Genomic DNA, 55,261 nt, shown 5'->3' with positions numbered 1-55,261 from the left:
GCTGCTCACCGCCGACCGCGCCTGGGTGCCCGCGGCGGGCGGCGAGATGTCGGTGTACCTGCGCCCGTTCATGATCGCCACCGAGGTGGGGCTGGGCGTGCGGCCGTCGGCGGAGTACCTCTACGCGCTCATCGCCTCGCCCGCCGGGTCGTACTTCCCCGGCGGGGTCAAGCCCGTCGACGTGTGGCTGTGCACCGACTACACGCGCGCCGCGCTCGGTGGCACCGGTGCGGCGAAGTGCGGCGGCAACTACGCCGCGTCGCTGCTCCCGCAGGCCCAGGCCGCCGCCCACGGCTGCGCGCAGGTGGCCTACCTCGACGCCGCCGAGCGCCGGTGGGTCGAGGAGATGGGCGGGATGAACCTGTTCTTCGTGTTCGGTTCGGGCGACTCGGTCGAGGTCGTCACGCCGGAGCTCTCGGGCAGCATCCTGCCCGGCATCACCCGCGACTCGCTGCTCGTGCTGGCCAAGGAGCTGGGCTGCGAGGTCACCGAGCGCCGCGTCTCCGCCGAGGAGTGGCTGACGGGCTGCGCCACCGGCGCGATCACCGAGGTCTTCGCCTGCGGCACGGCGGCGGTGATCACGCCGATCGGCACGGTCAAGCACAACCAGGGCGAGGTCACGGTCGGGGGCGGCGAGCCCGGCGCGGTCACGCTGAAGCTGCGCGAGCTGCTCACGTCGATCCAGCGTGGCACGGCCGCGGACACCCACAGCTGGATGCACACGATCGTCCCCTGAGCTACGCCTGCTGCTCCGCGCCCGCAACGAACGGCACGTCCGTCCACACCTGGTGGACGGACGTGCCGTTCGTTGCATGGGTGCGGGGTTGCGACGTCAGAGTGTGGTGGCGAGCGCCACCAGCGCGGCCGTGGTGGCCAGCTCGCTCGCGGCGCCGAGCACGTCGCCGGTCATGCCGTCGAAGCGGCGGGCGGTGTGCCAGGACAGGCCCGCCACCAGCAGCGCGCCGAGCGCCACCGCCACCGCGCCCCGCGGGCCGGCCAGCGCGAACCCGGCCCCGGCCAGTGCCGCCCACCAGGCCCCCGGCACCCACCACGGCTGCGACCCGGCCACCGTGGCGCCCAGACCGCCGGGTCGTGCGGCCCGAATCCCGCGCCGGCACACCCAGCCGAACCCGGCCCGCCCGGTCGCGGCCGCCAGTGCCACTGCGAGCACGGCGGACGGTGCCGCGGCGAGCGGCGAGCCGGCGAGCGGGGAGGCGGCGAGCGCGGCCAGCGCCGCCGCCTGGGTCCCCAGCGCCACGACCAGCGCCACCACCGCGAACGGCCCCGCCCCGCCGTCGCGCATCACGGCCAGCGCCCGCTCCGGCGGGCCGTAGCAGCCCAGGCCGTCGGCGGTGTCGGCGAGCCCGTCCACGTGCATCCCGCGCGTGGCCGCGGCCAGGACGCCGACGGTGAGCAGGCCCGCGACCAGCGGCGGGGCCCCGAGCGCTGCGAGCCCGACGAGCACCCCGCCCGCGGCCGCGCCGAGCAGGCCCCCGACCAGCGGCGCCCAGCGGATCGCGGCGGCCGCGGTGGCGGCATCCGGCGCGCCCGCCCGCACCGGCAGCACGGTCAGCCAGCTCAGTGCGAGGGCCAGCCCCCTCACGTCGTGGCGGAGCCGTCGGGTCGGGTCCCGCCGGCCACGGTGGACCGGGTGGGTTCGGGAGCCGCGGCGGCCGGGTCGGCCGGAACCGGTTCGGTGGGCGCCGCCGCGTTCGTCCCTGCCGCGTTCGTCCCTGCCGCGTTCGATGCCGACCCGTCCGCAGCCGGCCCGTCGGCCCCCGGCCCGGCCGTCGCCGGGTCGTGGTCGGCGGGGGCCGGACCCTCGGGTGCGGCCTCGGTCTGGGCGGCCTCGGTCTGGACGGCCTCGGTCTGGGCCCCCTCGGTCGGGGCCGTGCCGGTGGGGACCATGCCGGTGGGGATCTCGCTGGCGGGGGTCTCCTCGGCGGGGATCTGGTCGGCCGGCATCGGGTTGGCCGGGATGATGCCGCTGTCGGCCGCGGTGGCGGTCTCGGCGAGCAGCCGGGCCGCCATCTGCAGCAGCGGGAGCACGGCGACGGCGCCGGTCCCGTCCCCGGCCCGGACCTCCAGGTCGAGCTGCGGGGTCAGGTCCAGCTGCTCGGTGGCCAGCGTCATCGCCGGCTCGGGGGAGCGCTGGGCGACCAGCCACCAGGCACGGGCACCGGGGGCCAGCTGGTGGGCCAGCATCGCCGCGGCGCCGACGACCAGGCCGTCGATCAGGACCGGGGTGCGCCGCACCGCGGCCTGGGCGAGGAAGCCGGTGAGCGCCGCGAGATCGGTGCCGCCGGCCACGCGGAGCAGGGCCAGCGGGTCGCGGGCGTGCGGGCGGGCGCGGCGCAACGCGTCGCGGACGGCGGCGGCCTTGCGCATCCAGCCGTGGTCGTCCACCCCGCTGCCGCGCCCGATCACGGCAACCGGCTCGGCCCCGGTCAGCGCCGACACCAGCGTCGAGGCCGCCGTGGTGGCCCCGACCCCGAGCGAGGCGGGGATCAGCAGGTCGGCGCCGCCGTCGACCTCCTCGTCGGCCACGGCGCGCCCCGCCGCCACGGCGCGCTCGACCTCGTCGTCGGTGAGCGCGTCCTCGCGGTCGATGCGGCCGCACGCGCGGCGGACGTGGTGCTTGTCGTCGGACTCGTGGTCCAGCCCGACGTCGACGATCCGGATGGAGGCACCGGCGATCGGGGCCAGCACCGCCACCGGCGCGGTGTGCGTGCGCACCGCCTCCACCTGCGCGAGCGTGACGGAAGCGGGGTAGCGGGAGACGCCCGCCGCGGCGATCCCGTGGTCGGCCGCGACGATCACCAGCCGGGGCCGGCCCGGCGGGCGGGGCGGGCAGCTGCCCTGTGCCGCGGCCAGCCAGCACCCCAGCTCGGCGAGGTGGCCGAGGCCACCCAGCGGGACGGCGAGCTCGGCGTGCCGGGCGACGGCCGCGCGCCGCGCGTCGCCGTCGGGCGGGGAGATCGGGGGAAGGTCCACGGGGCCTTCCTATCGCGACCGGCCCGGCGGCCCCGGACCGGGTCCCTCCCACGGCGCAGCGGATACCCCCGTTCGCGGCGGGGGCGCACCGGGCGGGTGCCGACCACAGCAGGGTGGCTTTGCTCCGGTCCGGTCCGGTCGGAGCAGAGCCACCCCGCTGTGACCGGCGGGCTGCGGCGACGGCCATCTCGGGCCGACGGCTACCGCAGGCGCAGGGGGAGGCCCGCGACCAGCAGGACGACCTCGTCGCAGACGGCGGCCAGCGCGGCGTTCAGGGCGCCCAGCTCGTCGCGGAACAGCCGGCCCGCGCGCGTCTCGGGGACCACACCGAGGCCGACCTCCGCCGACACCAGCACCACCCGCCCCGGCGCGGTGGCCACGGCGTCCACCAGCTCGGCGACCTGCGCGTCGATCCCGGGACCGCGGCCGTCCCACGCCCCCGCGTCGTCGAGGACGCCGGTGAGCCAGGTGGCGAGGTCGTCGACCAGCAGCGGGGTGCCCCCGCCCCGGACCAGCGCGGCGACGTCGGGGGACTCGACGGTGGTCCAGGCCGGGGGACGGCGGGCGCGGTGGGCGTCGAGGCGCGCGTCCCACTCGACGTCACCGGGGATCCGCCGCGCCGTGGCGAGGTAGCGGACCGGGGCGTCGGCGGGCAGCAGGTCCTCGGCGTAGCGCGACTTGCCCGACCGCGTGCCGCCGAGCACGAGCGTGATCACCGGTGCACGATAGGCCCGTGGCATTCCGATGGCGGTACCTGGACGCGTCGGCCGCGACGATCGACGGCCCCGACGAACGGTTCGACGACCAGCAGGAGGCCGAGTCGTGGTTCTCCGACGTCTGGCCCGAGCTGCGGGAGGCGGGGGTCGACGCGGTCGTGCTGCTCGACGGCGACGAGGAGGTCTACGGCCCGATGAGCCTGCAGGACGGCACCTGAGTCAGGGGTTGGCACCGCGGGCGACGCGCGGCTTCGGGATGCGCAGCCGCCGCAGCTGGCTGGCGCGGGTGAACGCGTACCACCCGGTGCCCAGCCCGCCGATCTTCGCGTCCGGGAACTTCGCCCGTGCCCTCCTCGTGATCGACGCGCCGAGGAAGATCCCCTCGATGATCATGGTGGTGAGCGCGATGAAGCTGAACAGGCTCAGGTAGGACTGGATCGCGGGTACCGGCACCAGCAGCGACGCCACCACCAGGATCGCCAGCGGCATGAACAGGCCCATGAGGTGCGGGCGGGAGTCGACCAGGTCGCGGATGTAGGCCTTGACGGGCCCGCGGTCGCGCGGCATCAGGAACTTGTCCTCGCCCCGGTTCATCCCCTCCCGCCGCTCGGCCGCCGCAGCGCGCCGGTCCTCCTTGGCGGGACGGTTGGCGCGCGCGTACTTCGCCGCCTCGCGCTGCGTGCGCGGCGGGGGCGGGGCCGGTCCGCGGCGCTTCGTCTCCGCCTCGCGGCGCTTCGGGGTGGGGCGACCCTTGCCGCCGACGCGGACCGTCTCCGGGCCGGCGGCGGGAGCGTCGGTCTGGTCGGCCTTGGTGCGCAGGAACCTCACGCGCCCAGACTACGGGCCGATAGCGTGGCGCACATGCAGGTGGTCGTGGCTCCGGATTCCTTCGGCGGGACGCTGACGGCCACGGCCGCGGCCGAGGCGGTCGCCACGGGGTGGCGGCGGGCCGCTCCCGGCGACGAGCTGGTGCTCCTCCCGCTCGCCGACGGTGGCACGGGATTCGTCGATGTCCTGCACGCCGCCCGCGGCGGCACCTGGCACCACCGCGACGTCACCGGCCCGCTGGGCGGGCGGGTCGGCGCCCGCTGGCTGGAGCTGGGCGGCACCGCGTACCTGGAGTCGGCCGCCGCCTGCGGGCTGCACCTGGTCGGGTCACGCACGCCGGAGACCGCGCGCCGGGCCACCACCCGCGGCGTCGGCGAGCTGGTCGCCGACGCCCGCGACGCCGGGGTGGCCGAGATCGTCGTCGGGCTCGGCGGCTCGGCCAGCACCGACGGCGGTGCCGGGATGCTCGCCGCGCTCGGTGCCGGGCCCGTCGACGCCGGCGGGGTGGCCGTGCCCGACGGCGCCCCCTTCGGCGTGCACCGGTTGGCCGGGACGCCGCGGCTCGGGGGCGTCGCGCTGGTCGCCGCGGCCGACGTCGACAACCCCCTGGTGGGTCCGCACGGGGCCGCCGCGGTGTTCGGGCCGCAGAAGGGGGCCGACGCGGCCACGGTCGCGGACCTCGACGCGGCACTCGTCGCGCTCGCCGGTGTGCTGCCCGGTCCGGACGTCCGCGACGAACCCGGTGCGGGCGCGGCCGGCGGGATGGGGGCGGCCCTGCTCGCCTGCGGGGCCCGTCGCGTCTCCGGGGCGGGCCTGGTCCGCGAGCTCGTCGGGCTCGACGCCGCGCTGGACCGCGCGGCGCTGGCGGTGACGGGTGAGGGCAGCTTCGACTTCCAGTCGCTGCGCGGCAAGCTGATCACCTCCGTGGCGCGGGCCGCGGCCGACCGGGGGATCCCGTGCCTGGTGCTCGCCGGTCAGGTGAGCGTCGGCCGCCGCGAGGCCGCGGCGGCGGGCGTGGAGAGCGCGTACTCGGTGGCCGACGACGCCGGTGGCGTCGCGGCGTCGATGGACGACCCCGCCGGTACCCTCGCCGCGCTGGCCGAGCGGGTGGCCCGGCAGTGGAGCCGGGGAACGTGAGCCGGATCACGACCGGCCGGGTTCGCCACTGCCCGGCCGCCGGGGATAGGGCCTACTATCGGGGGCAGAACCGGGAACACGTACTGCCCCGCTCGTTGTTGGGAGAGCCATGACCGTCGAGAACTCCGTCACCACCGATGTGGCCGCCGCCGACACCGAGACCCACGGTGTCGAGCTCAGCGACGCCGCCGCGCTCAAGGCCCGCGCCCTGCTCGAGCAGGAGGGCCGGGACGACATGCACCTGCGCATCGCCGTGCAGCCCGGCGGCTGCGCCGGCCTGCGCTACCAGCTCTTCTTCGACGACCGTTCACTCGACGGCGACCTGTTCCGCGACTACCACGGCCTCAAGGTCGGGGTGGACCGGATGAGCGCGCCGTACCTGCAGGGCGCGGTGATCGACTTCGTCGACACGATCGAGAAGCAGGGGTTCACCATCGACAACCCCAACGCGGGCGGCTCCTGCGCCTGCGGCGACTCGTTCAACTGAGTCCTTCCCACCGGACCCCGTGCCCTGCTCCAGGGCCGGGGTCCGGTGCTGTCCGGGTAGGGTGACGTCCCGTGCCTATCGCTGTGACCGGTTCCATCGCCACCGACCACCTCATGCACTTCCCGGGACGCTTCGCCGACCAGATGGTCGTCGATCAGCTGGACCGGATGTCGCTGAGCTTCCTCGTCGACGAACTCGTGATCAAGAAAGGCGGCTCGGCGGGCAACATCGCCTTCGGGCTGGGCGTGCTGGGCCAGGCCCCGCTGCTCGTGGGCGCGGTCGGCGGTGACTTCGCCGACTACCGCCAGTGGCTGGAGCGACACGGCGTCGACTGCTCGGCGATCCTCGTCTGTGACGATGTGCACACCGCGCGCTTCGTCTGCACCACCGACGACGACATGCGCCAGATCGGGTCGTTCTACACCGGCGCGATGGCCCGGTCCTCGCAGATCCACCTCGCCGACTTCGCCGACCGCACCGACCTGGTGCTGATCGGGGCCAGCGATCCGGACGCGATGGTGCAGCTGACCGCCGAGTGCCGGGCCGCGGGCACGCCGTTCGCCGCCGACGTCTCCCAGCAGGTGGCCCGCATGGACGGCGAGGGCATCCGGAGCCTCGTCGAGGGTGCGCGCTACCTCATGACCAACGACTACGAGTGGGAGCTGCTCCAGCAGAAGACCGGCTGGACCGAGGCGCAGGTCGCGGAGCGGGTCGAGATCCGAATCACCACGCTCGGTGAGCACGGCGTGCAGATCTCCGGCCGCGACGTCGGGGAGCTGAAGGTGGGTGTCGTGCCGGAGACGGGGAAGGTCGACCCCACCGGGGTCGGGGACGCCTTCCGTGCCGGCTTCCTCGCGGCCACCGCGGGCGGGCTGTCGCTGGAGCGCGCCGCCCAGCTCGGGTCGCTGGTGGCGGTGCACGTGCTGGAGACCGACGGCGGCCAGGAGTGGCACTGGGACCGCGCCGGCGCGCTCGCGCGGCTGGGCGAGGCCTACGGCCCGGACGCGGTGAAGGAGATCGACGCGGCCCTGCCGGCCTGAGGGCCCTGCCGGCCCGAGCGGCGGCCGTCGCGCCCGAACACCCGGCAGGCGCGTGGCGTGCCCGCTCGGCTAGTCTCTACGCGCGGTCGAAGGCGGGTTCCCCGGCGTCGCCGCGGGTCGTCGGTACGAGAGAAATCCAGGGAGGCGGCGAGCAGTGGGCCGAGCACAGCTCAGGGCGCTCAGTCACGGTTCGGGCAGCAGGTCACGGGCGGTCAAGCTCGGTGTCCTGGCTGCGCTGATCGTGCCGCTGACCACCGGATGTTCGGCGTCGGAGGTACTGCGCTGGGGGTGGCCCGCGGGCGTCACGCCGCAGGCCGACGCCATGCGCGATCTCTGGATCTACTCGGCCATCGCCGCGCTGGTCGTCGGCGCCGTCACGTGGGGCGCGATGTTCTGGACGGTGGCCTTCCACCGCAAGCGCAAGGACGACGACGGGTCCGCTCCGCGCCAGACGCAGTACAATCTGCCCGTCGAGGTCGTGTTCACCGTGATCCCGACCATCATCGTGGCGGTGCTGTTCGGCTTCACCGTCGTCGTGCAGAACTACGTCGACACCGAGGAGGGCGAGCCCGACCTCGCCGTCGACATCCGCGGATTCCAGTGGAACTGGGAGTTCACCTACCCCGACGCGCAGGGCCCCGACGGCGAGCCGGTCAGCACGCTGGGCGACAGCGCCACGATCCCGCTGCTGGTGCTGCCGATCGACCAGCGGATCGAGTTCACGCAGGAGTCCAGCGACGTCATCCACAGCTTCTTCGTGCCCGAGTTCCTGTTCAAGCGCGACGTGTTCCCGGACCCCGAGCTCAACAACCAGGACAACGTCTGGCAGATCGACCGCATCGACCAGACGGGGACGTTCGTCGGCCGCTGCGCGGAGCTGTGCGGCACCTACCACTCGCAGATGAACTTCGAGGTGCGCGCGCTGCCGCAGCAACAGTTCGATCAGTGGCTGGCGCTGCGCGGGCAGGTCAACCCGGTCACCGGTGCCGCCTACACCGCGGGTGAGGCGCTCGGTGAGCTGAACTGCGATGCCGACCTGTGCGCCCCCGCCGCCACCACGACATTTCCGTTCAACACCGACCGAGCCGCGCGCGAGGCGTCCGGCGCGGTCGCCGCCGGGAACTGAGGGCCGGACATGAAGGTCGAATCCCGTCTCTTCGAGATCGTCACCGTCACGATCTTCGTCATGGGCATCGTCTACACGGTGCTGGCCCAGGAGCCGGTCGGCATCGCCGCCCTGTTCCTCACCGGCGGTCTCACGCTGATCATCGGCACCTACTTCCGGTTCGTCTCGCGGCGCCTGGAGGAGCGGCCCGAGGACAACCCGACGGCCGAGGTCTCCGACGGCGCGGGCGAGGTCGGCTTCTTCTCGCCGGGCAGCTACTGGCCGATCACGGTGGCCGCCTGCGCCGCGCTGGTGGGGATCTCGCTGGCGTTCTACTACATCTGGCTGCTCGTGATCGCCGGTGTCATGCTGCTGCTCGCGGTCGGCGGGCTGGTGTTCGAGTACCACATCCGCCCCGCCGACCACTGACCGGGCGCACCTACGCGCGGGCGGCCGCGCCCAGCGACTGCCGCGCGATGATCACCTGCTGGATCTGGCTGGTGCCCTCGTAGATCCGGAACAGGCGCGCGTCGCGGTAGAAGCGCTCCACCGCCACGCCGCGGATGTAGCCCGCGCCGCCGTGCACCTGCACGGCGCGATCGGCGACACGGCCCACCATCTCGCTCGCGAAGTACTTCGCCGCCGAGGGCCCCTGGACGGTGTCGGTGCCGGCGTCGTAGGCCCGCGCGACGTCGAGCACGAGGGCGCGGCCGGCGTAGTGGTCGGTGACCGAGTCCGCGATCAGGCCCTGGACCAGCTGGAACGACGCGATGGGGCGCCCGCCCTGCTCGCGGGTCTTCGCGAACTCCACGGACTCGTGCACCAGCCGCCCGGCCATGCCCACGCACAGCGCCGCGATGTGCGCGCGGCCGTGCGCCAGGCACCTGGCGGCGGTCTGGAACCCGCGGTCGACGCCCTCCTCGCCGCCGACGAGCGCCTCGGCGGGCACGCGCACGTCGTCGAGGTGCACGTCGGCGGTCCAGGCCCCGAACTGGCCCATCTTGTGGTCGCGCGGCCCGATCGACAGGCCGGGCGTGCCGGCCGGGACCAGGAACGTCGAGATGCCCCGGTTGCCGCCGGCGTCGGGGTTGCTGCGGGCGAACACCATGATCACGTCGGCGACCGGCGCGTTGGTGATGTAGCGCTTGGTCCCGCTCAGCACCCAGTCGGTGCCGTCGCGCCGCGCGGTGGTGGCCAGCCCGGCGGGGTCGGAGCCCGCGTCGGCCTCGGTGAGCGCGAACGACGCGGTCACCTCGCCCGACGCCAGCCGCGGCAGCCACGCCTTCCGCTGCTCCTCCGTGCCGCCCTTGATCAGGACCTGCCCGGCGATGCCGTTGTTGGTGCCGAACAGCGAGCGCAGCGCGGGGGTCGTCCAGCCCAGCTCGAACGCGAGCCGCGCCTCCTCCTCCAGCGTCATGCCCAGGCCGCCGTAGGCCTCGGGGATCGCGAACCCGTACAGGCCCATGGCCTTGCAGGCCTCGACGACGTCCTCGGGGATCGCGTCCTCGGCGTCGATCCGCTCCTCGATCGGCACCACCTCGGCGCGCACGAACGTGCGCACGGCGGACAGGATGTCGGTCAGGTCGGCGGCGTCCACGCGAGCTCTCTTCCGTGAGGTGTCGCGGACACGCTACCCGCGGGTAGCGACGGTCGGCACCGCACGCAGGCCGCGACTCGCGCGCACGCAGGCTGCGACTCGCGCGCACGCAGGCCGCGACTCGCGCGCAGCCGGGTGGGACTAGCGCACGACCGCCAGGGCGAAGCCGTCGTGCCCCTTGCTCCCCACGGTCTGGATGACCGTCGCGTCCACGCGGTCCTCGGCGGCCAGCGCCTCGGCGAACCGACGCGTGCCGGTGACCGCGGCGTCGTCGGTGTCGGCGTCCATGACCCGCCCGCCCCGCACCACGTTGTCGACGACGATCACCCCGCCGGGTCGCGACAGCCGCAGCGCGTGCGCGAAGTACTCGGCGCCTCTGGCCTTGTCGGCGTCGACGAAGGCGAGGTCGAACGGGCCCTGCAGCCCGTCGAGGGTGTCCAGCGCGGGCCCGACGCGCACGTCGACGGTGTCGGCGAGCCCGGCCCGCGCGATGTTCTCGGTCGCCACCGCGGCGTGGTGGCGGTCGAGCTCGCACGTCACGACCCGGCCCTCGGGCGCCACGGCGCGGGCCAGCCAGATCGTCGAGTACCCGCCGAGCGTGCCCACCTCCAGCACCCGGCGCGCGCCGATCGCGCGGGCGAGCAGGTACAGCATCTTGCCCTGGGCGGGGGAGACGTCGATCGCGGGCAGCCCGGCCGCGGCGTTGGCGGTGAGCGCCGCCTCCAGGGCCGGGTCCTCGGGCAGCAGCAGGGAGCCGTAGAAGTCGTCGACGGCGCTCCAGGCAGGCTCGGTCACGGGGCCACGGCCTTGTCGCCGGCCGGCGTGATGGCGAACCAGTTGCCGTCGGCCCCGTTCTGGCCGGCGTCGGGCAGGCCACCGGGGTCGTCGCGGTGCCGGTAGAGCGGCCAGCCCGCGAGCGTCAGCTGGATGCCGCCGTCGGCGCGTTCCAGCCGCCCGACCTGGCTCTCGTCGACGCCGAGCAGCTCCAGCTCGGCGCCGTCGTCGACCAGGATCGGGAACCAGGTGTCCATGCAGGTGTCCGTGCAGGTGGACGTCGGCGGATCGGCGGTGTCGGCGTCGGAGCGGTAGAGCAGGTGACCCTCGGCGTCGATCGTGATCACACCGAGCGCCCCGCTCTGCACGGCGTAGAGCCCGGCGCCGCCCTCGGGTGGGCCGTGCCCGGCGTGGGGGTCCGATCCGGCCGCCGCGGCCGGGGCCGCGGTGTCGGCGGGTGCGGGGGCGGGGGCGGAGCTGCAGGCGGTCAGCGCGAGCAGCAGCGCGACGGGGAGGAGCAGGCGTGTGGGGAGCACAGCCCCCGATAGTGCCCCCTGCCCGGCGAGCCACGCGCGTCGGGGGAACGCGATCGGCCAACCGGCGCAGGCCCCGCCGAGCGCGGAGGTTCACTACCCTGGGTCGCGTGGACCCCGCACACTCGCCGAACCCGGACGACCTGCGCGCCTCGGACCAGGACCGCGAGCGCGTCGCCGCACAGCTGCACGCCGCGGCCGCCGACGGCCGGATCGACCTCGACGAGCTGGGCGAGCGCCTGCAGACCCTCTACGCCGCCCGCACCCACGGCGAGCTGGTGCCGCTCACGAAGGACCTTCCCGTGCCGGACACCGGCGCGCCGCCGGCGCCGGTGGCGCGCGCCGGGATCGTCCCGGACACCGGGCCCGCCATCTCGGTCGCGGTCATGAGCGGGTGCGATCGGGCGGGGGAGTGGGTGGTGCCCGCCCGGCACACGGCGTTCGCACTGATGGGCGGGGTGGACCTGGACCTGCGGCACGCGAGGTTCGCCGCCGCGGAGGTCACCATCACCGCGGTGGCGATCATGGGCGGGATCGAGATCACCGTGCCGCACGACCTGCACGTCGCCAGCGACGGGTTCGGCCTGATGGGCGGGTTCGACGGTCGCGGGGCCGGGGTGCGGCACGGTGGTCCGAAGGTGCGCATCAACGGGTTCGCGCTGATGGGCGGCGTCGAGATCAAGCGGGCGAAGCCGCCCGGCCCGACCAAGGAGCTGGAGACCTAGTCTCACCTGCGTGACCGACTACGCCGCCTTCACCGCCCTGCGCATCGAACGCCCCGAGGAGGCGATCCTGCGGATCGTCCTGGACGGGCCGAACATCAACGCCGTCGGCGCCGACGGGCACCAGCAGCTCGCCGACATCTGGCCGGTGATCGACCGCGACGACTCGGTGCGCGCCGTCGTGATCCAGGGGGAGGGCCGCGGGTTCTCCGCGGGCGGGTCGTTCGACCTGATCGAGTCGATGGTGGCCGACCCCACCACCCGCACCCGCGTCATGCGCGAGGCCCGGGACCTCGTCTACAACGTGATCAACTGCTCGAAGCCGGTGGTGTCGGCGATCCACGGACCGTGTGTGGGAGCCGGGCTCGCGGTGGCGATGCTCGCGGACATCTCGGTCGCCGCGCGCACCGCGAAGATCGTCGACGGGCACACCCGCCTCGGCGTCGCGGCCGGCGACCACGCCGTCATCAACTGGCCGCTGCTGTGCGGCATGGCCAAGGCCAAGTACTACCTGCTGACCTGCGACGTCCTCACCGGGGAGGAGGCCGAGCGGATCGGGCTGGTCTCCCTGGCCGTCGACGACGACCAGGTGCACGACAAGGCGATGGAGGTCGCGCGCAAGCTGGCCGCGGGCTCGCCCAGCGCCGTGCAGTTCACCAAGCAGGCCCTGAACAACTGGTACCGCGCGATGGGCCCCTCCTTCGACGCGTCGCTGGCCCTGGAGTTCTACGGCTTCGGCCTGCCCGACGTGAGCGAGGGTGTCGCCGCCCACCGGGAGAAGCGCCCGCCGCGGTTCAGCTGAACCGCGGCTCAGCAGCTCTCGCCCACCTTGACCGCCGCGAAATCGATCATCGAGGCGGTGGTGATGGTCTCGCCGGGCGCGACGCTCTGCGCGCAGACCGTCCAGTTGCTGTCGAGCAGCTGCATGCGACCGGCGCCGCCGGCGTCGGTCGACGTCGTGATCGCGATCTCGAAGTCGGTGAGTGCCTGGATGGCGTTCTGCGCGTCCTGCAGGTTCGCGCCGACGAGGTCGGGCATCACCCAGCTCGTCGCCGTCGGTGCTACTGCGACCGGGGGAGCGTGGGCCGTGGAGCTCCCGGCGGACGGCGCGGTGGCCGGCGGGTCGGCGGGTGGATCGGCCGGAGCCGACGGTGCGGCGCAGGCTGTGGCCAGAGCGAGAAGGGCGGCGAGGGGGATGGATCGGCGGGTCACGGGGGTCTACCGCCGGGCGGGCCCGCCGTGTTACACCGCGACGGCACCACAGCTTGCGTACCCTGGATCGACGAGGTCCGCCCGAATCTGCCCTCGGGCGACGACCACCGGCGTGTCCTGGCCGTCCTCACCTGGTCGGGGGTCTGAGCCGAGCCGTCCGTGTGGTGATCGGCCCGGGTGCGGCGGGCAGGGTGGGCGCCATGCTGTCGCGCCGGTCCGTACTGGTGTCCTGGGTGGTGCTGCTCGTGCCGGCGCCGCCCGATCCGGCCGCGGTGGCGGTGGACGCCGCGCTGGACCAGCTCGGGCTGCCCTACGAGTGGGGAGGCGACGGACCGGCGGCGGGCGAGACGGGGTTCGACTGCTCCGGGCTCACCCGCCACGCCTACGCGGTGGCCGGGATCGCGTTGCCCCGCACGGCGCACGCCCAGTTCTACGCGGGACCCGGAGTGCCGGGCGGCGCGCCGCTGCAGCCCGGTGACCTGGTGTTCTACGGCGTGGCGGAGCGGGTCTTCCACGTCGGGCTGTTTGTCGGGGAGGGCCGGATGGTGAACGCGTCGACCTACGGGCGGCCGGTGCGGGTGTCGCAGTACCGGTACCCGGGCGACGAGTACCTCGGCGCCACCCGCCCGGCGGGCCTGGACGAGCCGGGTCTGCGGCCACCGCGGCCCGTGCCGGCGCCGTTGCCGATCCCGGTGCCCGAGATCTTCGACGCCCCGCCCGCCTCCCTGCCCGAGAGCCTGCGACCCGGACGGCGTTGAGCCGCCGCACACCGGCCCGGTCGCGGCGGGTCAGATGCGGCGCAGGGCCAGCTCCAGTTCCGCGGGAGCACCGGGGACCGGGCGGACCGGGATGCCCCAGTCCTGCTGGTAGCGGTGGCAGGCGGCGAACACGCCGTCGCCGTCGTCGCAGGCCGCGGCGGCGACGCTGACCTGCAGCACCCCCTGCCGGTCGCCGTCGAGCACCAGGTCGCGGGTCAGGCCGGGCGCGGTGCCCGCGCCCGCCGCCAGCAGCTCGGGCGGGGACGCGGCGACGGTCAGCGAGGTGGGGTCGCCGAAGCGGGTGTCCAGGTGCTGCCCGGTGGGTGGGGTGAAGGCGATGCGCAGTGTGACGGGTCCGGGCGCGAGATCGGTGGGCGCGCGCCGCACCCGGTGCGCGCCGGTGTCCAGATGCGTGCCGCCGGTGCGGGTGCTGCCCGGTACCGGGATCCGGACCAGGCGGTGCGCCGCGGACTCCACGATCACCAGCGTGTCGCCGTCCACCAGCACGTCCGACGGCTCCCGCAGGTCGCGGGCCAGCGTGGTGACGGCGCGGGTGACCGGGTCGTAGCGGCGGATCGCGCCGTTGTAGGTGTCGGCGACCGCGACCGAGCCGTCGGGCAGCACCGCCACCCCGAGCGGGTGCTGCAGCAGCGCCTGCCCGGCGTCGCCGTCGCGGTGGCCGAAGTCGAACAGCCCGAGCCCGACGGCCGTGGTGACGGCCGCGCCGACCTCGGGCCGCGCCACCACCGACCGCAGGGCCGAGGTCTCGGAGTCGGCCACCCACAGCGTGCCGTCCCCGGACCCGGCGAGGCTCGACGGCTGGGCGAAGAACGCGTCGGACGGCGGGCCGTCGCGCAGGCCCTCGTTCGTCGTCCCGGCGAGCACGGTGGCGGTGCCGGTGTCCGGGTCGACCGACCACAGCTGGTGGGTGCCCGCCATCGCGACGACCACCCGCCCGTCCCACCGGGCGAGGTCCCACGGCGTGGACAGCTCGGCGGATGCGGACCCCACCTCCACCCGGGTACGCAGCTGCCCGCCGGTCCCGGCGAGCGTGGCGACGGTGCCGTCGGCGGGCCGGACGCGGCGCACCGCGTGGTTCACCGAGTCGGCCACCAGCACGTCACCGTCGGGCAGCAGCAGGAGCCCCTGCGGTTCGGAGAAGCGCGGCTCCGGGCCGTCGACGAACCCCCGGTCGCCGGTGCCGATCCGCCGCCGCTCGGTCACCAGGTCGGCCTCGAGCTCCACGAGCTGGTGGTGCGAGGTGTCGGAGACGAGGAACGTGCCGGTCGGCAGTGCGATCACCTTGCCGGGGAAGCGCAGCGCCGTCACCGGCTCCGGCGGCGCGACGTAGGGCCCGTCCCCGCGCCGCAGCACAGCGGCGTGCTCGGCGACCAGCTCCTCGATCAGCACCCCGAGCCCGTGCGCGTGTCCCTCCCCGGCCATCTGCGCGACGACGTAGCCGGCGGGGTCGATCACCACCAGCGTCGGCCAGGCCCGGGCGGCGTAGGCGTCCCACATGTGCAGGTCGGGATCGTCGAGCACCGGATGGGTCACGCCGTGGCGTTCCACCGCGGCCTCGACGGCCGCCGGGTCCGCCTCGTGGACGAACTTCGGGCTGTGCACCCCGATCGTCACCAGCACGTCGGCGAAGCGTTCCTCCAGCTCGCGCAGCTCGTCGAGCACGTGCAGGCAGTTGACGCAGCAGAACGTCCAGAAGTCCAGCAGGACGATCCGGCCGCGGAGATCGGCGAGCCGCGGCTGGGCCCCGCCGGTGTTGAGCCAGCGCCGCCCGCGCAGCTCCGGTGCGCGTACCCGGGTCCTGTCCACCTGCGCAGTCCTGTCCACCTGCCCACCAACAGGTCCGGGCGCGCGGCTGTTCCGGCCCGGCGCGAGACTGGCGGCATGCCCGAACTGCCCGAGGTGGAGCTCGCGCGTGCCGTCCTGGAGGGCGCGCTCGACCGGACCATCGCCGCGATCGACGACACCGACCACTGGGTGTGCCGCCCGCACGCGCCGGGGGAGATCGCCGCGGCCCTGGTCGGCGGGCGGCTGACGGCGGCCCGCCGCCGGGGCAAGGCGATGTGGTGCGAGACCCGGGTCGGCGGGGGGCCCGGCCCGGATCTGGGCGTCCACCTGGGGATGGGCGGGCAGATCGTCGTCGACGGCCGGGTCGGGCCGACGGGGCCCGAGCACCGCGACCCCGGCCCCCGCAAGCCCGAGTGGGACCGCTTCACCGTCACCTTCGCCGACGGCGGGAGCTTGCGGCTGTTCGACAAGCGGCGCCTGGGCCGGGTGCGGCTCGATCCCGACGTCGACGCCCTCGGCCCGGACGCCGAGACGATCACGCGCGAGGAGTTCCGCACGCGTGTCGGGCGCGGGCGCTCGGCGGTGAAGGCGCGCCTGCTGGACCAGTCGGTGCTCGCGGGCGTGGGCAACCTGCTCGCCGACGAGACGCTGTGGCAGGCCCGCGTCTCGCCGTCCGCCCCCGCCGACGAGCTCGGCGCCGCGCGCCTCGACGCCCTCCACGACGCGCTGGAGGCCGCGCTCGAGGCGGCCATCGCGCACGGCGGGGTGCACACCGGCGAGGTGATCCGGCATCGGCGCCCGGAGGGGCACTGCCCGCGCTGCGGCGCGCCGATGGTGCACGGCACCGTCGGCGGCCGCTCGACGTGGTGGTGCAGCGCCGAGCAGGCCTGAGCGAGCGGCACCCTCGCCCAGCGAGGTCGGGTGCGAGTGCCGTCCGCTCAACCGCGCAGCCGCGCGTTCTCCTCCTCCAGCTCCGCCAGGCGCGCCCGCAGGGGGCGCAGGGCCGGCTCCAGCTCCGGCTCGCTCCACCTCGGCGTGATGTGCTGCGGGCAGTTGGGCTGCACGCCCTCGACGTGGATCAGCACCAGCCGCTCGGGGCGCCCGTCGGTGACGACGTCGGTCAGGCGCGCGGTCAGCGCCGGGTCCGCGTCGAGCGCGACATCGCGGTGGCGCTGCCCTGCTCGGCCTGCACCTGCCGGACGGGGTCGGTGAACGCCAGCTGTGCGTATCGGCTCATGGCCAGGACGGTACCGACGGTTCCGTTCTGCGCTAGGGTCGGCTCCGTGCCCACCGCCGCTCGCGACCGCCTGCTCGCCGCCGCCGACCGGCTGTTCTACGCCGAGGGCGTCCGGGCGGTGGGGGTGGAGCGGCTGCTCGCGGAGTCCGGGGTCGGGCGGGCCTCGTTCTACCGGCACTTCCCCGGCAAGGACGACCTCGTGGTCACGGTGCTGGGCGAGCGGCTGCAACGGTGGCGGGCGGACCTGGCGGCCGAGGTCGAGGAGCGCGGCGGCGGAGTGCTCGCCGTGTTCGACGTGCTCGCCGACCAGGCCGCCGACCCGGCCTTCCGCGGCTGCGCGGCGATCAACGCGATGGTCGAGGTGGCCGACCAGGACAGCGCCGCCCATCGCGTCGCCGCCGAGCACAAGGAGCACCTCGCGGCCTACCTGCAGACCCTCACCGGTGACGCGGAGCGCGCGCGGGACCTGCTGCTCGTCGTCGACGGGGCGCTGGTGACCTCGCTGCGCGATCCGGGTGCGATCGGCCGGGCCAGGAGGGTGGCCGGGCGCCTGTTCGACTGATCATGGGCGGGCCGGGCTCGGCTGCACCGCTGCCCGACGCCACCAGATCCAGGTCGCCGCACACGCCGCCAGCCAGGCGGCACCGAGCAGCCATCCGACGACCACGTCGCTGAACCAGTGCACGCCCAGGTAGACCCGGGTGCTGCCGACGGCCCCGACCCACAGCGCCGCGACCACCACCATCGCCGTGCGGGCCGCGCGTCCCCGACCGGCCCAGGCCAGCACGACCAGCGACCCGATCACGACGATCGACATCGTCGCGTGCCCGGACGGCAGCGACTCGTTGCTCTCCCGCACGACCTGGGTGAGCTCCGGCGGCCGGGGCCGGTCGACGAGGATCTTGATGCCGCGGAACAGCAGCGCCGCCCCCGCCATCGCGCCGACGACGAACACCGCGTCGGCCCGCCGCCCGCGCGCCCAGCACCGGATCCCCACCAGCGTGGCGAGCAGGCCCATGGCGAAGGTGTTGCCGACCTCGGTGATCGTGACGGCGACGGTGTTCAGGCCGCCCGTGCGCGACTCGACCGCCTCGCCGAGGAACCGGGCGTCGAGCCGGCCCGGGCCCGCGGTGTCCAGGGCCGCCCACATCGCCGCACCCGCCGCGACCAGGAGCAGCACGGCCACGAGCACCGTGCGCCCGGGCCGGGGGGCGGCGGCCGGCAGGTGGGCGTCGAGTCCGGCCGGGGGCACGCCGGTGGCCGGGCCGCCCTGCCCGATCGCGCGCCGGTCGGAGCGGTCCCGCCCGGGCGCGTCCCCCCGCCCCGTGTCGGCCCGCCCCGTGTCGCCCCGGGCCGTGTCGGTCCGGCCGTCGCTCACCTGCTCGCCGTCCGCCTGCGTCATCGCCGCCCTCGTCGTACGTGCTCTCGTCGTACGTGCCGGGGCCTGTTCAGCGACCGCGCCACTCCCGGTAGCGGCTCACCAGCGCCGCGGTGGAGGAGTCCAGCCCCGAGAGGTCCGGGTCGGCGTCGGTGAGCACCGGTCCGAGCTGCTTCGCGAGCACCTTGCCCAGCTCCACGCCCCACTGGTCGAACGAGTCGATGCCCCAGACGGTGCCCTCGACGAACGTGACGTGCTCGTAGAACGCGATCAGCTGCCCGAGCACGGCGGGGGTCAGCCGGCGTGCCAGGATCGTCGAGGACGGGCGGTTGCCGGGCATCACCTTGTGCGGGACGACGTCGGCCGGGGTGCCCTCGGCCGCGATCTCCTCGGCGGTCTTGCCGAACGCGAGAGCCGAGGTCTGGGCGAACATGTTGGCCATGAACAGGTCGTGCATGTCCGTGGGCCCGTGCACCGACCGCACGTGGTTGGGCTCGGCGAAGCCGATGAAGTCGCACGGGACCATCCGCGTGCCCTGGTGGATGAGCTGGTAGAAGGCGTGCTGGCCGTTGGTGCCCGGCTCGCCCCAGAAGATCTCGCCGGTCGCGGTCGTCACCGGCGTGCCGTCGCCGCGCACCGACTTGCCGTTGCTCTCCATCGTCAGCTGCTGCAGGTAGGCGGGCAGCCGGTGCAGGTACTGGCTGTAGGGCAGCACCGCGTGGGTCTCGGCGCCGAAGAAGTTGACGTACCAGACGTTCAGGAGCCCGGCGATCACCGGCAGGTTCTGCTCCAGCGGGGCGTCGCGGAAGTGCCGGTCCATCGCGTGCATGCCGGCGAGGAAGTCGGCGAACCGGTCCCGCCCGATCGCGACCATGAGCGAGAGCCCGATCGCCGAGTCCACCGAGTAGCGGCCGCCGACCCAGTCCCAGAACCCGAACATGTTCGCCGCGTCGATGCCGAACTCCTCCACCTCGGCCGCGTTGGTCGACACGGCCGCGAAGTGCCGCGCGACGGCGGTCTCGTCGTCGAGCGCGCCGACCAGCCAGGCGCGCGCGGCGCGCGCGTTGGTCAGGGTCTCCTGCGTGGTGAAGGTCTTGGACGAGACGATGAACAGCGTGGTCGCCGGATCGAGGTCGAGCAGCGTCTCGGTGAGGTCGGTGGGATCGATGTTGGAGACGAAGCGCATCGTGAGGTCGCGCTGCGAGTAGTCGCGCAGCGCCTCGTAGGCCATCACCGGGCCCAGGTCGGACCCGCCGATCCCGATGTTGACCACGGCGCGGATCCGTTGCCCGGTGTGCCCGAGCCACTCCCCGGAGCGGACGGCGTCGGTGAAGGCGCCCATCCGGTCGAGCACCTCGTGCACGTCGTCGATCACGTCCTGGGCGTCGACGGCCAGTGCGGTGGCCCGCGGCGCGCGCAGTGCCGTGTGCAGGACCGCGCGGTCCTCGCTGGTGTTGATGTGCTCGCCCGCGAACATCGCCTGGGTGCGCTCGGGCAGGCCGGCGGCCCGGGCGAGCGCGGTGAGCAGCGGCAGCGTGTCGCGGGTGATGCGGTTCTTGGAGTAGTCCAGGACCAGGTCGCCGCCGGTGGCGGTGAGCGCCGCGGCGCGCCCGGGGTCGTCGTCGAACAGGTCGCGCAGGTGGGTCCGGGCGACGGCGGCCTGGTGCTCGGTGAGGGCGGCCCACTCGGGGGTAGCGGCGATGTCCACGGCGGCCATCCTGCCGTCACTCAGCCGTGGACGGGGGACGGGGCCTCCGGCTGGTCCCACAGGGCGATCCCGCCCAGCAGCCCGGAGATGTTGGGCACCAGCGTGCGGTTCTCCCCGAGGGTGTCGGGGTCGAGCCGCTTGGCGTTGCCGCCGCCGATGTAGACGTGGTCGGGCAGCACCATCGCCTCGAACGCCTCCAGCGCGTCGAGCACCCGCTCGCGCCACGCCTGCTTGCCGATCTCCTCGCGCTGGTTGTCCCCGCACGCCACCTCGATGGACAGGCCCTCGCCGAACCGCCCGTGCGACAGCTCCATGTGCGGCAGCAGCACCCCGTCGAAGAAGATCGCGCAGCCGACGCCGGTGCCGAGCGTGATCACCAGCTCCATGCCGCGCCCGGAGACCACGGCCGAGCCCTGCACGTCGGCGTCGTTGGCGACCCGCACGGGCCGGTCGAACCGGTCCCGCAGCGCCGTCTCCAGCTCGAAGCCGTGCCAGAGTGCCACCAGCTCGGGGTCGGGGTCCTGCCCCGGGCCGCGGCGGGAGAACGCAGGCACCTCGCGGACCCGGCCGTTGCGGATCGCGCCCGGGAAGCCGACCGACACCCGGTCGTGGGCGGGCTGGGTGGCCGCGAGCGCCGTCAGCTCGTCGAGCAGGACCGACGGGGTGCAGGGGTAGGGGGTCTCCCGCCGCACCCGCTCCGAGGTCATCTCGCCGTCCGGGTCGAGCACGGTGGCCTTGAGCCCCGAACCCCCGACGTCGATCGCGAGCGTGAGCGCCATCGTCCGACCTCCCGTTGTCGATCCTGCGCGGTATCGATCCAGCGACGGACGCTACACGCGCGGGGGCGCGGCCAGCACCCTGCCGGACGTCGCAGTCGGCCCTCCCGAGCCACAGCAGGGTGGCTCTACTCCGGTCCGGTCGGAGCACAGCCACCCTGCTGTGACCGGCGGGACGGGATGGGGGCGCCACGGGGGAGGAGCTGCGCCGTGTCCTCCACCGTCTCGGGGTAGATCAGGCCGCTGCCGGTGTTGAGGACCACGACGTCCTCGGTGCCGTCCAGCCAGCCCGACTCCCTCAGCTGCCCGACCGCGGCCACACACGCCGCGCCCTCGGGGCAGATCCAGGTGCCCTCGTCCCGGGCCAGCGCGGCCTGCGCGGCCAGCAGGTCGTCGTCGGTGACGGCGACCGCGGTGCCGCCGGTGTCGCGCACGGCGTCGAGGACCAGGAAGTCGCCCAGCGCCTTCGGGACGGTGATGCCGAAGGCCACGGTGCGCGGGTCGGCCGGGGCGGTGCTCTCGGCCAGGCCGGCGTGGAAGGCGTCGACGATCGGCGCGCAACCGCTCGCCTGCACCGCGACCAACCGCGGCAGGTCACCGCGCAGCCAGCCCAGCTCGCGCAGCTCCCGGAACGCCTTGTGCATCGCGATGATGCCGACGCCGCCGCCGGTCGGGTAGAGGACGACGTCCGGCGCGCGCCACCCGAGCTGTTCGACGATCTCGTAGCCCATCGTCTTCTTGCCCTCCAGCCGGTAGGGCTCGCGCAGCGTGGACACGTCCTGGTAGCCGGCCCGCTCGCGCACGGCGGCGGCGATCAGCGCACCGGCGTCCCCGATCAGGCCGTCGACGAGGTGCAGCTCCGCGCCCGTCACGAGGCACTCGCGCCGGGTGATCACCGGTGCGTCCGCGGGCATCGCGATCAGCGCGGCCATCCCGGCCCGCGCCGCGTACGCCGACCAGGCCGCTCCCGCGTTGCCGTTCGTCGGCATCGCGACGCCGGCGACGCCCAGCTCCCTGGCCCGCGAGACGCCCACCGCCGCGCCGCGGGCCTTGAACGCCCCGGTCGGCACGAGGCCGTCGTCCTTCATCCGCAGGCCCGCGACGCCGAGGCGGGCGCCGTGGCGGGGCAGGTCCAGCAGCGGCGTCATGCCCTCCCCGGGTGTGACGATCTGCCGCTCGTCGCGGACCGGGAGCAGCTCGTGGTAGCGCCAGATGTCCGCCCGACGTGCGGTGATGTCGGCGGGCGACACGGTGGCGGCGACCCGGTCGAGGTCGTAGCGCGCGAGGAGCGGCGCGCCGAGCGGCGAGGTGCCCTGGACCACGTCGGCGTCATGGCGCGAGCCGTCACGGGAGCACTCGAGGTGGGCGAGAACGGAGTAGTCCGATGTCGGAGAGGGCACGAGGACAGGCAAGACGTCGGGTGCGGTTGCGTCAACCGGGTGGCGGTTCGGAGGGCCTGCGGACACGGTGTGCCACCGATCACGACGAGCGGCGGGTGACGGCGGGCGATCGGTCGGCCGGCGCCGTTCACGACATGGGGTGATTACGCCGACTGCTCGTCGCACGTCGGCGAATGGTCGTCGCGGAATCCACTGACCAGCCGTGTTCGCGCCACTCCATCGGGTTAGCGTCCCTCGGCGAAAGAGACCACACGATCACCGAAGGTTCCGGAGGCTCCCCCCAATGAACCGTCCCCTTCCCGCTCCGTTCAGCGACGTGGCGCTGCTGGTCGCCCGCGTGCTGCTCGGCGTCGTCATGTTCGCCCACGGCTACCAGAAGATGGTCATCAACGGCATCAGCCGCACCACCGAGGGCTTCGAGACGCTCAGCATCCCGCTGGCGATCGTCTCGGCGTCGTTCGTCACGGTGGTCGAGTTCGCCGGGAGCGCGCTGCTCATCCTCGGCGCGCTCACCCCCTTCGTGGCCGCGTGCAACCTGGTGATCATGGGTGGGGCCGCGCTGTTCGTGCACGCCAAGAACGGCATCTTCGTCGCCGACGGCGGGTGGGAACTCGTCGGCGTCATCGGAGCCGGGTTCCTGTTGCTCGCCGCGATGGGGCCGGGCCGCTTCAGCGTCGACCACGTGATCAACCGCAAGCAGCGTGAGCACCGTGAGGCCCTGGCCCGCTCGCAGGGTGCGCGCCCGGCCGCCCGCCACGTGGCACCGGCCGCGTCCGCCGACCTGTGGACCCCGCCGCAGGGCTCGCCCGCCCCGCTGCCCCGCCGCGCCGCCCGGCCGCAGGGCATCTCGACCTACCGCTGACCGCCCCCACGTCGGGAGCGCCCGCGGGGCGCCCGGTCCGCCGGGCCGGGCGCCCCGCGGGTGGCGTGCGGCACGATGAGGCCATGGCGCTGCGCCACGTCACCGCGATCCGCTACGTCACAGCACTACGTGAGGGCGGCTCGCTCCCCGGCCTGATGGAGGCCGACGACCTCGGCACCTACGTCGTCAAGTTCCGCGGCGCCGGGCAGGGGCCGAAGGTGCTCGTCGCGGAGATCGTGGCGGGCGAGCTGGCCCGCGGGCTGGGGCTGCCGGTGCCCGACCTGGTCACCGTCGAGCTGGATCCGGCGCTCGGGGCGACCGAGCCGGACCAGGAGGTCCAGGAGTTGCTGCGCGCGAGCCCCGGGCGCAACCTCGGCATGGACTTCCTGCCCGGCGCGTTGGACCTCGACCCGGCCGCGTTCCCGCCCGACCCCGGCCTCGCCGGGCGGATCCTGTGGTTCGACGCGCTGATCGGCAACGTCGACCGCACGTGGCGCAACGCCAACATGCTGTTCTGGCACGGCGAGCCGTACCTGATCGACCACGGCGCGTCGCTGACGTTCCACCACAGCTGGACCGGTGCCGACGCGTGGGCCCACCGCCCCTACGCCGCCGCCGACCACCTCCTGCTGGGCTGCGCCCCGGACCTCGACGCCGCCGACCGCGCCCTGGCCCCGCTCGTCACCGCGGAGCTGCTGGATCGGGCCGTCGGTGCGGTGCCGCAGGAGTGGCTCGACGGAGCACCCCGGGCCGCCTACGTCACGGCGCTGCTGGCCCGCCGCGACGCGCGGGCGCAGTGGCTGCCCGGTGTGCACGCGGCGGTGGCCGCGCGGGCGGGCCGGGTGCGGGAGCCGGACCCCGCACCCGACCGGCCCCGGTGGCCCACCGGGGGGCGCCGGTCATGAGGCACGCCTACGAGTACGCGTTGCTGCGCGTGGTGCCGCGCATCGAGCGCGGCGAGGCGATCAACGCCGGCGTGCTGGTGTACTGCCGCGCCCTGGACTTCCTGGGTGCACGCGTGTATCTCGACCCGACGCGGCTCGCGATGCTGGACGCGGACGCGGACGCGGCGGCCGTCGCGCGCGCCCTCGACGCCGTCGCCGCCGGGTGCGCCGACCGCGGCACGTCGGCTGCCCGGCACGCCGGGCCGGCGGGCGACGAGGACCGCGGACGCCGGTTCCGCCGCCTCACCGCCCCGCGCAGCACCGTCGTCCAGGCGGGCCCGGTCCACACCGGGATCACGGCCGACCCCGCCGCCGCCCTGACCCATCTCCTGGACACACTCGTGCGTTCCCGCTGAGTCGGGCCCGACTCGCGCGCACGCAGGGCCCGACTCGCGCGCACGCAGGCCCCGACTCGCGGGGGTGCCGCGTCAGCGCAGGGCGTCGCCGAGGCGGGTGAGGCTGGCCGACATCTGCTCCTGGGAGACGCGGGGGTAGAGGGCGAGGGCGCCCTCGTCGCGCACGCCGCTCCAGTCGTAGGTGTGGGTGACCTTCGTACCGCCGTCGGCGGTCGGCTCCAGCTCCCAGCCGTAGGTGTGCCCGCTGGGGTCGAGCTCACCGATGACGTGCGACAGGGAGCCGGGCGGGTGGATCGCCGGGGCCCAGGCGATGCGCCGGCCCGGCTCGAAGTCGACGACCTCGCTGCGCATCCGGTAGTCGCCGATGCCGTCCTGGTTCATCTTCATGACGAACGCGTCGCCGACGCCGGAGACCGGGCTGGGCCCCTCGTCCAGGCCGCGCAGCATGCCCGCCCCGTCGAGCTCGGTGTGCTGGGCCGGGTCGGCGAGCAGCGCGAACACGCGCTCCGGTGGTGCGTCGATCGTGCCGCTGACCTGCAGGGAGCGTTCCTCGCTCATGTGTCCTCCATCGACGGTGATGTGGTGCGACTCTGTGGTGCGCAACGGAATCCACCCACGGGTGCACGGTGGCCGTCAACCGGCACCGTCCACTGTGATGGGGTGATGACGACCGACGCCGTGCCCGAGACCGCCCTCGCCGACTGGTTCCGCACCGCCGTGCCGGGGTCGGTCGCGCCGCTGTCCGTGCAACGGATCGCCGGCGGGCACTCCAACCTCACCTTCCGGATCACCGACGCGACCGGTGCGACGTGGGCGCTGCGGCGCCCGCCGATGGGCATGGTGCTGGCCACCGCGCACGACATGGGCCGCGAGTGGCGCTTCCTCACCGCGCTCGCCGGCACCGCGGTGCCGGTGGCGCCACCGGTCGCGCTGTGCACGGACCCGGAGGTGATCGGCGCGGAGTTCTACGTGATGGGGTTCGTCGAGGGCGACGTGCTCGGCGACGAGGCGTCCGGACACCGGCTGGAACCCGCGGCCCGACACGCGGCGGGGCTGGACGCGGTGGAGGTCATGGCCGCGCTACACGCCGTCGATCCCGACGCGGCGGGTCTGGGCGACCTGCGCCGCCCCGGCGGCTACCTGCAGCGCCAGCTGCGGCGCTGGCACCGGCAGGTGCACGCGTCGGCGGTGACCGACCTCGACGTCGTCGACGCCGCGCACGACGCGCTGGCGGCGCGGGCGGCGCGGCTGCGGCCGTCGGAGGTCCGGATCGCGCACGGCGACTTCCGCCTCGGCAACCTCGCCGTCGGCCCGGACGGGCGGGTCCGGGCGGTGTTCGACTGGGAGCTCGCGACGCTCGGCGACCCCCTCGCCGACCTCGGCTGGTTGATCGCGTCCTGGGGCCGCCCGGGGGACGCCGTGCCGCCGACGCTGCGCGGGCCCAGCCTCGTCGAGGGCTGGGCCGAGCGTGACGAGCTGGTGGACCGGTACGCGCGGCGCTCCGGTCGCGACGTGACCGACCTCGACTTCTACGTTGCCTTCGCCCGTTGGCGCTCGGCCTGCATCGGCGCGGGGGTCTGGAGCCGCTACGCCGGCGGCGCGATGGGCGAGGGCGAGCCGGTCGAGGTGTCGGCGGCCCGGCTCGCCTCCCTGCACGCGCAGGCCGCGGCGGCGCTGGCGGCGCTGGGCGGCTGAGGTCGGGTCCGCCCGTCGGTCACGTCGGGTCCAGGGTGATCGCCACTCCGGTCGCGCCGCCGTGCCGACGCCGCAACCCGCTGATCGTCGTCAGCACCCGGCCGAGCAGGCCGTACTTGCGGCGCACCGCGTCGCGGACGCGCCGGGTGCCCGCGGCGTCGAGCACCGTGGCCGTGCCGGGCACCGCTGGGCCGAGCGGGGTGCCGCGCCGGTCGCACTCGGCCAGCGTGACGGCGCTGCTGCGGCGGATCCGCTTGATCTTGCCCGACGACGCGGGCGTCCAGACACCGAGCGCGCCGTCGACCGGCACCACCCACACCGGCGTGGGCACGCCGGTGCCGTCGCGGCGGAACGTGGTGAGCAGGACGAACTGCGCGTCGGCGAGCGGGGTCACGCGGAGACGGTAGCGGGGCGCAGGTGGACCGGCATGGCGTCGTAGCCGCGCAGTACCCGGGTGGGGCGGCGGTGCGGCGGTCCGGCCGGCGCGAGGTCGGGGAAGCGGTCGAACAGCGCCCGCAGCCCGACCTCGCCCTCCATCTTCGCCAGGCCCGCGCCGAGGCAGTAGTGGATACCGCTGGAGAACGCGATGTGGTCGCCGGCTCCTGCGCGGGTGACGTCGAAGGTGCCCGGGTCGGTGAACACGGCCGGGTCGCGGTTGGCCCCGCCCAGCATGATCACGACGATCCGCCCCGCGCGCATCCGCGCGCCCTCGGCGATCTCGGTGTCGCGCAGCGCGATGCGGCCGGTGCGCTGCACGGGGGAGTCGATGCGCAGGATCTCCTCCACGGCGTTCGGCCAGCGGGTCGGGTCGGCGCGCAGCAGGTCGAGCTGCTCGGGATGCGAGGTGAGCAGCGCCGCCCCGTTGCCGATGAGGTTGACGGTGGTCTCGAACCCGGCCGCGAGCAGCAGCATCGCGATGCTGGTCAGCTCGTCGTCGTTCAGCTTCCCCTCCGCACCGTGCGCGTGCACGAGGGTGGAGAGGATGTTGTCGCCGGGGTTGCGGCGGATGTGCTCGAAGTGGTCCTGCATCCAGGCGGACAGCGCGGTGAGGTCGCGCTCGGAGCGGCGGAACTCCGACCACGACAGCCCCGCGTCGAGCGAGAGCGCCCCGCCCGCGCCCCACTCCAGGAACTGGCGGCGCATGTCCACCGGCGCCCCCAGCATCTCGGCGATGACGGTGGCGGGCAGCAGCGCGGCGTAGTCGTCGATGAGGTCGGCGCCCTCGCCCCGTCCGTGACGGGCGGCCATCTCGTCGAGCAGCCCGGTGGCGACCTCCTCGGTGCGGCTGCGCAGTGCGGCCACCGCCCGGGCGGTGAACGCCCTGGTCACGAGTTTGCGATAGCGCGTGTGGTCGGGCGCGTCGACCGACAGCATCGACGGCGGGGTGACCGGTCCGAGCGGCCCCGGCCCGCCGGCGCGCACCAGCAGGCGCAGCGCGGCGGGGGCCTCGCCGCTGGGTCCGCCGACGACGCCGAGGTCGGGGCTGCGCAGGATCGCGGTGGCGACGTCGTGGTGGGCGGTGTGCAGCACGATCCCGTTGTCGACGAGCCGGCCGCGCTCGCGCAGGTCGTCGTAGTGGGTGAACGGGTCGGCGACGACCGCGGGGTCGATCATCAGCCGGGCCGTCGGGTCACCCGCCCGCATCCTGCGGGCGACGGCCCGCTTGATCATCCCGTGCCGGATGCCCCACCGGATCGCCTGCCGCACGTCGGCCTCCTGCCGCCCCACTGCTTCCTACTGTCGGTAACCTCCGTGAACTTACCGCCGGTAACCTGATCCGGCCACCTCTTCGTGGTACGGATTGCCGGTGACCGACCCCCGGCTGCTGGCCGTCGCCGACCTGCACGTCCGCTACCCCGACAACCGGGCCATCGCCGAGGACCTGCGTCCCGCCCACGACGGCGACTGGCTGATCGTGGCCGGCGACGTCGCCGAGCAGGTCGACGACGTCGTGCGCACGCTGGGGCTGCTGCGCGAGCGGTTCGCCCGCGTGATCTGGGTGCCGGGCAACCACGAGCTGTGGACGCGCACGAAGGACCCGGTGTCGCTGCGCGGCGTGGCCCGCTACGACCGGCTCGTGGCGCAGTGCCGGGAGATCGGCGTCGACACCCCGGAGGACGCGTTCCCGGTGTGGACGGGCGCGGGCGGCCCGGTCGTCGTCGCGCCGCTGTTCGGGCTGTTCGACTACACGTTCCTGCCCGACGGCACGAGCACCCCGGCCGAGGGGCTGGCCGCCGCCTACGCCGCGGGTGTGGTCTGCACCGACGAGCACCTGCTGTTCCCGGACCCCTACCCCGACCGCGCGGCCTGGTGCGCCGCCCGGGTCGCGGAGTCCCGCCGCCGCCTCGACGCGCTGGACCCCGCGCTGCCGACGGTCCTGGTCAACCACTGGCCGCTCACCCGGTTCCCGACCCGCGTGCTGCGCCACCCCGAGTTCGCGCTGTGGTGCGGCACGACCGCCACCGCCGACTGGCATGTGCGCTACCGCGCCACCGCCGTCGTGTACGGGCACCTGCACATCCCGCGCGTCACGGTGGAGGACGGGGTGCGGTTCGTGGAGGCGTCGCTGGGCTACCCGCGGGAATGGCGCGCGCGGGCCGAGCGGGGTCGATCCGCGCCGCTGCCCCGCCAGATCCTGCCGGCACCGGAACCCGAGCCCCTGCGGGATCCCGGAACCACCACCAGACGGCCACCCACAGCACCGGTCCGGTGACGGCCAGGATCGCCAGCGCCAGCCACGCGGTCTCGTAGACGAACCCGGTGGCCGCCCACCCGGCGATCCAGACCGCCATCAGCGCGGTGCGCCGCCGGATCAGCCGCCGGTGCACCACCACCAGCGGCTCGCGCATGTCGGTGACGACGACCGGCCGGTCCACCGCTCCAGTATCACCGCCCGCGGCCGCAACGCCGGAGTACTCCCTTGTTGACAATGATTGTCGTGTGCGTGACGGTGGTCCCATGACGACTCGTTCCGGGTACACGGCCCTCGCCTGCGTCGCGCCCGGCTGCGGCCTGGCCGACCCCGCCACCGTCGGTCCCGCGCTGGTCGAGGCGTTGCGTAGGGCCGTCCGTGCCAGCGGGCACGGGGTGCTGGTCAGCGCCGGATGCCCGTTCGCCGGGGCGTGCGGCCCGCGGGCGGTGGCGCCCGTCGTGGTGGTCCAGCCCTGCGACGACGAGCGCCGCCCGACCTCCTGCGCGCTCACCGTCGGCCCGCTGCGCACCGAGGCCGACGTCGAGGCCTTCACGGCCTGGCTGCGCGCGGGCGATCTCGACCCGCGCCTGCTGCCTGCCCACCTCCTCGACGCCGCCCGCCGCGCCGCCGCCCGCGGTCGATGATCGCCGCCCGCGGTCGATGATCGCCGGCCGCGGGACGTGAGCTGTGGAACCGCCGCCCGTGTCCCGATCCTGGCGATCATGGTCGGTCGCACCGTCGGTCCGGGTCGGTCGTTGCACCGGGTGGTGGAGGGGAGCGGGCATGCGGGCAGCGGTGCGGCTGGCGATGACGGTGACGGTGACGGTCGGGGCGGCGGTGGTGATCGGGGCGGCAGGGCCCGCGCTCGCCAGTGACGACGGGCCGCCGTTGAGCGTCCCCGCCGCGGCGCTCGACGCCGCGCTGGAGTGCACCGACGGCGGCGCCGAGCTCGACCCCGTGCTGCTGATCCCGGGCACCGGGCTCACGCCGGGCCCGAACTTCGACTGGAACTACGAGCCGCTGTTCCTCGCGCAGGACCGGGCCTACTGCACCGTCGAGCTCCCGTTCGCGGCCACCGGCGACATCCAGGTGGCGGCCGAGTACGTCGTCCACGCGCTGCGCGCGATGGGACCGGGGACCGACGTCGTCGGCTACTCGCAGGGCGGGATGATCGGCCGCTGGGCGCTGAAGTACTGGCCCGACACCCGCGACCTGGTCGACGACCTGGTCGGCCTCGCGCCGTCCAACCACGGCACCCTCGACGCCGACGTGCTGTGCGCGGGCGGGCCCTGCGCCCCGGCGATCCACCAGCAGGCGCTCACCGCCGAGTTCATCGACACCCTCAACACGGGACCGGAGACCGTCGCCGGGGTCGACTACACGGTGGCGTACACGCTGTTCGACGAGGTGGTCGTGCCCAACGCGGTGCCCCCGGCCAGCTCCCCGCTGCGCGGAGGGGAGGGGGAGATCGCCAACATCGCGGTGCAGCAGGTCTGCCCCGGCCATGTCGCCGAGCACCTCACGCTGGGCACGTTCGACCCCGTCGCCGCGGCGATCGCGCTCGACGCGCTCGACACCGACGGCCCGGCCGACCGCACCCGCATCGACCCCGCCGTCTGCCGCGTGCCGTTCATGCCCGGCGTCGACCCCCTGACGTTCCCGACCGACCTGGCCCGCTTCGGCGCGGCCGTCGGCACCGGCATCGCGACGGCCCCGCTGGTGCCCGCCGAACCACCCCTCGCGGCCTACGCGCGCTGACCGGGGCCACCGCGGTGTGACGAGCGCGGTGACCGCGGCGGCCGCCACGGACCGCGCGGCGCGTGGTGGGATGGCCGGTATGACGGGAGCGCGGACACTGCAGCGCGGCGGCGCGGAGTCCTTGTGGGCGCAGCTGCTCGCCGACCTGCGCCGCCGCCTCGACGACGGCGAGTTCACCGACGCCTTCCCGGGAGAGCTGGCGCTGGTCGCGGAGTACCGGGTGAGCCGCCACACCGTGCGGGAGGCGCTGCGCAGGCTGCGCGACGACGGCACGGTCGTCGCCGGGCGCGGCCGGGCACCGCGGCTGGCCGAGCCGGTGGAGATCCGCCAGCCGCTCGGGGCGCTCTACAGCCTGTTCGCCTCCGTCCGGGCGGCCGGGCTGAGCCAGCGCAGCGTCGTGCGCACGCTGGAGGAGCGCGCCGACGGGGTGGTCGCGGCGCGGCTCGGCCTGGAGGAGTCCACGCCGCTGGTCTACCTGGAGCGGCTGCGGATGGCCGGCACCGCCCCGCTGGCCGTCGACCGCGTGTGGCTGCCGCACCGGCTCGCCGCGCCGCTGCTTGACCTCGACCTCACCCACACCGCCCTCTACACCGAGCTCGCGCAGGCCTGCGGCGTGCGCCTCACCGGCGGGCGCGAGGACATCCGCGCCGTCGTGCTCTCCCCGGCCGAGCGGGACCTGCTCGCCGTCGACGCGGGTGTGGCCGCCTTCGCGATCGAGCGTCTCGGGTACTCGGGCGGCGACGCGGTGGAGTGGCGGCACACGCTGGTGCGCGGCGACCGCTACACCGTCACCGCCGACCTCTCCGCGGGCGAGGGGTACCAGCTCGGCATGGCCCGCTGACCCGTGGCCGTCCTATCCGAGGCCGGCCTGCGCCGGGTGCTGGTCGTGCTGTGCGGCACCGAGATCGTCAGCTGGGGCGTCCTGTACTACGCGTTCCCGGTGCTGGCCACGAGCATCACCGCCGACACCGGCTGGTCGCTGGCCACGATCACCGCGGCGTTCTCGACCGGCCTCGTGGTCTCCGCGCTCGTGGGCATCCCGGCCGGGCGCTGGCTCGACCGCTACGGCCCGCGCGTGGTGATGACGTCGGGCTCGGTGCTCGCCGTGCCTGCCGTCGTCGGGATCGCGGTGGCCCCGACGCTGCCGTGGTTCTTCGCGGCGTGGGTCCTGGCCGGGATCGCGATGGCCGGGGTGCTCTACGCGCCCGCGTTCGCGGCGCTCACCCGCTGGTGGGGGCCGCGGCGGGTCACCGCTCTCACCGCGGTCACGCTGCTGGCCGGGTTCGCGAGCCTGGTCTTCGCGCCGCTGACGGCGGTGCTGGTGGAGGGCTCGGACTGGCGCCGCACCTACCTGGTCCTGGCCGTGGTCCTCGCAGTCACGACCATCCCCGCGCACCTGTTCGGATTGCGTGGGCACTGGCCCGCGCCGGAGCGGGCCGAGCACCGCGCGCACGACGACCCCGGGGCGATCGCCCGCAGCCGCCCCTTCGTGCTGGTGGTGGCCGCGGTCGGGCTGGGGTCGTTCACGGCCTTCGCCGTGATCGTCAACCAGGTGCCGCTGCTGGTGGAGCGCGGGCTGACCACCACCGAGGCCGCGTGGGCCCTCGGCCTCGGCGGGCTGGGGCAGACGCTGGGCCGGCTGGGGTACGGCCCGCTCGTCGCGGTCACCTCGGTGCGTGGCCGCGCCGTCGCCATCCTGCTCGCGACGGCGGCCACGACCGGCCTGATGGCGCTGGTCCCCGGCCCGACGGCGCTGCTGATCGCCGTCGCGATGCTGGCCGGCGCCGCCCGCGGGGTGCTCACGCTGTTCCAGGCCACGGCGGTCAGCGACCGCTGGGGCGCCGCGCACTACGGCCGCCTGAACGGGATCCTCTCGGCCCCGGTGATGCTGGCGACGGCGCTTGCGCCCTGGGCGGGTGCCGCACTGGCCGACGTGCTCGGCGGGTACCCGGCGGTGTTCGCCGTGCTGGCCGCGGTGGCGGTGCTGGCGGCGGCCTGCGCCGTGGGCAGCGTGCCGCGGAGGCCGTGACGACCCGCCCGCTCGCGTCAGCCGCCGACCTGGGAGAGCCAGTTCGGGTTGGTCATGACGCCCAGGACGTTGCCGAAGGGGTCGACGACCGACGCCGTGACGAATTCCTCGCCGCGCGCGGTGATCGGCTCGTAGGGCGTGGCGCCGAGCTCCAGCAGCCGCGCCACCGTGGCGTCGAGGTCGTCGACGTGCCAGTGCATGATCGCGCCGCCGGGTCCGCCGGTGGCCGCGGGCGGGGCGTAGCGGCGGTCGATGATGCCCAGCTCGTCGTGGTGGTCGCCCAGGCGGAACTCGATGTAGGCCGGGCGGCCCTCGGGTCCGGGACGCTCGAAGTAGGGCGGCACGCCCAGGAAACCGGCGTACCAGTCGGCGGCCGCGGCCACGTCGTCGGCCCAGATGTTCAGGGTGGCGAATCCTCGGAGGCTCATGGGTGCGACGCTAATCGCCGTTGTGGAACCAGCGGTTCCGCAACGGGTGCGAGACTCCGCGGATGTTGGAGACCTCGGTCCGCCTGCTCCGCCTGCTGTCGCTGCTGCAGGTCCGGCGGCACTGGTCGGGCGCCGAGCTCGCCGACCGCCTCGGCGTGACGACACGGACCGTGCGCAACGACGTCGAGCGGCTGCGGATCCTGGGCTACGAGGTGGCGTCGAGCACCGGGGTGGCGGGCGGATACCGGCTCGCCGCGGGCACGGCGTTGCCGCCGCTGCTGCTCGACGACGACGAGGCCGTCGCGGTGGGGCTGGGGCTGCGCGCCGCCGCGTCCGGGAGCGTCACCGGCATCGAGGAGACCTCGCTGCGCGCCCTGGCCAAGCTCGAGCAGACCCTGCCCGCCCGCCTGCGCCACCGCGTCGACGCGCTGCGGCGGGCCACCGTGACGGCCACGGGACACGGACCGACCGCCGACGCCACCACGTTGACGACGGTCGCCACCGCCTGCCGCGACCACCAGGTGCTGCGCTTCGACTACCGCGACCACGACGGCGGGTCGACCCTGCGCCGCGTGGAGCCGCACCGCCTCGTCCACACCGGACGCCGCTGGTACCTGCTCGCCTTCGACCGCGACCGCGCGGACTGGCGCACGTTCCGGGCCGACCGCATCACCCCGCGCCTGCCCACCGGTCCGCGCTTCGCCCCGCGCGAGCCGCCCGACGACGCGGCCACCCACGTCGTGCGCGGCACGGCCTCGCGGGCGTGGGCGTTCCCGGCGCGGGTCCGCCTGCACGCCCCCGCCGAGGTGATCGCCGAGCACGACCGCGTCACCCCGGCCGCGGGCCTGCTCACCCCGGTCGACGAGCACAGCTGCCTGCTGGAGACCGGCAGCGGCTCCCTGCGCGACCTCGTCGGCTACCTCACCGGTCTCGACGTGGGGTTCGACGTGCTCGATCCGCCCGAGCTGCGCGCGCTGCTGCGCGAGCTGGCCGACCGCTACGCCGCCGCCGCGCGCGAGCCTGCGCCCTGACCGGCCGCGTCGCGCGAGGTTGTCGGGGGCCCCGGCATGATGGGCGCTGGCGTGTCGAGGGGATGGCGGATGGGGATGGGCGGATGACTGCGGCAGGGGCACTGATGGAGCAGGACGTGGCGGCCGTGCGGGAGGAGACGGCCGCGGGCAGGCAGGTCACGGTCTGGTTCACCGCGGACGCCGTGGGGGTCCCCGTCGGCGGCTCGGCCAAGGTGCTCGCGGTCGGCGACGTCGAGGAGGGCGACTTCATCCAGGTCCGGCCGGTCGGCTCCAAGGACACGATGTACTGCTCGCCGGGCGAGCTCACGCGCAGCCGGCCGCCGCGGCGCCGGTCCGCGCGGGCCACGGAGCCCGCCACCGACCACACGCCCGCGCCGGTCTCGTCGGCCGCGCCCGCCCGGCGCCCGCCCACGGCCCGTGCGGCGGAGCGCCCCGATCGCCCCGCCGCTGCCAAGCCCGTCCCGGACGCCGCCGCCAAGCCCGGGCCGAAGACCGCTCCGGACACCGCCACCAAGGCCGTTCCGGACACCGCCACGAAGGCCGCTCCGTCGGAGCCGAAGTCCGGCCCGCGCCGCGGCGAGCGCCCGGGCGAGATCGCCGTCACCCTCGCGGCCACGCCCGACGGCGAGTGGTCGGTCGAGGTACTGGTCGGCCGCAAGCGCGTCGTCACCCGCACGCCCGTCCCGGCCGCCGACGTCGCGACGGCCGCGCGGTCCCTGCCGGCACCCGTCGTCGAGGTGATCGAGTCCTCGCTGGAGAGCGCGCGCCGTCGGCAGCGCGAGCGGGTGGAGCAGCTGCGCGCCGAGCTCGACGCCGCACAGCGCATGCTCGACCAGCTGGTCTGAGGGGTCCCGAGCGATCTGGCCGCGCCATCGCCTTCGGGGTGCAGCACTTCGCACCCTGAGCCCGGGCCCTGGCGGTGCGGGGTCGCGAGTCGCACGCGGGGGGCGCGCGCCTCCGTGAGAACGTGTCGCCGTGCCCGAACCGGCCTCCCGGGGTCCCCGTTGACGCCCGCACCCGTGGCGGGCGCGGGTACGGCCCGCCGGTGGGCCCGCCGGGCCGGGCTGGTCGGGGTGCTGGGACTGGTGTGCGCGGCGCTGCTGCCGTTCGCGCCGGTGCGGGTGAACGAGCCCACCGTGAGCTGGCCGCGTGACCCCGTCCGCGTCGAGTCGACGCTGCTCACCCTCACCGCCTACCGGCCGCTGGCGCTGGACGTGCGGTTCTCCTGCGACGTCGTGCGCGCCGCGCAGGCCACCGCCGACGGCCTGGTCGTGTCGACCGGGGTGCCCGGACCGGAGCAGACCGCCACGACGGGACTGGTCGTGCGGGCCGCGGACGGGCGGCTGGTGATCCGCGCGCGGGACCGGGTACTGGTGGACGAACCGGTGCCCGCGGGCCCGTGCGCCTACCGGATCTCGGGGACGGGGACGGGCCGGCCCAGCCTCGTCGCGGCCCCCCCGGGGCTGCTCTCCTCCGACGACCCCGCGGTGCCGCTCCCGGCCGCACCCGCGGGCCGGGCCGGGTTCGCCGGACCCGCGGACGCCGAGCTGACCGTCGCGCGTGACGGCGTGCCGATCGCCCGCGGGTCGGACGAGCAGCTGCCCGACGTCGACGCGCTCGTCAGCTCCGTCACCGACCTGCCGCCGGGCGGGCAGCTCGCGGTGGAGCTGCGCGTCGACGACGAGTTCACCAGCAGCCCCGCCCCGCTGAAGGTGGCGCTCACGGCCGCGGCGGCGCTGGCCCTGCTGGCCACCGCGCTGCTGCTGGCGCGGGTGGACCGGGGCGCGGGCCGGGACCCGCCGCCGGCGCGGGGGCCGGCGCGGCCGCGCGCGGTGGATGTGGTCGTGCCCGCGGTACTGGTCGCCTGGGCCGTGGTCGCGCCCGCCACCGACGACGACGGGTACTTCGTCGCCCAGGCCCGCAACGCGGTGCTGTCCGGCGAGATCGGCAACTACTACCAGTTCTACGACCAGAGCTTCACCCCGTTCACCTGGGTCTACCAGGGGTTGGCCTGGTGGATCCAGCTGGCCGGGGACGCGCCGCTGGTGCTGCGGCTGCCCGCGCTGGTCTGCGGGCTGCTGACCTGGATGGTGGCGCGCCGGATGGTCGCTGCGGCGCTGGACGGGTGGGCGTCCGCGCCGCGCCCGGGCGTGGCCCGCGGCGTGCTGGCCGTCGCGTTCCTCGCCTGGTGGCTGCCCTACGACATGGGCGTGCGCCCCGAGGCGGTGGTGGCCCTGGCCGGCGCCGCGGCGCTGCTGGCGGTGCTGCACGCCGCGCGCAGGCGGCGGCTGGTGGCGGCGTGGGCGGCGTTCGCCGTCGCGGGGGCCGGGTTCACCGCGCACACGACGGGCTTCACGCTGCTGGCGGTGCTGCTCGCGGGGTCGCCCCTGCTGCACGACGTCGTGCGGGTGCCCGGGGACCGGTGGGCCACGGCGACGCGCTGGGCCGCCGTGGTGTCGGGTGCCGCGACCGCGCCGCTGCTGGGCTTCGCCGACGGCGCGCTGCGCGACTTCCGGCGGGGGCAGGCCGCGTTCCTGTCCGTGCTGCCCCAGGGCGGGTGGACCGGCGAGATCGAGCGCTACGTGTTCCTGCTCGACCGGATCCCGATGGGCAACTTCGCCAAGCGGGCCGCCGTGCTGGCCTGCCTGCTCGCCCTCGTCTGGTTCACGCTGCTGGCGGTGGCGGCGCGGGCCCGGCGGGTCGCCGTCCCGACGACGCTGTGGCTGGCCGCGTCCGCGACCGCGCTGTCCCTCCTGGCGCTGTGGGCGACCCCGTCGAAGTGGACGCACCACTTCGGGGCGCTCGCCGGGGTCGGGCCGGTGTTCCTCGCCCTCGCGCTGGTGGCGGCGGTACCGCTGGTCCGGGCGGTGGCCCCGCGACCACCCACGGGCCTGCTCCTCGCGGTCACGGCGTCGTTCGCCGTCGTGCTCGCGCTGGCCTGGCAGGGGCCCAACACGTGGGCCTACGCCTGGCTGGAGGGCGTCCGCACCCCCTACGAGCCGCCGTCGGTGCGCAACGTCGGCCTCGGCCACCCGCTGCTGTGGGCGGCGGCCATGGGTGCCGTCGCGGTCGCGGCAGCGGTCCGGGCGCGCCGGGGCGGGCCGCTCGACGTCCGGGCGCACGTGGTGGCGGCCGTGCCGGTCGTCGTCGTCGCGTCGCTCGCCGCGACGAGCGCGTACGCGGTCGGGGTGTTCGGCCTCGCCGCCGTGCAGGGCGTGCCTCCCGAGTCGGTGTGGGCGCGCACGCTCGCCGACCCCACGGGCCGGGGGTGCGGCGCGGCCGGGGTGATCCGGGTGCTGGACCCGGCCACGGCCCGGCCCCTGACCCCCGCCGTCGGCCTGCCCGTGCCCGCGGTGGGCCCGGGCTTCGTCGAGGGGGCGGGCTTCCCGGCCGACAGCAGGCCGCAGGGGCCCGCGGCGGACCGGGTGTGGGGCAGCTTCGTCTCGACCGGAGGGCGCCCGGCCGAGGAGGCGGTCGGCGAGATCGCCACGCCCTCGTTCGTGCTGCCCGACCCGTCCGACGGGACGCACCTCACGGTCCTCGCCGCGGGCACCCTGGCCGAGGGCGCCTCGCTCACCGCCGTCTATGCCGACGCCGCCGGGCGCGCCGAGGGCACCGAGGTCCTCGCCGACGGCGCCCGCTCGCCGCACTGGCGCACGCTGCGGCTCGACCCGCCGCCCGGTGCGGCCACGGTGCGGCTGGAGGCGGTCGACGACGCCGGGGGCGCCGACGGCTGGCTCGCGTTCACCGCACCCGCCACGGCGCGCGAGGTGGTGCTGCGGGACCTGCTGCCCGCGGACGCGCCGGTCGCGCTCGGGTGGCAGCTCGGGTTCGGCTACCCGTGCCAGCGCCAACCCGCGGTCGTGAACGGGATCACCGAACCGCCCGAATTCGCCGTGCTGCGCGCTGCGGCGCCGCTGGGCGGGTTGGGCGACATCACCTGGCAGCCCGGCCGCGGCGCCGTGTTCGGCCAGGTCACGCGCACGCAGTCGGTGCTGGCGCTGGCCACGGTCGGCCCGGTGGACCCCTACGTCCAGGTGTACGTGCTCGACACGGCGCTGGACCGCGACGCCTACACGGTCACGACGCGCACGCGCACCGTCGGCGGGGCGGGCTGACCGGTGGGCGCGCGATAGGGTGCCGCGCATGCGGTCAGGATTGCCTAGCCTGTGGCCCGCGGGGTGAGCACGGTGCCCGCGGGTACCGAGCGGCTGCGCGCGCCCGTGCTGGCGGGGGTGCTGGGCAAGGTCGCGGAGGCCGTCACCCTGGTCCTGCTGGCGACCGTGGTGCCCCGGCTGCTCGGGCCCTACGACTACGGGCTGTTCTCGGTGGTGCTGACGCTCGTCGCGATCGGCTCGGTCGCGCTGACCCTGGGCGGGGCGACGCTGCTGGGCCGCTACGTCCCGGCCGCCGCCCCCGCCGATCGCGGGCCGCTCGCCCGGACGATGACGCTGCGGCTGGCCCGCAACCGCGCCGCCCTGTTCCTCGCCCTGGTGGTCGTCGCCGGGCTGCTGGTGCTCGCCGACCCCGCGCGGTTCCCGCCGCTGCCCACCGCGTTCGTGCTGGTCGCGCTCGCGCTCAACGTCGCGGCGACGCTCGCGCTGCAGGCCGGCCTCGGGCTGGGCCGGGCCACGGCGTGGTCGGCCCGCTACCCGGTGCAGAACGGCGTGCTGATCGCGGCGGTGTTCGTGCTGTACGCGGCGGCCGGGGTGACCGGGGCGATGGGCGCGGTCGTGGTGGCCGCGGTCGCGGCGGCCGTGCTCGGGGCGGTCGCCGCCGCCCCGCTGCGGCACGCCGGACCGTCCGTGGCGTTCCCCGAGGGGGCGGCGCGGTTCGGGGTGCTGCAGGCCGCCAGCGGGGCGCTCGGGCAGGTCGCGCAGCGCGGCGGCGTCGTCGCGGTGGCGCTGCTGGCCGGGTCCGGCCTGGAGACCGGGTACGCGGCACTGGCCGTCGGCGTGGCGCTCGCGGCCACCTACGCGGTCGTGCAGCTGTTCACCGTGTCGCTGCCCGTGCTCACCCGGCGCCACGCCGGGGGCGGGGCGGATCCCGAGGCCACGCTGCGCCGACTCGCCGGGGTGCTGCTCGCCGTCACCCTGCCCGCGATGGCCGCCGCCGTGCTCGTGCTCGACGTCGCCGTGCCGGTCGCGTTCGGGGCCGACTACGCCGCGGCGACCGGCGCGTTCGGCCCGGCGCTGGCGATGGTCGTCCTCGCTCCCGTCAACGCCCTGCTCGTGCAGGCCGCGGCGCTGCGGCTGCGCTCGGAGGTGCTGCTGCGCGCCACCGCCACCGGGGCGGTCGTCTTCGCCGCGGTCGCCGTGGCGGCGGTCCCGTCGTGGGGGGCCGTCGGGGCGACGACGGCGCTGCTGGCCGGGGCCGCCGGCACCGCGCTGGTGGCGGTGCTCGGCCTGCCGGGCGCCGCCGGCGCGCGACTGGTCGCCGCGTCCCTCGGCGGGTCCGTCGCCGTCGCCGCACTGGGCGTGCTCACATGACGCCGTACCCGCGCACCCTCCCGCCACCCGCGCACGTACCGACGTGCGCGAGTGGCCGGAATGTGTGCAGCTCCCGCTCCCAGCCCGACGGAGGTCCGGCATGACCGAACCGCTCGTGTCCGTGGTCGTGCCGACGCGCGACCGGCCCGACCGCCTCGCGGTGTGCCTGGCCGCGCTGGAACGCCAGGACCATCCGCACCTGGAGATCGTCGTCGTCGACGACGCCTCGCGCGACGCGGCCGCCGTCGCCGCCGCGGTGGCCGCCGCACCGCGGGCCCGGCTGGTGCGCGGGGAGGGCCGCGGGCCTGCCGCGGCCCGCAACGCCGGCGTGCGCGAGGCCCGGGCGCCGATCGTCTGCTTCACCGACGACGACTGCGACCCGGTGCCCGGATGGGCCACCGCGCTCGCCGCCCGCGTCGCCGCGGGCGCCGACGCCGCCGCCGGGCCCACCCGCAACGGCCGGCCCGGCGACGTGCTGGCCGCGGCCGCGCAGGCGATCGCGACGCACCTCGCCGAGGCCGACGTCGAGCCCGCGACCGGGCGCATGCGCTTCGCCCCCACCAGCAACCTCGCCGCGCGGGCCGAGGTCCTGCGCGCCGTCCCGTTCGACGAGCGCTACCCGCTGGCCGCGGGCGAGGACCGCGACTGGTGCGCGCGCCTGCTCGACGGCGGGCGCACCCTGGAGTTCGAGCCCGCCGCGCTCGTCCGCCACCACCAGGACCTCTCGCCGCGCGGCTTCTGGCGCCAGCAGGTTCGCTACGGCCGCGGCGCCTACCGCTTCCGCTCCGACCACGGCACGCTGCTGCGGCTGGAGGCGCCCCGCTTCTACGCGGGCCTGGTGCGGCGCGGGTTCGCCGAGGGCGTGCGGGCGGGTGGGCTGGTCTGCGCCGCCCAGCTGGCGACGGCGCTCGGGATGGGCCTGGAGGCCCGCGCCGCCCGCACCGCTAAGGGCAGGCATAGCTGACTGATAGGGTCGCCCACGGCGCTCGTCGACGCCGCGGGGACGACGGACCGAGCGTGTCGACCACCCCTGAGACCTGTGGAGTGCCTGCGTGCTGACGATCCTCCAGTTCGACGCGGCAAGCGCCTCGGCGCTGACCCGCCTGCTCGCCGACGGCCGACTGCCCACCCTCGCCGGGTTGCGCGAGCGCGGCGTCTGGCACGAGCTCGACGCCCCCGCCACGCAGTTCGCGGCGGGCGCCCAGCACTCGCTCTACAGCGGCGTGGAGCTCGGCGACCACGGCCTGTTCTACCCGTTCCAGTGGTCGGCGCCCGAGCAGCGGGTGCACTACATGGGTGCCTTCCACGCGCCGCCGCCGGTGTGGGAGCGGCTGGGCCGCTCGGGCACGCGCACGCTCGCCGTCGATCCCTACGAGAGCCGCCCGCCGGTCGAGGCCCCGCCGGGGGAGCTGGTGTGCGGCTGGCAGCTGCACGACCGGGTGGTGCTGCGGCAGTGGGCGTCGCCGACGAGCACGCACCGCAGGCTGGAGCGCCTGTTCGGGCCGCCCCAGCCCGTCGACGAGGTGTTCGGGCGGCACACCGTGCGCGAGATGCTCGGCCTGCGCAGGCGGCTGCTCGCCGCACCGGGCCGGGTGGCCGACGCCGCCGAGCTGCTTCTCGCCGAGCAGCCCTTCGACCTGGCCTGGCTCACCTTCTGCGCCGCCCACGTCGCGGGCCACCAGTTCTGGGACCTCTCGCAGCTCGACCCGGCCGGGCTCGACGCCGACGCCGAGCGGGTGCTGGGGGGCACGCTCGACGACGTCTACGCGGCCGTGGACGCGGCGCTGGCCCGGGTCCTGCGCAGCCTGCCCGCCGACGCCGACCTGATGGTGGTCTCGCCGGTCGGCATGGACGTCAACACCAGCCGGGCGGACCTGCTCCCGGAGATGCTGCGCGCCATCCTCGACCCCGGGTCAGCGTCGGAGCGGCCGGACGGGACGCAGCAGCCCAGCGCGCCGGGCTCGATCTGGCGGCTGCGGGCGGCCCTGCCCAGCGGGGCCCGGGCGAAGGTGGCCTCCGCGCTGCCCGAGAAGGTGGCGCTCGAGCTCACCTCCCGGCTGGAGATGCGCGGCGTCGACTGGAGCACCACCCGCGCGTTCGCCCACCCCGCCGAGAACCAGGGCTACATCCGGCTCAACCTGCGCGGCCGCGAGCGCGACGGCATCGTCGCCCCCGAGGACGCCAAGGACCTCATGGACGAGATCGCCGCGGGCATCCTGACCTTCACCGACCTGGACGGCAGCCCGGCGGTGCGGTCGGTGGACCGGGTGTCGGAGCTGTTCGGCACCGGCGACCGGGCCCACCAGCTGCCCGACCTCATCGTGCGCTGGGTCGACACCCCGGCCACCCGGATCGAGGGCGTGCGCTCCGAGCGCTTCGGCACCGTGCTGCGCCACGGCGTCGGCAGCGGCCGCTCGGGCAACCACACCGAGGGCGACGCCTGGGCGCTCGTGGTGCCCGGCGCGTCGCGGCACGCGCAGCCCTCGCGGCCGCCGCGGCTGGAGGACGTGGCGGCCACCGCGGCCGCGCTGTCGGGCGCCGACACCGCCGACATGGCGGGCGAGCCGCTGCTGCAGCGGTAACGACCGGAGAGCGCCCCGCACGCCGGCCGGGACCGGTGTGCGGGGGAGGGGCGTGGTGGGCCGGCCCGCGGTGGCGCGAGACGGCTCAGCGGTCGACGGCGACCGGGCGTCCACCACGCGCGCACGCGCGCACGGCGTCGATCGCGGCCATCACGGCGAGCCCGTCGGCCGCGGTGCCGAGCAGCGGGTCGGGCGTGCCGGTCGTGACCGTGCGGGCCAGCGCCTCGAGCTGCGCGGTCAGCGACGCCACGAGCGGGTGCGGGCCCGCGGGACCCAGCCGGCCCCGCACCGCGGCGACCAGCCCGCCCGTGCCGTGGCGCGCGATCAGCCCGCCGTGCCGGTGACGGGCCTCGACGCGCTCGCGGTGCGGCCGGTCCGCGGCGCACCGGATCCGCGCGCGGGCCGCCCCGAGCACCAGGTCGAACTCCGCCCGGTCCGGGGTGACGGTGGCCCGCAGCACGTCGGTGACCTCGGCCCGGGTGATCCAGCGGGCGAGGTCGACCAGGTGCGGGCCCAGGTCGAGCAGCGCCTCGTCGGCCACGGCGTGCGCGCCCCAGCTGCGGCGGCGGTAGGCGAGCTCGAGGGCCAGCCCGACCTCGGCGCCGGCCGGCACCGCCGCGCGCAGCTGCGCCGTCCCCGGCCCGAACCGGCGGTTGAACCCGATCCACGGCGCCGGGGTGAGCGCCGCGAGCGACGCGGTGTCGTCGAGGTCGGCGGCGGGCGGCTTCTCGACCAGCACCGGCACCCCGGCCGCGGTGGCGGCCCGGGCGTCGGCGAGGTGGGCGGTGGCCGGCGTGGCGAGCACGAGCGCGTCGATCCCGCCCGCGGCGAGCAGGGACCCGGCGTCGGGGTACGCGGACACCCCGCCCGCCGCCCCCGCGACCCGGCCCCGGCGCTCGGGGTCGGGCTCGGCGAGCGCGACGAGCCGGACCCCCGTCGCGGCGTGCGCCGCGGGCACGTAGCCCTCCTCGGCCAGCCGGCCCGCCCCGACCAGCCCGATCCGGATCTCGCTCATCTGCTCTCCTCGCGCCTGCTCGTCGCTGCCGTGCCTGCGGGTGTCGTGCCTGCGGGTGGGCGGGTGGCGCGCCGCTGTTCCGCGACGTGCGCGAGCACCCCGGCCGGCACCGCGGCGACCGCGGTGAGGTGGTGCACGACGTGCAGCCCGATCCCGACCAGCGCCTCGCCGGGCCCCCGGCGCCGGGCCAGCATGCGGTAGAACCCGTGGTTGAGGCCGACGAGCGCGGCCAGCGCCCCCGCCGCGGGGCCCGGGCGGCGGGCCAGCAGCGCCGCGGTCCCGGCCGCGCACAGCGCCGCGCTGAGGCGGTGGCGCCAGCCGAGGTTGAGGGCGGCGGAGCCCTGGCCCGAGCGCAGCAGCAGCGCGACCCACGGCACGCCGCGGCGGGCGAAGTCGGTGAACACCATGGTGCGCAGCGTCCAGGCCTTGAGGTGCGTGCCCTGGATCGCGGGGTCGAGCCGGATCCGGGCCCCGGCGGCGACCAGGCGGGAACCGAGGTCGATGTCCTCGACCGAGGGGTGGGGGAAGCGGGCCGCGTCGAACCCGCCCACCGCGAGGAAGGCGTCGCGGCGCACGGCGCCCAGCCCGGACCAGAACGTGCTGGCCGGGCCGCCCGCGCCCTGGTGGACGTGGTGGTGCAGCAGGTTGCGGAAGGCGGCGACCGTGCCGCCGCGCGAGGGCGTGTCGTCGTAGGAGCCGAACACCGCCGCCACGCCGGGGTGCTCGCCGAACGCGGCCTTGACCCGGGTGAGCGCGTCGGGATGGACCTCGACGTCCGAGTCGACGAACACGACGATCTCGCCGGTGGCGCGCCGGGCGCCGGCGTTGCGGGCCTCGCAGACCGACATCGAGCGCGGACCGTCGACGACGACGACCTCGTCGACGTCGCTCGCCCGGGCCAGCGCCGCCGTGCACCGGGGCAGCGTGGCGGGCAGGTCGGTGGCGGGCACGACCACGGTCAGGGTGGGCATCGCGGAGACCCTAGCGCAGGCCAGCTTTGCTTTGCCTCACCTGGGTGGAGTCGGGCACTGGTAGGCGTAGGCGGCCCACCCCCCGGTGCGGGCGAGCGGGCGGGCGACGTCGGGCAGCGCGGCCATCCCGGCGTCGAGCGCGCCCCCGGAGCGCACGACCGCGACGACGGGCCCCGGGTCGTGGTTGGGGCGGACTACCGCGAGCGGCACGTCGAGGGTCCAGACCAGCCGCGGGCGCACCTCCAGCGCCGCGCCTGCCGCCTCGATCGACACCGCGCCGCACGCGAGCATCGCGTCCCGCCCACCGACGGCGGCGATCAGGGGGTCCAGCTCCGCGTCCGACGCCGCCCACTCGGCGGCCGTCGCGACCTGCACGGGCAGCCACTGGGCCCGGGCCTGCGCGAACGGCACGGCGGCGCCCACCAGCGCGACGAGGACGAGCGGGCGCAGCACGACCGGCCGGGTCGCCCTGACCGCCCAGCCGACCGCGATCCCGGCGAGCACGCACAGGACCGCCGCGGCGGGAGCGTAGAACCGGCCCAGCGCCGCGTAGCCGAACGCACCGGCCATGACCAGCACGATCGCGATCCAGCCGAGCGCACCCGCGGCCAGCACCACCGGGGCCGCCACCCGACGGTGCGCGGCCCACACCACCGCGACCGCCGCGGCGACCCAGACCGGTGCCACGACCGCCCCGGCCGCGTTGTCCATCGCCATCAGCAGGCGCTCGGCCGGACCCCCGGTCAGGACCCTGGCCACCGTCGCCCCGGCGACCGGGTCGCCCGACACCAGCGCGTCGCCGCCGAACCACAGCGCGGGTACCGCGGCCAGTACGGGCACCGCGAGCCAGGCCAGCCGGGGTGAGTGCCAGACCACGTACACCGCGTGGACCAGCAGGAACGGCCAGATCTCCGGGCGGGTGAGCCCGGCCGCGGCCAGGAACAGCAGTGCCTGGCCCCGGCGGTCGTCCAGGTGCCGCTCCACGGCGACCAGGCAGAGCATCACGGTGGCGGGCTCGATGTTGGCCTGCAGCAGGTGGCGGATCCAGCGCGCCTCGGCGTCGGGGGTGAGCAGGAACGCGGCCACGGCCAGGGCGCCGGCGACCGGCCCGGCGAACCGGCGCGCGAGCCGGAACGCCGCGACCAGGCCGACCAGCCCGGCGGTGCGGGCCACCACCGTCCACAACTCGGGCGCGGCGTCACCGAACAGCGCCAGCGGGGTCGTGACCAGCACGGGCAGCGGCTTCCACGCGATGCTCCCGTCCGAGGCGGGCACGCCACGGACGAGCTCGCGCCCCCACACCAGCCACACCCAGGGGTCGTAGCCGAGCACGGCGGGCACGGCGAGCGACGCCCACGCCAGCGCCGCGCACGCCAGCAGCGGCAGGGAGGCGATCGCGGGGCGACGCAGCCGCCGCAACAGCCGCGTGTGCGGGGGCGGCGGGCGCTCCGCACCGGCCGGTTCGGTCGGCGGTGGCGGCTGTGCGGCGGCGAGCCGCTCTGGCGCGCTCACCGCGCCGCCGCGGTCATCGTGGGAGGGCCTCGGCGACCGGAGGCAGGACGATCACCGGCCCGATGACGCGGACCCGCACGGTGTCGCCCGCGCGCCACGAGGCCGAGCCGGGCGTCCGGCTGCGCACGCGCAGGCCGCTGGGCAGTTCCAGGTGCACGAGCTGGTCGTGCCCGTAGAAGGAGCGCCCGAGCACGCGGCCGACCGGGAGGCCCGCGGACTCCGCCGGATGGTCGTCCACCGCCACCCGCTCGGGCCGCAGCACGACGTCCACCGGGCCGTGCAGCGCCGGGTCGGCGGGGAAGCGGCCGAGCTCGCTGTCGACGACGCCGTCGCGCACGGTTCCGGGGACGACGTCGGCGTCGCCGAGGAACTCCGCGACCCACCGGGTGGCCGGCTCGGCGTAGACCCGCTCGGGCGGGCCGACCTGCTCGATCCGCCCGTCCCGCATCACCGCGACGGTGTCGGCCAGTGACATGGCCTCCTGCTGGTTGTGGGTGACGAGCAGCGCGCTCGCTCCGGCCGCGCGCAGGATCGCCGCCACCTCCTCGCGCAGGCCGACCCGCAGCCCCTCGTCGAGCGCGGCGAAGGGCTCGTCGAGCAGGATGACCTCGGGATCCGCGGCCAACGCCCGGGCCAGCGCGATCCGCTGCCGCTCCCCGCCGGAGAGCTCGTGCGGGTATGCGCGCCCGCGCGCGCTCAGGCCGACGAGCTCCAGGCACTCCTGCGCGCGCCCGCGCCGCGGCCTGCCGAAGGCCAGGTTGTCGGCCACGGTCAGATGCGGGAACAGCGCCCCCTCCTGGAAGACCATGCCGATGCGCCGCTGGTCCGGCTCGGTCCAGGCGCCGTCGCCCGCGGCCAGCCTGCCGCCGATCGAGACGGTCCCCGAGTCGGGCCGCTCGAACCCGGCGATGATCCGCAGCAGCGTGGTCTTGCCGGAGCCGCTGGGACCGACCAGCGCCACGAGCTCGCCCGCGCCGACGGTGAGCGTGGCGGAGTCGACGGCACGGGCGGTACCGAAGGACCGGGTGATGTCGATGGCGTCGATCGCGGCGATGTCTGTCATGGTATGGGAACGCTATCCTATGATGGCGCGGCCGAACGGTGTTCGGCCTGTCCGGGGGTTCGCCCCGACGCCCGTCAGGAAGGCCCCCGATGCTCGCGGCCCTGCTCCGCCGTCGACTACTGCTCGTCCCCGCCGTCGTGCTCGTCCTGGTCGTCGTCCTCGGCGTCGTCGTCGTGCTGAGCGGGGGCTCGGGCTCCGCAGGCGGGGGGTCCGCGGACGCGGCGCCCCGGGCCGGTGCTGCCACCGAGGTCGACACCGCCGGGATCGAGTACGCCGACCGGCTCGTCGTCTACAACGGGCGCTCGCACTACGGCGACGAGCAGGTGTTCCTCGACTTCGAGGAGGCGACCGGCGTCGACATCGAGCTGCGCGGCGGCACCGCCCCCGAGCTGTTCGAGCGGCTGGAGCAGGAGGGTGCCGACAGCCCCGCCGACCTGCTGGTCACCACCGACCTGGCCAACCTCTGGCGCGCCGAGGAGGCCGGCCTGCTGCAGGGCGTCACGAGCCCGACCCTGCAGTCCCAGGTGCCCGAGGGTCTGCACGACGCCGACGGGTCCTGGTGGGCGGTGTCCACCCGCCTGCGCATCCCGGTCGTGTCCACCGAGCGGATCCCGGCCGGCGCCGTCGACGGCTACGAGGACCTCGGCGACCCCGCGTACCGGGGCCGGACGTGCCTGCGCACCTCCAACAGCGAGTACAACCAGTCGATGGTCGCGGACATGATCGCCAAGCGGGGTGCGGAGGCCACCGAGGAGCTGCTGCGGTCCTGGATGGCGAACGAGCCCCAGATCCTCGGCTCGGACGGGGAGATGCTCGCCGTGATGGCGGCGGGCGACTGCGACCTGGGTCTGAGCAACCACTACTACCTCGGCCGCGCACTGGACGAGAACCCGGGCTTCCCGGTCGCGCCGGCCTGGCCCGACCAGGACGGCGCCGGTGCCCACACCAACCTCTCCGGTGTCGGGGTCGTGGCCGGGTCGGACGCCGTGCCGACCGCGGTGGCGCTGATGGAGTGGCTCACCTCACCGCCGGCGCAGGAGCAGATCATCGCGCGCAGCGAGTTCGCCGCGAACCCCGCCGTGCCCCCCGCCCCGCACATCCGGGACTGGGCCGACGTGCGCATCGACCCGATCGCGGTCGAGGAGGCCGGGCCGCTGCTCGACGACGCGATCTCGCTGATGCTGGCGGTGGGATGGGACTAGCGGCGGGCGAGGCCCGCCCGACCACCGCCCGGGAGCCGGCCGCTCCGCCACCCCGGCGGCGGCGACGCCCGTCCGGGTGGGCGGTGGCCGGCGTCCTCGTCGCGCTCGGCGTGGCCGGCCCGCTCGTCGTGCTGCCCGCGAGCTTCCTCGCCGGGGGCGGCGGGTTCGACCCGATCGCGCTGGCTCTGCTGCCCTCGGCGCTGCTGCGCAGCGTGCTGCTCGGGGTCGGGGTCGCGGTCGGCACGCTCGCGATCGGCGGCTCGCTCGCCGTACTGGTGTCGTTCTACGACTTCCCCGGCAGGCGGTGGCTGGACTGGGCGCTCGTGCTCCCGCTGGCCGTGCCCGCCTACGTGCTGGTGTTCGTGCTGGTCGGCCAGTTCGGGTACGCCAACCCGCTGCAGAGCAGCCTGTTCGGCGCGGGCCTGCAGCTGCCCGGGCTGCGCGGCCCGCTCGGTGCGATCTGCGCGCTCACCGCGGTGCTCTACCCCTATGTCTACGTGCTCGGGCGCAGCGCGTTCCTCGGGCAGTCCCGCCGGTCGATCGACGCCGCGCGCAGCCTGGGCCGCAGCTACGGGCAGGCGGTGCGGGGGATCGCGCTGCCGCTGGCCCGACCGGCACTGGCGGCGGGCGCGGCGCTGGCAGTGATGGAGGCACTGGCCGACTTCGGCGCGGTGAACCTGCTGGGCTACCAGACGCTCACCGACGCCATCTACCGCGTCTGGTACGGCGCGTTCGACGAGTCGGCGGCGCTGCAGCTCGCGTCGGTACTGGTCGGCCTGGCACTGCTGATGGTCGTGCTGGAGCGGTTGCTGCGCGGCCGGGCCCGCTACGACCAGGCCCTGTCGCGCGGCGACGCGGTGATCCCGCTGCGGCTGCGGGGCTGGCGGGCGGGCGCGGCGACGGCGGCGCCGGTCGCGTTGCTGGTCCTGGTCTTCGGCATCCCGCTGCTGCAGCTGGTGGCCTGGTCGGCCGAGACCGTCCTCGCCGGCCGGGTGGCCGACCGGCTCGGCGAGGCCGTGACCAGCACGCTCCTGCTGGCGGTCGCGGCCGCGTTGCTCGCGGTCGTCACCTCGCTCGCGGTGGTCTACGGCCAGCGGATCGCGCCGTCGCGGCTCGGTGCGGTCGCGTCCCGGATCGCCTCGGTGGGCTACGCGGTCCCGGGCACCGTGGTGGCCGTGGCGGTCTACGTGCCGCTGGTCTGGCTGGACCGCCGCCTGATCGCCGGGGCCGACAACCTGTTCGGGATCGACATCGGGCTGCTGTTCACCGGGTCGATCCTGGGGCTGGTCGGCGCGTACGTCATCCGCTTCCACGCCCAGGCGTTCTTCTCGCTGGAGTCGCGGATGGGGCGCATCCATCCCCATCTCGACGACGCCGCGCGTGCGCTGGGCGCCGACCGCGCGCGGCTGCTCGCGGAGGTGCACGTCCCGCTGCTGTGGCCCGGCGTCCTGACCGCGGCGCTGCTGGTGGCGGTGGAGGTCATCAAGGAGCTGCCGGCCACGGCGCTGCTGCGCCCGCTGGGTCGGGACACGCTGGCCGTCCTGACCTGGGAGGCCACCAAGGACGCCCGCTTCGACACGGCCGCGCTGCCCGCCCTGCTGATCGTGCTGGTCGGGCTGATCCCGGTCGTGATGCTCATCCGGCTCCGGAACCGGGACGGGGTGCGGCCTCCGGTGGGACCGGGCGCCGGCTGACGGCGCGGGGCAGGACCGGGGCGTCGCGGCCGGTGCCGGCCGGGCCCGCGTCGCCGGTCGTCGCCTCGTCGCCGGTCACCTCCTCGTGGTAGTCGGCCTCCACGTTCACCGACCAGATGTCGTGGTCGGTGCCGGTGAGGATGTTCTCGACGGTCAGCATGGCGGTGACCATGGAGTGGTCCTGGTTGTTGTAGCGGTGCATGCCGTTGCGCCCCACGGGGTGCACGTTGGGCACGTGTGCGGCGAGCCACCCGCGCAGCACCGCGACGTGCCCGGCGAAGCCCTCGTCGTAGACGGGGTAGGCCTTGGGCATCCGCACGACGTAGCCGGCCGCCACCTCGTCCGCGCCGGCGAGCCCGAGCGCGGCCAGCTCCCGGGTGCCCAGCTCGACCAGCTCGGCGTCGGGGCGCTCCCAGAGCTCGTCGCCGGCGAACACGAAGTACTCCAGGCCCAGGCAGGTCCAGCCCGGCTTGACCATCGACTCCGACCACCGGCCGAAGTTCTGGATCCGGCCCAGCGCCACCTCGGGGGAGTGCACGTAGATCCAGTTGTCGGGGAAGCTGCCGCTCTCGGGGACCACCAGCGCCACGGTGAGGAAGTCGCGGAAGCTCAGCGCGTCGGCGGCGGCCCGGACGGCCGGGGGGGCCGGCGGGTCCATGGCCCGGACCAGGTCGGGCAGCGGCATGGAGGAGATCACGTGGGTGCACGGGTAGCTGGTCGTCGCCCCCTCCGCGGTCGCCGTGACGCTCACGGCGCGCCCGCCCTCCCGCCGGATCGTGGTGACCGGCTGGTCGAGCAGCACCTTGCTGCCGGCCGCCTCGACCAGTTCGCGGCAGCGCTCCCACATCATCCCCGGCCCGTACCGCGGGTAGTGGAACTCCTCGATCAGCGACGTGATCGCCTTCTGGTTGCGTCGCGGGCGCAGGCCGTTGAGCACCGCGTTGGCCAGCGACAGGTCCTTGATGCGCTGCGCGGCCCAGTCCGACTGGATGGCCGTGGCCGGCACGCCCCAGACCTTCTCGTTGTAGCTCTTGAAGAAGTGGTGGTAGAGCCGGTAGCCGAAGCGGGCGGCGACCCAGCCCTCCAGGTGCGACTGGTCGGCGGGCGGGCGCAGCCGGACCCACAGGTAGGACAGCGCGCAGCGGATCGCCTCCACGGTGCCCAGGTTGCGCAGCGCGCCCAGCGGGCGCAGCGGGTAGTCGTAGAACCGGCCGCGGTAGAGGATGCGGCTCTGCCGGGGGCGCAGCAGGAAGTCCTCGGCGTCGGGCAGGATCTCCCGCCACAGCGCCTCGACCCGCGCGACCTTGGTGAAGAAGCGGTGGCCGCCGATGTCGAAGCGCCACCCGTCACGCTCGACGGTACGGCTGATGCCGCCGACGATCTCGTCGGCCTCCAGCACGGTGGCGCCGACGCCGCGGCGGGCGAGCTCGTAGGCGGCGGTGAGCCCGGCCGGACCGGCGCCGACGACCACGACGTCGAGGTCGTGGTCGGGCTCGTGGCCGGGAGTCGGCGCGGGCAGGGGGGTGGAAGCCATGGGCATGTGGACCTGACCTCGGGGGGGCGGGGGAGGGGAACGATCAGGGGTGCAGCGTCGGGGGACCCGGTCAGACCGCCTGCTGGGCGGCGGGAGTGACGAGGCTGTCGCGGAACCAGGCGATGGTCCGGTGCAGCCCGTCGGCGAGGTCGACGGTGGGTTCCCAGCCCAGGGAGCTGCGGGCCAGGGTGATGTCAGGGCGTCGGACGGTCGGGTCGTCCTCCGGGCGCGCGATGTGGCGGATCGGGCTCGCCGAGCCGACGAGGTCGCGCACCAGCCGGGCGAGGTGCTCGATCGAGACCTCGTGCGGGTTGCCGATGTTGACCGGGCCCGCGAGCGTCGACCCCAGCAACCGCAGGCAGCCCTCGACCAGGTCGTCGACGTACTGGATCGACCGGGTCTGGCTGCCATCACCCGCGACGGTCAGCGGCTCGCCAGCCAGCGCCTGGCGGATGAACGTCGGCACCGCACGCCCGTCGTCGGGTCGCATCCGGGGCCCGTGGGTGTTGAAGATGCGGACGATGGCGGTGTCCACGCCCTTGGCCCGCCGATAGGCCATCGTCATCGCCTCGGCGAACCGCTTGGCCTCGTCGTAGACCCCGCGTGGCCCGACCGGGTTCACGTGGCCCCAGTAGCTCTCCGGCTGTGGATGGACCTGGGGGTCGCCGTAGGCCTCCGACGTGGACGCCAGCAGGAAGCGCGCCTTCTTCTCCTTGGCCAGGCCCAGGGTGTGCAGCGTGCCGATGGAGCCGACCTTCAGCGTCTCGATCGGCATCCGCAGGTAGTCGATCGGCGAGGCCGGCGACGCGAAGTGCAGCACGGCGTCGACGTCGCCGACGACGTGTACGAAGTCGGTGACGTCCGCCCGCACCAGCCGGAACGGGCCCACCTCGGCGAGGTGGGCGACGTTGCTCGGCGAGCCGGTGGAGAGGTCGTCCAGGCACAGGACGCCGTATCCCTCGTGCAGCAGTCGCTCGCACAGGTGCGAGCCGAGGAATCCGGCACCACCGGTGACGACAGCTCTCGGTCGTGGCATGCACTGCCTCCCGTTCGGCCCCCGAATAGGAAAAGTGAGTGCACCCTAGCCTAAAGCATCTTTTGGATGTCTATACCTCGCCTGTCACTTATGTGACGGTTCGGCGGGATCGACGCCCGGGCGCTCAGCTCGGGGGCCGCCAGGGCCGGGGCGGCAGCACCGGCAGCCCGGTCGGTGCGCACTGGCCGCCGCGCTCGCCGGCGTAGCGGAAGATCGCCCAGCCGGTCGTGGCGGCGAGGATCGACCCCGCCAGGATCCCGATCTTGGCCTGGTTCACCAGTGCGGTGTCGTCGAGCGCCAGGTCGGTGACGAACAGCGCCACGGTGAAGCCGATGCCCGCCAGCCCGGCCCCGCCGACGATCTGTCCCCAGCGCAGCGTGTCGGGCACCCGCCCGATGCCGGTGCGCAGCGCCACCCAGGTGCCCGCCGTGACGCCGACGAGCTTGCCCGCGGTCAGCCCGACCACGATGCCCCAGGTCAGCGGCGAGGACACCGCGGCGGCGAGCGTCGCTCCGTCGAGGGGGACCCCGGCGTTGGCGAGCACGAATATCGGCACGATGACATAGCTGCTCCACGGCTGGATGCGCAGCTGCAGCCGCTCGTTGGGGGACACGGCCTCGGTCACGGCCACCTGCGCCGCCAACGCCCGCTGCGCGCTCGGGTCGACGAGGAAGCTGCGGCCCATCACCGCCACCTGGTCGATGTCGGATCTGCGGGGCGCGTAGGCGTTGACGAGCAGGCCCAGCGCCACCCCGACGACGCTGGGGTGGACCCCGGACTCGAGCACCGCGAGCCACATGACCAGGCCGATCACCACGTAGAGCGGCGTGCGCCAGAACTGCGCGTAGCGCAGGGCCAGCAACGCCCCGAACAGGGCGCCGGCCAGCAACAGCGGCGTGACCTGCACGTCGTCGGTGTAGAAGAACGCGATGGCGGCCACCGCGCCGATGTCGTCGACGATGGCCAGGGCCAGCAGGAACACCCGCAGCTGGTCCGGGCACCGGGGCCCGACGAGCGCGAGCACCCCGATCACCACGGCGGTGTCGGTCGAGATGGCGATGCCCCAGGCGCCCGCCGCGGGCCCGCCTGCGTTGAACGCGAGGAACAGCAGGGCCGGCACCACCAGTCCGCCGACCGCGGCGGCGGTGGGCGCGGCGATCGCCCGGGCACCGCGCAGCTCGCCCAGCACCGCCTCGCGCGACATCTCCAGCCCGACGCTGAAGAAGAACAGCACCATCAGCCCGTCGTTGACCCAGTGCCGCAGGTCCTCGGTGAGCGCGGTGTCGCCGATCCGCAGCGAGAACTCGGTGTGCCAGAAGTCCTCGTAGCCCTGCCCGAGGTTCACCCACAGCAGGGCGACCGCGGCGGCGCCCAGCAGCAGGACGGCCGAGCCCGACTCGGTGCGCAGGAACGCCCTGGCGGCGCGGCTGAGCTCGCCGCGCTCGGCTAGTGTCGCAATCGTCACCAGTCGATCCTTCCCTAGGAGGCCGACGATGAGCACCCCGCAGCTGGATCCGCCCGTCGGGCCCTACGACCACCTCAAGGGGGTACTCGGGGCCGAGCTGACGCTCGTGGAGTACGGCGACTTCGAGTGCCCGTACTGCCGGGCCACGGTGCCGGTCGTCCACGAGGTCGTCGAGCGGCTCGGGCGCAGGCTGGTGTTCGCGTTCCGGCACTTCCCCCTCGCCGAGCTGCATCCGTACGCCCTGTCGGCCGCCGTGGCGGCCGAGGCGGCGGGGATGGTCGGGCAGTTCTGGCCGATGTACGGCCGCCTCATGGCCGGTGACGAGCCCGCGCTGACCCAGGCCGACCTGCGCCGCTACGCGGAGGAGATCGGGGTGCCGCCCGAGTCGGTGCTCTGGCCGGCGACCCAGCGGGTCGAGGACCGGGTCGAGGCCGACTTCAACTCCGGGGTGCGCAGCGGAGTGCAGGGCACGCCCGCGCTGTTCGTCAACGGGGTCGCCTACCGCGGCGAGCGCACGGCTGACGCCCTGGTCGAGGCCCTGCAGACCCAGCAGGCCCAGCCGACGGAGTCCCGTCCCGCCTGAGGTGCGCCGGCGGGGGAGCACGCGGGTCACGCGGTGGTTGGGAGGGCCCGGTTCGGGGAACCCCGTCGTGTCGCGCAGCACCACGGCAGCCGACCGTCGTGACCGGAGGTTCGTCGTGACCGGGTTCTCCCTCAGCCGCCTCCTCCGTCGGGTGCGCGCGCTCCTCGATCCGGCGAAGGACCCGGTTCCGGTCGAGCTGACGGACGGTTGGCGCGGTACCGGGCCGGTCGTGCTGGTCGGGGGTTTCTGCACCACGGAGCTGAACCTGGATCCGCTGCGGGCCCGCCTCACCCGGCTCGGGTACGCCGTGACGACGTACACCGTGGGCAGCGGGCTGGGCTGCGGGCGGCGCACGGTGGCCGACCTCAAGGACGTCGTCCGGGCCGCTGCCCGCGCGGCCGGGTCGCCCGTCCGGTTGCTGGGGTACAGCCGGGGTGGGCAGTTCGCGCGGGCGGTCGCGGCCGACCCGTCGATGCCGGTGAGCTCGCTCGTGACCCTGGGCACGCCCTTCGACGTCTACGGGGTGAGCGTGCCGCTGCGCCTGCAGGCGGCCGCGCTGGCCGTCGCAGGCACGCTCGGGGTGCCCGGCCTGTTCACGCTGTCGTGCTTCTACGGGACGTGCTGCGCGTCGTTCCACGACGGGCTCCGCGCTGTCCCCGAGGTGCCGTTCACCGCCGTCTACAGCCGCGAGGACCGGCTGGTGCGCTGGCGGGCGTGCCTCGACCCCGCCGCCCGCACTATCGAGGTGCCCGGAAGCCACCTGGGTCTGCTGGTCGACCACGAACCCCTGCGGGCGGTCGCCGAAGCCCTGGGGGCCTGCGACGCGTCGCCCGTGCCCGCCTGAACGCCCCTGGCCCCGCTGCTCGGGGGCCTACTCCCGGTAGTCGTGGGGTTGGGTCCAGTACCGGTGTCCGGTGGGGGTGATCCACTCGACGCGGCGGTCGGGGTGGAGGACGACCTGCCAGCCGGGGTGTTCCTTCATGTGATGGTGGGCGGTGCATGCGGTGCACAGGTTGGCCTCGTCGGTGGGCCCGCCGCAGTTCCACGGGGTGACGTGGTCGAGTTCGCAGGTGGCGGCGTTGCGGCGGCACCCCGGGGTGCGGCAGGTGACG

At 75.3% G+C, this 55,261-nt stretch carries 57 protein-coding genes (1 of these 57 cut by a window edge); 31 read left to right on the top strand and 26 right to left on the bottom strand.

The window, feature by feature from the left end; genetic code table 11:
• Window positions 1-736, top strand: partial view of a branched-chain amino acid aminotransferase gene (locus Q1K26_RS17950; protein ID WP_300014016.1) — the 3' portion only. Its footprint begins 368 nt before the window's first position; the window shows 736 of its 1,104 coding nt (coding positions 369-1,104); the start codon falls outside the window, past its left edge; it ends in the stop codon at window positions 734-736.
• Window positions 737-832: 96 nt separating this feature from the next.
• Here Q1K26_RS17950 and Q1K26_RS17945 read toward each other — a convergent pair whose 3' ends face one another.
• From Q1K26_RS17945 to Q1K26_RS17935, 3 genes are all read right to left on the bottom strand, one after another.
• Window positions 833-1,603 (bottom strand): adenosylcobinamide-GDP ribazoletransferase, encoded by a 771-nt coding sequence (locus Q1K26_RS17945; protein ID WP_300014013.1) that lies wholly within the window; start codon window positions 1,601-1,603, stop codon window positions 833-835.
• On the bottom strand, window positions 1,600-2,994 hold the full coding sequence (locus Q1K26_RS17940) for a nicotinate-nucleotide--dimethylbenzimidazole phosphoribosyltransferase (RefSeq protein ID WP_363320490.1): 1,395 nt from the start codon (window positions 2,992-2,994) through the stop codon (window positions 1,600-1,602). The genes Q1K26_RS17945 and Q1K26_RS17940 overlap by 4 nt, the downstream gene beginning before the upstream one ends.
• Window positions 2,995-3,194: 200 nt before the next feature.
• The gene (locus Q1K26_RS17935; protein WP_300014011.1) at window positions 3,195-3,734 is read right to left on the bottom strand and encodes a bifunctional adenosylcobinamide kinase/adenosylcobinamide-phosphate guanylyltransferase; all 540 of its coding nucleotides are present in this window, start codon (window positions 3,732-3,734) and stop codon (window positions 3,195-3,197) included.
• Here Q1K26_RS17935 and Q1K26_RS17930 point away from each other — a divergent pair.
• The gene (locus tag Q1K26_RS17930) at window positions 3,728-3,928 is read left to right on the top strand and encodes a hypothetical protein (protein ID WP_300014008.1); all 201 of its coding nucleotides are present in this window, start codon (window positions 3,728-3,730) and stop codon (window positions 3,926-3,928) included. The two genes, Q1K26_RS17935 and Q1K26_RS17930, sit on opposite strands and share 7 nt — an antisense overlap.
• A 1-nt stretch (window position 3,929) precedes the next feature.
• On the opposite strand, the gene Q1K26_RS17925 is transcribed toward Q1K26_RS17930, so the two are convergent.
• On the bottom strand, window positions 3,930-4,538 hold the full coding sequence (locus Q1K26_RS17925; RefSeq protein ID WP_300014003.1) for a DUF3043 domain-containing protein: 609 nt from the start codon (window positions 4,536-4,538) through the stop codon (window positions 3,930-3,932).
• A gap of 33 nt (window positions 4,539-4,571) precedes the next feature.
• On the opposite strand from Q1K26_RS17925, the gene Q1K26_RS17920 reads away from it, so the two are divergent.
• From Q1K26_RS17920 to Q1K26_RS17900, 5 genes are all read left to right on the top strand, one after another.
• Window positions 4,572-5,675 (top strand): glycerate kinase, encoded by a 1,104-nt coding sequence (locus Q1K26_RS17920; protein WP_300014000.1) that lies wholly within the window; start codon window positions 4,572-4,574, stop codon window positions 5,673-5,675.
• A gap of 109 nt (window positions 5,676-5,784) precedes the next feature.
• On the top strand, window positions 5,785-6,162 hold the full coding sequence (locus Q1K26_RS17915) for an iron-sulfur cluster assembly accessory protein (protein WP_300013998.1): 378 nt from the start codon (window positions 5,785-5,787) through the stop codon (window positions 6,160-6,162).
• A 113-nt stretch (window positions 6,163-6,275) separates the two neighbouring features.
• A complete protein-coding gene (locus Q1K26_RS17910) occupies window positions 6,276-7,202 on the top strand; it encodes a carbohydrate kinase family protein (RefSeq protein ID WP_300014067.1) in 927 nt (308 codons plus the stop codon).
• A 226-nt stretch (window positions 7,203-7,428) separates the two neighbouring features.
• Window positions 7,429-8,328, top strand: coding sequence for a cytochrome c oxidase subunit II (locus Q1K26_RS17905; protein ID WP_300014065.1), 900 nt, complete (start codon window positions 7,429-7,431; stop codon window positions 8,326-8,328).
• Window positions 8,329-8,337: 9 nt separating this feature from the next.
• Window positions 8,338-8,736 (top strand): cytochrome c oxidase subunit 4, encoded by a 399-nt coding sequence (locus Q1K26_RS17900; RefSeq protein WP_300013996.1) that lies wholly within the window; start codon window positions 8,338-8,340, stop codon window positions 8,734-8,736.
• Window positions 8,737-8,746: 10 nt separating this feature from the next.
• Here Q1K26_RS17900 and Q1K26_RS17895 read toward each other — a convergent pair whose 3' ends face one another.
• The 3 genes from Q1K26_RS17895 to Q1K26_RS17885 all read right to left on the bottom strand — a co-directional run bounded on the left by Q1K26_RS17895 (window position 8,747) and on the right by Q1K26_RS17885 (window position 11,214).
• Window positions 8,747-9,904 (bottom strand): acyl-CoA dehydrogenase family protein, encoded by a 1,158-nt coding sequence (locus tag Q1K26_RS17895; protein WP_300013994.1) that lies wholly within the window; start codon window positions 9,902-9,904, stop codon window positions 8,747-8,749.
• Window positions 9,905-10,045: 141 nt separating this feature from the next.
• Entirely contained in the window at window positions 10,046-10,699 is a 654-nt protein-coding gene (locus tag Q1K26_RS17890; protein ID WP_300013991.1) for an O-methyltransferase, read from the bottom strand.
• Window positions 10,696-11,214, bottom strand: a complete 519-nt coding sequence (locus Q1K26_RS17885; protein ID WP_300013987.1) for a hypothetical protein — start codon at window positions 11,212-11,214, stop codon at window positions 10,696-10,698. Before Q1K26_RS17885 ends, Q1K26_RS17890 begins: the two co-directional genes overlap by 4 nt.
• 107 nt (window positions 11,215-11,321) lie before the next feature.
• On the opposite strand from Q1K26_RS17885, the gene Q1K26_RS17880 reads away from it, so the two are divergent.
• On the top strand, window positions 11,322-11,936 hold the full coding sequence (locus Q1K26_RS17880; RefSeq protein ID WP_300013984.1) for a DUF1707 domain-containing protein: 615 nt from the start codon (window positions 11,322-11,324) through the stop codon (window positions 11,934-11,936).
• A 10-nt stretch (window positions 11,937-11,946) separates the two neighbouring features.
• Window positions 11,947-12,735, top strand: coding sequence for an enoyl-CoA hydratase/isomerase family protein (locus tag Q1K26_RS17875; RefSeq protein ID WP_300013981.1), 789 nt, complete (start codon window positions 11,947-11,949; stop codon window positions 12,733-12,735).
• Between the two features lie 8 nt (window positions 12,736-12,743).
• On the opposite strand, the gene Q1K26_RS17870 is transcribed toward Q1K26_RS17875, so the two are convergent.
• The gene (locus Q1K26_RS17870; protein ID WP_300013979.1) at window positions 12,744-12,971 is read right to left on the bottom strand and encodes a PASTA domain-containing protein; all 228 of its coding nucleotides are present in this window, start codon (window positions 12,969-12,971) and stop codon (window positions 12,744-12,746) included.
• A 374-nt stretch (window positions 12,972-13,345) separates the two neighbouring features.
• On the opposite strand from Q1K26_RS17870, the gene Q1K26_RS28800 reads away from it, so the two are divergent.
• Window positions 13,346-13,903, top strand: coding sequence for a C40 family peptidase (locus tag Q1K26_RS28800; RefSeq protein ID WP_363320489.1), 558 nt, complete (start codon window positions 13,346-13,348; stop codon window positions 13,901-13,903).
• Window positions 13,904-13,933: 30 nt separating this feature from the next.
• Here the strand turns inward: Q1K26_RS28800 and Q1K26_RS17860 are convergent, their stop codons facing one another.
• Window positions 13,934-15,730 carry an NHL domain-containing thioredoxin family protein gene (locus Q1K26_RS17860; RefSeq protein WP_300013977.1) on the bottom strand — a complete coding sequence of 599 codons (1,797 nt, stop codon included), beginning with the start codon at window positions 15,728-15,730 and terminating at the stop codon, window positions 13,934-13,936.
• A gap of 75 nt (window positions 15,731-15,805) precedes the next feature.
• Between Q1K26_RS17860 and Q1K26_RS17855 the strand changes: the two genes are divergently transcribed.
• Window positions 15,806-16,600: a DNA-formamidopyrimidine glycosylase family protein gene (locus tag Q1K26_RS17855; protein WP_300013975.1), complete on the top strand. Its 795-nt coding sequence runs from the start codon at window positions 15,806-15,808 to the stop codon at window positions 16,598-16,600.
• A gap of 47 nt (window positions 16,601-16,647) precedes the next feature.
• Here Q1K26_RS17855 and Q1K26_RS17850 read toward each other — a convergent pair whose 3' ends face one another.
• Window positions 16,648-16,794: a hypothetical protein gene (locus Q1K26_RS17850; protein ID WP_300013973.1), complete on the bottom strand. Its 147-nt coding sequence runs from the start codon at window positions 16,792-16,794 to the stop codon at window positions 16,648-16,650.
• Window positions 16,795-16,992: 198 nt separating this feature from the next.
• Between Q1K26_RS17850 and Q1K26_RS17845 the strand changes: the two genes are divergently transcribed.
• Window positions 16,993-17,508, top strand: a complete 516-nt coding sequence (locus Q1K26_RS17845; protein WP_300013970.1) for a TetR/AcrR family transcriptional regulator — start codon at window positions 16,993-16,995, stop codon at window positions 17,506-17,508.
• Here the strand turns inward: Q1K26_RS17845 and Q1K26_RS17840 are convergent, their stop codons facing one another.
• The 4 genes from Q1K26_RS17840 to Q1K26_RS17825 form a co-directional block, all read right to left on the bottom strand.
• A complete protein-coding gene (locus tag Q1K26_RS17840; RefSeq protein ID WP_300013967.1) occupies window positions 17,509-18,348 on the bottom strand; it encodes a phosphatase PAP2 family protein in 840 nt (279 codons plus the stop codon).
• Between the two features lie 46 nt (window positions 18,349-18,394).
• Window positions 18,395-20,041: a glucose-6-phosphate isomerase gene (gene pgi / locus Q1K26_RS17835; RefSeq protein ID WP_300013965.1), complete on the bottom strand. Its 1,647-nt coding sequence runs from the start codon at window positions 20,039-20,041 to the stop codon at window positions 18,395-18,397.
• Between the two features lie 11 nt (window positions 20,042-20,052).
• A complete protein-coding gene (locus Q1K26_RS17830) occupies window positions 20,053-20,811 on the bottom strand; it encodes an ROK family protein (protein ID WP_300013963.1) in 759 nt (252 codons plus the stop codon).
• A gap of 125 nt (window positions 20,812-20,936) precedes the next feature.
• A complete protein-coding gene (locus Q1K26_RS17825; RefSeq protein WP_300013960.1) occupies window positions 20,937-22,208 on the bottom strand; it encodes a threonine synthase in 1,272 nt (423 codons plus the stop codon).
• 283 nt (window positions 22,209-22,491) lie between these two features.
• Between Q1K26_RS17825 and Q1K26_RS17820 the strand changes: the two genes are divergently transcribed.
• The 3 genes from Q1K26_RS17820 (at window position 22,492) to Q1K26_RS17810 (ending at window position 24,370) form a co-directional block, all read left to right on the top strand.
• Window positions 22,492-23,070, top strand: a complete 579-nt coding sequence (locus Q1K26_RS17820; RefSeq protein ID WP_300013956.1) for a DoxX family protein — start codon at window positions 22,492-22,494, stop codon at window positions 23,068-23,070.
• Window positions 23,071-23,153: 83 nt separating this feature from the next.
• Window positions 23,154-23,975 carry a HipA family kinase gene (locus tag Q1K26_RS17815; RefSeq protein WP_300013953.1) on the top strand — a complete coding sequence of 274 codons (822 nt, stop codon included), beginning with the start codon at window positions 23,154-23,156 and terminating at the stop codon, window positions 23,973-23,975.
• Window positions 23,972-24,370, top strand: a complete 399-nt coding sequence (locus Q1K26_RS17810) for a DUF3037 domain-containing protein (protein WP_300013950.1) — start codon at window positions 23,972-23,974, stop codon at window positions 24,368-24,370. The genes Q1K26_RS17815 and Q1K26_RS17810 overlap by 4 nt, the downstream gene beginning before the upstream one ends.
• 72 nt (window positions 24,371-24,442) lie before the next feature.
• Here the strand turns inward: Q1K26_RS17810 and Q1K26_RS17805 are convergent, their stop codons facing one another.
• Window positions 24,443-24,928 carry an SRPBCC family protein gene (locus tag Q1K26_RS17805; RefSeq protein ID WP_300013948.1) on the bottom strand — a complete coding sequence of 162 codons (486 nt, stop codon included), beginning with the start codon at window positions 24,926-24,928 and terminating at the stop codon, window positions 24,443-24,445.
• Window positions 24,929-25,033: 105 nt separating this feature from the next.
• Here Q1K26_RS17805 and Q1K26_RS17800 point away from each other — a divergent pair, with 105 nt between their 5' ends.
• Window positions 25,034-26,065 carry a phosphotransferase family protein gene (locus tag Q1K26_RS17800; protein WP_300013945.1) on the top strand — a complete coding sequence of 344 codons (1,032 nt, stop codon included), beginning with the start codon at window positions 25,034-25,036 and terminating at the stop codon, window positions 26,063-26,065.
• A gap of 19 nt (window positions 26,066-26,084) precedes the next feature.
• On the opposite strand, the gene Q1K26_RS17795 is transcribed toward Q1K26_RS17800, so the two are convergent.
• Window positions 26,085-26,459: a PPOX class F420-dependent oxidoreductase gene (locus tag Q1K26_RS17795; protein ID WP_300013942.1), complete on the bottom strand. Its 375-nt coding sequence runs from the start codon at window positions 26,457-26,459 to the stop codon at window positions 26,085-26,087.
• Complete coding sequence (locus Q1K26_RS17790) at window positions 26,456-27,793, bottom strand: cytochrome P450 (RefSeq protein ID WP_300013939.1); 1,338 nt, start codon at window positions 27,791-27,793, stop codon at window positions 26,456-26,458. The genes Q1K26_RS17795 and Q1K26_RS17790 overlap by 4 nt, the downstream gene beginning before the upstream one ends.
• Before the next feature lie 79 nt (window positions 27,794-27,872).
• On the opposite strand from Q1K26_RS17790, the gene Q1K26_RS17785 reads away from it, so the two are divergent.
• From Q1K26_RS17785 to Q1K26_RS17765, 5 genes are all read left to right on the top strand, one after another.
• On the top strand, window positions 27,873-28,778 hold the full coding sequence (locus Q1K26_RS17785; protein ID WP_300013937.1) for a metallophosphoesterase: 906 nt from the start codon (window positions 27,873-27,875) through the stop codon (window positions 28,776-28,778).
• A 245-nt stretch (window positions 28,779-29,023) separates the two neighbouring features.
• A complete protein-coding gene (locus Q1K26_RS17780) occupies window positions 29,024-29,401 on the top strand; it encodes a hypothetical protein (protein ID WP_300013934.1) in 378 nt (125 codons plus the stop codon).
• A gap of 139 nt (window positions 29,402-29,540) precedes the next feature.
• Entirely contained in the window at window positions 29,541-30,515 is a 975-nt protein-coding gene (locus Q1K26_RS17775; protein WP_300013931.1) for a lipase, read from the top strand.
• Window positions 30,516-30,585: 70 nt separating this feature from the next.
• The gene (locus tag Q1K26_RS17770; protein WP_300013927.1) at window positions 30,586-31,356 is read left to right on the top strand and encodes a GntR family transcriptional regulator; all 771 of its coding nucleotides are present in this window, start codon (window positions 30,586-30,588) and stop codon (window positions 31,354-31,356) included.
• A 3-nt stretch (window positions 31,357-31,359) separates the two neighbouring features.
• The gene (locus Q1K26_RS17765; RefSeq protein ID WP_300013924.1) at window positions 31,360-32,544 is read left to right on the top strand and encodes an MFS transporter; all 1,185 of its coding nucleotides are present in this window, start codon (window positions 31,360-31,362) and stop codon (window positions 32,542-32,544) included.
• Between the two features lie 17 nt (window positions 32,545-32,561).
• On the opposite strand, the gene Q1K26_RS17760 is transcribed toward Q1K26_RS17765, so the two are convergent.
• On the bottom strand, window positions 32,562-32,972 hold the full coding sequence (locus Q1K26_RS17760) for a VOC family protein (RefSeq protein ID WP_300013921.1): 411 nt from the start codon (window positions 32,970-32,972) through the stop codon (window positions 32,562-32,564).
• A 62-nt stretch (window positions 32,973-33,034) separates the two neighbouring features.
• On the opposite strand from Q1K26_RS17760, the gene Q1K26_RS17755 reads away from it, so the two are divergent.
• From Q1K26_RS17755 to Q1K26_RS17730, 6 genes are all read left to right on the top strand, one after another.
• The gene (locus tag Q1K26_RS17755; RefSeq protein ID WP_300013918.1) at window positions 33,035-34,003 is read left to right on the top strand and encodes a YafY family protein; all 969 of its coding nucleotides are present in this window, start codon (window positions 33,035-33,037) and stop codon (window positions 34,001-34,003) included.
• Window positions 34,004-34,086: 83 nt separating this feature from the next.
• Window positions 34,087-34,848 carry a DUF6319 family protein gene (locus Q1K26_RS17750; RefSeq protein WP_300013915.1) on the top strand — a complete coding sequence of 254 codons (762 nt, stop codon included), beginning with the start codon at window positions 34,087-34,089 and terminating at the stop codon, window positions 34,846-34,848.
• Window positions 34,849-35,007: 159 nt separating this feature from the next.
• The gene (locus Q1K26_RS17745) at window positions 35,008-38,121 is read left to right on the top strand and encodes an arabinosyltransferase domain-containing protein (RefSeq protein ID WP_300013912.1); all 3,114 of its coding nucleotides are present in this window, start codon (window positions 35,008-35,010) and stop codon (window positions 38,119-38,121) included.
• 63 nt (window positions 38,122-38,184) lie between these two features.
• Entirely contained in the window at window positions 38,185-39,492 is a 1,308-nt protein-coding gene (locus tag Q1K26_RS17740; protein WP_300013909.1) for an oligosaccharide flippase family protein, read from the top strand.
• Window positions 39,493-39,592: 100 nt separating this feature from the next.
• Entirely contained in the window at window positions 39,593-40,456 is an 864-nt protein-coding gene (locus Q1K26_RS17735) for a glycosyltransferase (protein WP_300013906.1), read from the top strand.
• 88 nt (window positions 40,457-40,544) lie between these two features.
• Window positions 40,545-42,074, top strand: a complete 1,530-nt coding sequence (locus Q1K26_RS17730) for a hypothetical protein (protein ID WP_300013903.1) — start codon at window positions 40,545-40,547, stop codon at window positions 42,072-42,074.
• Window positions 42,075-42,159: 85 nt separating this feature from the next.
• Here Q1K26_RS17730 and Q1K26_RS17725 read toward each other — a convergent pair whose 3' ends face one another.
• Genes Q1K26_RS17725 through Q1K26_RS17710 form a run of 4 tightly spaced genes read right to left on the bottom strand, consistent with a single transcriptional unit; the run spans window position 42,160 to window position 46,635 of the window.
• A complete protein-coding gene (locus Q1K26_RS17725) occupies window positions 42,160-43,089 on the bottom strand; it encodes a Gfo/Idh/MocA family oxidoreductase (protein WP_300013900.1) in 930 nt (309 codons plus the stop codon).
• On the bottom strand, window positions 43,086-44,060 hold the full coding sequence (locus tag Q1K26_RS17720) for a glycosyltransferase (protein ID WP_300013897.1): 975 nt from the start codon (window positions 44,058-44,060) through the stop codon (window positions 43,086-43,088). Before Q1K26_RS17720 ends, Q1K26_RS17725 begins: the two co-directional genes overlap by 4 nt.
• A 36-nt stretch (window positions 44,061-44,096) precedes the next feature.
• Window positions 44,097-45,572: a hypothetical protein gene (locus Q1K26_RS17715; protein WP_300013894.1), complete on the bottom strand. Its 1,476-nt coding sequence runs from the start codon at window positions 45,570-45,572 to the stop codon at window positions 44,097-44,099.
• 13 nt (window positions 45,573-45,585) lie between these two features.
• Window positions 45,586-46,635 carry an ABC transporter ATP-binding protein gene (locus Q1K26_RS17710; protein WP_300013891.1) on the bottom strand — a complete coding sequence of 350 codons (1,050 nt, stop codon included), beginning with the start codon at window positions 46,633-46,635 and terminating at the stop codon, window positions 45,586-45,588.
• A gap of 89 nt (window positions 46,636-46,724) precedes the next feature.
• Here Q1K26_RS17710 and Q1K26_RS17705 point away from each other — a divergent pair, with 89 nt between their 5' ends.
• Window positions 46,725-47,837: an extracellular solute-binding protein gene (locus tag Q1K26_RS17705; RefSeq protein WP_300013888.1), complete on the top strand. Its 1,113-nt coding sequence runs from the start codon at window positions 46,725-46,727 to the stop codon at window positions 47,835-47,837.
• Window positions 47,838-47,920: 83 nt separating this feature from the next.
• The gene (locus tag Q1K26_RS17700; protein ID WP_300013883.1) at window positions 47,921-49,531 is read left to right on the top strand and encodes an iron ABC transporter permease; all 1,611 of its coding nucleotides are present in this window, start codon (window positions 47,921-47,923) and stop codon (window positions 49,529-49,531) included.
• On the opposite strand, the gene Q1K26_RS17695 is transcribed toward Q1K26_RS17700, so the two are convergent.
• The 3 genes from Q1K26_RS17695 to nhaA form a co-directional block, all read right to left on the bottom strand.
• Entirely contained in the window at window positions 49,473-51,065 is a 1,593-nt protein-coding gene (locus tag Q1K26_RS17695) for an NAD(P)/FAD-dependent oxidoreductase (RefSeq protein ID WP_300013879.1), read from the bottom strand. The genes Q1K26_RS17700 and Q1K26_RS17695 overlap by 59 nt on opposite strands.
• A 70-nt stretch (window positions 51,066-51,135) precedes the next feature.
• Window positions 51,136-52,101 (bottom strand): UDP-glucuronic acid decarboxylase family protein, encoded by a 966-nt coding sequence (locus Q1K26_RS17690; protein WP_300013876.1) that lies wholly within the window; start codon window positions 52,099-52,101, stop codon window positions 51,136-51,138.
• 124 nt (window positions 52,102-52,225) lie between these two features.
• Window positions 52,226-53,566 (bottom strand): Na+/H+ antiporter NhaA, encoded by a 1,341-nt coding sequence (gene nhaA, locus Q1K26_RS17685; protein WP_300013874.1) that lies wholly within the window; start codon window positions 53,564-53,566, stop codon window positions 52,226-52,228.
• 28 nt (window positions 53,567-53,594) lie between these two features.
• Between nhaA and Q1K26_RS17680 the strand changes: the two genes are divergently transcribed.
• Complete coding sequence (locus Q1K26_RS17680) at window positions 53,595-54,149, top strand: thioredoxin domain-containing protein (RefSeq protein WP_300013871.1); 555 nt, start codon at window positions 53,595-53,597, stop codon at window positions 54,147-54,149.
• Between the two features lie 115 nt (window positions 54,150-54,264).
• Entirely contained in the window at window positions 54,265-54,993 is a 729-nt protein-coding gene (locus tag Q1K26_RS17675; protein ID WP_300013868.1) for a hypothetical protein, read from the top strand.
• A 27-nt stretch (window positions 54,994-55,020) separates the two neighbouring features.
• On the opposite strand, the gene Q1K26_RS17670 is transcribed toward Q1K26_RS17675, so the two are convergent.
• Window positions 55,021-55,261 (bottom strand): HNH endonuclease signature motif containing protein (locus Q1K26_RS17670; protein ID WP_300013865.1); only part of this gene is annotated, 241 nt, incomplete at its 5' end.

Source organism: Pseudonocardia sp. (genome assembly GCF_029263155.1).
Taxonomy (GTDB): Bacteria; Actinomycetota; Actinomycetes; order Mycobacteriales; family Pseudonocardiaceae; genus Pseudonocardia.
Note: the sequence above shows the minus strand (reverse complement) of the source record. Positions and strands in the feature narration are given on the sequence as shown.

What these genes read in the sequence shown, in the direction of transcription:
- Q1K26_RS17935 (WP_300014011.1), bottom strand. Translation starts at nt 3,734, where the DNA reads ATGCCACGGGCCTATCGTGCACCGGTGATCACGCTCGTGCTCGGCGGC.
- Q1K26_RS17920 (WP_300014000.1), top strand. Translation starts at nt 4,572, where the DNA reads ATGCAGGTGGTCGTGGCTCCGGATTCCTTCGGCGGGACGCTGACGGCC.
- Q1K26_RS17915 (WP_300013998.1), top strand. Translation starts at nt 5,785, where the DNA reads ATGACCGTCGAGAACTCCGTCACCACCGATGTGGCCGCCGCCGACACC.
- Q1K26_RS17910 (WP_300014067.1), top strand. Translation starts at nt 6,276, where the DNA reads ATGCACTTCCCGGGACGCTTCGCCGACCAGATGGTCGTCGATCAGCTG.
- Q1K26_RS17900 (WP_300013996.1), top strand. Translation starts at nt 8,338, where the DNA reads ATGAAGGTCGAATCCCGTCTCTTCGAGATCGTCACCGTCACGATCTTC.
- Q1K26_RS17870 (WP_300013979.1), bottom strand. Translation starts at nt 12,971, where the DNA reads ATGCCCGACCTCGTCGGCGCGAACCTGCAGGACGCGCAGAACGCCATC.
- Q1K26_RS28800 (WP_363320489.1), top strand. Translation starts at nt 13,346, where the DNA reads ATGCTGTCGCGCCGGTCCGTACTGGTGTCCTGGGTGGTGCTGCTCGTG.
- Q1K26_RS17855 (WP_300013975.1), top strand. Translation starts at nt 15,806, where the DNA reads ATGCCCGAACTGCCCGAGGTGGAGCTCGCGCGTGCCGTCCTGGAGGGC.
- Q1K26_RS17840 (WP_300013967.1), bottom strand. Translation starts at nt 18,348, where the DNA reads ATGACGCAGGCGGACGGCGAGCAGGTGAGCGACGGCCGGACCGACACG.
- pgi (WP_300013965.1), bottom strand. Translation starts at nt 20,041, where the DNA reads ATGGCCGCCGTGGACATCGCCGCTACCCCCGAGTGGGCCGCCCTCACC.
- Q1K26_RS17830 (WP_300013963.1), bottom strand. Translation starts at nt 20,811, where the DNA reads ATGGCGCTCACGCTCGCGATCGACGTCGGGGGTTCGGGGCTCAAGGCC.
- Q1K26_RS17820 (WP_300013956.1), top strand. Translation starts at nt 22,492, where the DNA reads ATGAACCGTCCCCTTCCCGCTCCGTTCAGCGACGTGGCGCTGCTGGTC.
- Q1K26_RS17815 (WP_300013953.1), top strand. Translation starts at nt 23,154, where the DNA reads ATGGCGCTGCGCCACGTCACCGCGATCCGCTACGTCACAGCACTACGT.
- Q1K26_RS17810 (WP_300013950.1), top strand. Translation starts at nt 23,972, where the DNA reads ATGAGGCACGCCTACGAGTACGCGTTGCTGCGCGTGGTGCCGCGCATC.
- Q1K26_RS17805 (WP_300013948.1), bottom strand. Translation starts at nt 24,928, where the DNA reads ATGAGCGAGGAACGCTCCCTGCAGGTCAGCGGCACGATCGACGCACCA.
- Q1K26_RS17800 (WP_300013945.1), top strand. Translation starts at nt 25,034, where the DNA reads ATGACGACCGACGCCGTGCCCGAGACCGCCCTCGCCGACTGGTTCCGC.
- Q1K26_RS17780 (WP_300013934.1), top strand. Translation starts at nt 29,024, where the DNA reads ATGACGACTCGTTCCGGGTACACGGCCCTCGCCTGCGTCGCGCCCGGC.
- Q1K26_RS17775 (WP_300013931.1), top strand. Translation starts at nt 29,541, where the DNA reads ATGCGGGCAGCGGTGCGGCTGGCGATGACGGTGACGGTGACGGTCGGG.
- Q1K26_RS17770 (WP_300013927.1), top strand. Translation starts at nt 30,586, where the DNA reads ATGGCCGGTATGACGGGAGCGCGGACACTGCAGCGCGGCGGCGCGGAG.
- Q1K26_RS17760 (WP_300013921.1), bottom strand. Translation starts at nt 32,972, where the DNA reads ATGAGCCTCCGAGGATTCGCCACCCTGAACATCTGGGCCGACGACGTG.
- Q1K26_RS17755 (WP_300013918.1), top strand. Translation starts at nt 33,035, where the DNA reads ATGTTGGAGACCTCGGTCCGCCTGCTCCGCCTGCTGTCGCTGCTGCAG.
- Q1K26_RS17750 (WP_300013915.1), top strand. Translation starts at nt 34,087, where the DNA reads ATGACTGCGGCAGGGGCACTGATGGAGCAGGACGTGGCGGCCGTGCGG.
- Q1K26_RS17735 (WP_300013906.1), top strand. Translation starts at nt 39,593, where the DNA reads ATGACCGAACCGCTCGTGTCCGTGGTCGTGCCGACGCGCGACCGGCCC.
- Q1K26_RS17725 (WP_300013900.1), bottom strand. Translation starts at nt 43,089, where the DNA reads ATGAGCGAGATCCGGATCGGGCTGGTCGGGGCGGGCCGGCTGGCCGAG.
- Q1K26_RS17720 (WP_300013897.1), bottom strand. Translation starts at nt 44,060, where the DNA reads ATGCCCACCCTGACCGTGGTCGTGCCCGCCACCGACCTGCCCGCCACG.
- Q1K26_RS17710 (WP_300013891.1), bottom strand. Translation starts at nt 46,635, where the DNA reads ATGACAGACATCGCCGCGATCGACGCCATCGACATCACCCGGTCCTTC.
- Q1K26_RS17705 (WP_300013888.1), top strand. Translation starts at nt 46,725, where the DNA reads ATGCTCGCGGCCCTGCTCCGCCGTCGACTACTGCTCGTCCCCGCCGTC.
- Q1K26_RS17695 (WP_300013879.1), bottom strand. Translation starts at nt 51,065, where the DNA reads ATGGCTTCCACCCCCCTGCCCGCGCCGACTCCCGGCCACGAGCCCGAC.
- Q1K26_RS17690 (WP_300013876.1), bottom strand. Translation starts at nt 52,101, where the DNA reads ATGCCACGACCGAGAGCTGTCGTCACCGGTGGTGCCGGATTCCTCGGC.
- Q1K26_RS17680 (WP_300013871.1), top strand. Translation starts at nt 53,595, where the DNA reads ATGAGCACCCCGCAGCTGGATCCGCCCGTCGGGCCCTACGACCACCTC.